General features: G+C 45.0%; 57 protein-coding genes and 3 tRNA genes (1 of these 60 only partly in view). 44 read left to right on the top strand and 16 right to left on the bottom strand.

Annotated features, from left to right (window positions below; genetic code table 11):
- The 13 genes from BWI96_RS16830 to BWI96_RS16770 all read left to right on the top strand — a co-directional run.
- Window positions 1-270, top strand: partial view of a S49 family peptidase gene (locus tag BWI96_RS16830; RefSeq protein WP_106637703.1) — the 3' portion only. Its footprint begins 1,068 nt before the window's first position; 270 of the gene's 1,338 nt are visible here — the last part of the coding sequence; its start codon lies off the left edge, out of view; its stop codon occupies window positions 268-270.
- Window positions 271-334: 64 nt separating this feature from the next.
- Complete coding sequence (locus tag BWI96_RS16825) at window positions 335-1,276, top strand: hypothetical protein (RefSeq protein ID WP_106637702.1); 942 nt, start codon at window positions 335-337, stop codon at window positions 1,274-1,276.
- Between the two features lie 81 nt (window positions 1,277-1,357).
- Window positions 1,358-1,663 carry a hypothetical protein gene (locus BWI96_RS16820; protein ID WP_106637701.1) on the top strand — a complete coding sequence of 102 codons (306 nt, stop codon included), beginning with the start codon at window positions 1,358-1,360 and terminating at the stop codon, window positions 1,661-1,663.
- Between the two features lie 57 nt (window positions 1,664-1,720).
- A complete protein-coding gene (locus BWI96_RS16815) occupies window positions 1,721-2,278 on the top strand; it encodes a hypothetical protein (protein WP_106637700.1) in 558 nt (185 codons plus the stop codon).
- Between the two features lie 59 nt (window positions 2,279-2,337).
- On the top strand, window positions 2,338-2,517 hold the full coding sequence (locus tag BWI96_RS16810; RefSeq protein ID WP_106637699.1) for a hypothetical protein: 180 nt from the start codon (window positions 2,338-2,340) through the stop codon (window positions 2,515-2,517).
- Window positions 2,518-2,582: 65 nt separating this feature from the next.
- Window positions 2,583-3,245 carry a hypothetical protein gene (locus tag BWI96_RS16805; RefSeq protein WP_106637698.1) on the top strand — a complete coding sequence of 221 codons (663 nt, stop codon included), beginning with the start codon at window positions 2,583-2,585 and terminating at the stop codon, window positions 3,243-3,245.
- 5 nt (window positions 3,246-3,250) lie between these two features.
- On the top strand, window positions 3,251-3,856 hold the full coding sequence (locus BWI96_RS16800) for a hypothetical protein (RefSeq protein ID WP_106637697.1): 606 nt from the start codon (window positions 3,251-3,253) through the stop codon (window positions 3,854-3,856).
- Window positions 3,853-5,535, top strand: coding sequence for a hypothetical protein (locus BWI96_RS16795; protein WP_106637696.1), 1,683 nt, complete (start codon window positions 3,853-3,855; stop codon window positions 5,533-5,535). The genes BWI96_RS16800 and BWI96_RS16795 overlap by 4 nt, the downstream gene beginning before the upstream one ends.
- A gap of 509 nt (window positions 5,536-6,044) precedes the next feature.
- Complete coding sequence (locus BWI96_RS16790) at window positions 6,045-6,374, top strand: hypothetical protein (protein ID WP_157830408.1); 330 nt, start codon at window positions 6,045-6,047, stop codon at window positions 6,372-6,374.
- Window positions 6,371-7,783, top strand: coding sequence for a hypothetical protein (locus tag BWI96_RS16785; protein WP_106637694.1), 1,413 nt, complete (start codon window positions 6,371-6,373; stop codon window positions 7,781-7,783). The genes BWI96_RS16790 and BWI96_RS16785 overlap by 4 nt, the downstream gene beginning before the upstream one ends.
- Complete coding sequence (locus BWI96_RS16780; RefSeq protein WP_106637693.1) at window positions 7,780-8,082, top strand: hypothetical protein; 303 nt, start codon at window positions 7,780-7,782, stop codon at window positions 8,080-8,082. Before BWI96_RS16785 ends, BWI96_RS16780 begins: the two co-directional genes overlap by 4 nt.
- Complete coding sequence (locus tag BWI96_RS16775; protein ID WP_106637692.1) at window positions 8,066-9,001, top strand: DUF6712 family protein; 936 nt, start codon at window positions 8,066-8,068, stop codon at window positions 8,999-9,001. The genes BWI96_RS16780 and BWI96_RS16775 overlap by 17 nt, the downstream gene beginning before the upstream one ends.
- A gap of 126 nt (window positions 9,002-9,127) precedes the next feature.
- Complete coding sequence (locus tag BWI96_RS16770; protein ID WP_106637691.1) at window positions 9,128-10,792, top strand: P-loop NTPase fold protein; 1,665 nt, start codon at window positions 9,128-9,130, stop codon at window positions 10,790-10,792.
- A gap of 101 nt (window positions 10,793-10,893) precedes the next feature.
- Here the strand turns inward: BWI96_RS16770 and BWI96_RS21680 are convergent, their stop codons facing one another.
- Window positions 10,894-11,052 (bottom strand): hypothetical protein, encoded by a 159-nt coding sequence (locus tag BWI96_RS21680; protein ID WP_157830407.1) that lies wholly within the window; start codon window positions 11,050-11,052, stop codon window positions 10,894-10,896.
- A 188-nt stretch (window positions 11,053-11,240) separates the two neighbouring features.
- On the opposite strand from BWI96_RS21680, the gene BWI96_RS16765 reads away from it, so the two are divergent.
- From BWI96_RS16765 to BWI96_RS16720, 10 genes are all read left to right on the top strand, one after another.
- Window positions 11,241-11,510, top strand: coding sequence for a hypothetical protein (locus BWI96_RS16765; protein WP_106637690.1), 270 nt, complete (start codon window positions 11,241-11,243; stop codon window positions 11,508-11,510).
- Between the two features lie 78 nt (window positions 11,511-11,588).
- Window positions 11,589-12,299, top strand: coding sequence for a hypothetical protein (locus BWI96_RS16760; RefSeq protein WP_106637689.1), 711 nt, complete (start codon window positions 11,589-11,591; stop codon window positions 12,297-12,299).
- Window positions 12,300-12,352: 53 nt separating this feature from the next.
- Window positions 12,353-13,231 (top strand): hypothetical protein, encoded by an 879-nt coding sequence (locus BWI96_RS16755; protein WP_106637688.1) that lies wholly within the window; start codon window positions 12,353-12,355, stop codon window positions 13,229-13,231.
- Window positions 13,231-13,746 carry a hypothetical protein gene (locus BWI96_RS16750; RefSeq protein WP_106637687.1) on the top strand — a complete coding sequence of 172 codons (516 nt, stop codon included), beginning with the start codon at window positions 13,231-13,233 and terminating at the stop codon, window positions 13,744-13,746. The genes BWI96_RS16755 and BWI96_RS16750 overlap by 1 nt, the downstream gene beginning before the upstream one ends.
- A gap of 63 nt (window positions 13,747-13,809) precedes the next feature.
- Window positions 13,810-14,010 (top strand): hypothetical protein, encoded by a 201-nt coding sequence (locus tag BWI96_RS16745; RefSeq protein WP_106637686.1) that lies wholly within the window; start codon window positions 13,810-13,812, stop codon window positions 14,008-14,010.
- Between the two features lie 20 nt (window positions 14,011-14,030).
- On the top strand, window positions 14,031-14,456 hold the full coding sequence (locus tag BWI96_RS16740; RefSeq protein ID WP_198555279.1) for a CHAP domain-containing protein: 426 nt from the start codon (window positions 14,031-14,033) through the stop codon (window positions 14,454-14,456).
- A gap of 19 nt (window positions 14,457-14,475) precedes the next feature.
- Window positions 14,476-14,871 carry a hypothetical protein gene (locus tag BWI96_RS16735; protein WP_106637684.1) on the top strand — a complete coding sequence of 132 codons (396 nt, stop codon included), beginning with the start codon at window positions 14,476-14,478 and terminating at the stop codon, window positions 14,869-14,871.
- A 4-nt stretch (window positions 14,872-14,875) separates the two neighbouring features.
- Window positions 14,876-15,133, top strand: a complete 258-nt coding sequence (locus tag BWI96_RS16730; protein ID WP_106637683.1) for a hypothetical protein — start codon at window positions 14,876-14,878, stop codon at window positions 15,131-15,133.
- Window positions 15,130-16,281: a hypothetical protein gene (locus BWI96_RS16725; RefSeq protein WP_106637682.1), complete on the top strand. Its 1,152-nt coding sequence runs from the start codon at window positions 15,130-15,132 to the stop codon at window positions 16,279-16,281. Before BWI96_RS16730 ends, BWI96_RS16725 begins: the two co-directional genes overlap by 4 nt.
- Complete coding sequence (locus BWI96_RS16720) at window positions 16,281-18,203, top strand: hypothetical protein (RefSeq protein ID WP_106637681.1); 1,923 nt, start codon at window positions 16,281-16,283, stop codon at window positions 18,201-18,203. Before BWI96_RS16725 ends, BWI96_RS16720 begins: the two co-directional genes overlap by 1 nt.
- 8 nt (window positions 18,204-18,211) lie before the next feature.
- On the opposite strand, the gene BWI96_RS16715 is transcribed toward BWI96_RS16720, so the two are convergent.
- The 4 genes from BWI96_RS16715 to BWI96_RS16700 form a co-directional block, all read right to left on the bottom strand.
- Window positions 18,212-19,384, bottom strand: a complete 1,173-nt coding sequence (locus BWI96_RS16715) for a site-specific integrase (protein ID WP_198555278.1) — start codon at window positions 19,382-19,384, stop codon at window positions 18,212-18,214.
- Window positions 19,385-19,615: 231 nt separating this feature from the next.
- Window positions 19,616-19,689 (bottom strand) — tRNA-Arg (locus BWI96_RS16710).
- A 61-nt stretch (window positions 19,690-19,750) separates the two neighbouring features.
- Window positions 19,751-19,824, bottom strand: a tRNA-Pro gene (locus tag BWI96_RS16705).
- 36 nt (window positions 19,825-19,860) lie between these two features.
- A tRNA-Ser gene (locus BWI96_RS16700) sits at window positions 19,861-19,948 on the bottom strand.
- Between the two features lie 100 nt (window positions 19,949-20,048).
- On the opposite strand from BWI96_RS16700, the gene BWI96_RS16695 reads away from it, so the two are divergent.
- From BWI96_RS16695 to BWI96_RS16665, 7 genes are all read left to right on the top strand, one after another.
- Window positions 20,049-21,008, top strand: coding sequence for a VWA domain-containing protein (locus tag BWI96_RS16695; protein WP_106637679.1), 960 nt, complete (start codon window positions 20,049-20,051; stop codon window positions 21,006-21,008).
- Between the two features lie 12 nt (window positions 21,009-21,020).
- The gene (locus BWI96_RS16690) at window positions 21,021-21,698 is read left to right on the top strand and encodes a tetratricopeptide repeat protein (protein WP_106637678.1); all 678 of its coding nucleotides are present in this window, start codon (window positions 21,021-21,023) and stop codon (window positions 21,696-21,698) included.
- A gap of 114 nt (window positions 21,699-21,812) precedes the next feature.
- Window positions 21,813-22,754 carry a phosphoribosylaminoimidazolesuccinocarboxamide synthase gene (locus tag BWI96_RS16685; protein ID WP_106637677.1) on the top strand — a complete coding sequence of 314 codons (942 nt, stop codon included), beginning with the start codon at window positions 21,813-21,815 and terminating at the stop codon, window positions 22,752-22,754.
- Window positions 22,755-22,849: 95 nt separating this feature from the next.
- Complete coding sequence (locus tag BWI96_RS16680) at window positions 22,850-23,290, top strand: STAS domain-containing protein (protein ID WP_106637676.1); 441 nt, start codon at window positions 22,850-22,852, stop codon at window positions 23,288-23,290.
- Between the two features lie 58 nt (window positions 23,291-23,348).
- Window positions 23,349-24,323 (top strand): ribonuclease Z, encoded by a 975-nt coding sequence (locus BWI96_RS16675; RefSeq protein ID WP_232793772.1) that lies wholly within the window; start codon window positions 23,349-23,351, stop codon window positions 24,321-24,323.
- A gap of 765 nt (window positions 24,324-25,088) precedes the next feature.
- The gene (gene gltB / locus BWI96_RS16670; protein ID WP_106637674.1) at window positions 25,089-29,693 is read left to right on the top strand and encodes a glutamate synthase large subunit; all 4,605 of its coding nucleotides are present in this window, start codon (window positions 25,089-25,091) and stop codon (window positions 29,691-29,693) included.
- A gap of 106 nt (window positions 29,694-29,799) precedes the next feature.
- On the top strand, window positions 29,800-31,329 hold the full coding sequence (locus tag BWI96_RS16665) for a glutamate synthase subunit beta (RefSeq protein ID WP_106637673.1): 1,530 nt from the start codon (window positions 29,800-29,802) through the stop codon (window positions 31,327-31,329).
- 473 nt (window positions 31,330-31,802) lie between these two features.
- Here BWI96_RS16665 and BWI96_RS16660 read toward each other — a convergent pair whose 3' ends face one another.
- Both BWI96_RS16660 and BWI96_RS16655 read right to left on the bottom strand, forming a co-directional pair.
- Window positions 31,803-32,126, bottom strand: a complete 324-nt coding sequence (locus BWI96_RS16660; protein ID WP_106637672.1) for a hypothetical protein — start codon at window positions 32,124-32,126, stop codon at window positions 31,803-31,805.
- Between the two features lie 23 nt (window positions 32,127-32,149).
- Window positions 32,150-32,941 (bottom strand): SDR family oxidoreductase, encoded by a 792-nt coding sequence (locus BWI96_RS16655; protein WP_106637671.1) that lies wholly within the window; start codon window positions 32,939-32,941, stop codon window positions 32,150-32,152.
- Between the two features lie 140 nt (window positions 32,942-33,081).
- On the opposite strand from BWI96_RS16655, the gene BWI96_RS16650 reads away from it, so the two are divergent.
- Window positions 33,082-33,465 carry a helix-turn-helix domain-containing protein gene (locus BWI96_RS16650; protein WP_106637670.1) on the top strand — a complete coding sequence of 128 codons (384 nt, stop codon included), beginning with the start codon at window positions 33,082-33,084 and terminating at the stop codon, window positions 33,463-33,465.
- Window positions 33,466-33,626: 161 nt separating this feature from the next.
- Here BWI96_RS16650 and BWI96_RS16645 read toward each other — a convergent pair whose 3' ends face one another.
- The 4 genes from BWI96_RS16645 to BWI96_RS16635 are packed head-to-tail and all read right to left on the bottom strand — an operon-like array spanning window position 33,627 to window position 37,593.
- The gene (locus BWI96_RS16645; protein WP_106637669.1) at window positions 33,627-35,216 is read right to left on the bottom strand and encodes an MFS transporter; all 1,590 of its coding nucleotides are present in this window, start codon (window positions 35,214-35,216) and stop codon (window positions 33,627-33,629) included.
- A gap of 1 nt (window position 35,217) precedes the next feature.
- Window positions 35,218-35,682, bottom strand: coding sequence for an HlyD family secretion protein (locus BWI96_RS21965; RefSeq protein WP_198555277.1), 465 nt, complete (start codon window positions 35,680-35,682; stop codon window positions 35,218-35,220).
- Window positions 35,645-36,274 (bottom strand): HlyD family secretion protein, encoded by a 630-nt coding sequence (locus BWI96_RS21960; RefSeq protein WP_198555276.1) that lies wholly within the window; start codon window positions 36,272-36,274, stop codon window positions 35,645-35,647. Before BWI96_RS21960 ends, BWI96_RS21965 begins: the two co-directional genes overlap by 38 nt.
- Before the next feature lie 2 nt (window positions 36,275-36,276).
- The gene (locus BWI96_RS16635) at window positions 36,277-37,593 is read right to left on the bottom strand and encodes a TolC family protein (protein WP_106637668.1); all 1,317 of its coding nucleotides are present in this window, start codon (window positions 37,591-37,593) and stop codon (window positions 36,277-36,279) included.
- A 106-nt stretch (window positions 37,594-37,699) separates the two neighbouring features.
- Here BWI96_RS16635 and BWI96_RS16630 point away from each other — a divergent pair, with 106 nt between their 5' ends.
- Window positions 37,700-38,494 (top strand): AraC family transcriptional regulator, encoded by a 795-nt coding sequence (locus BWI96_RS16630; protein WP_106637667.1) that lies wholly within the window; start codon window positions 37,700-37,702, stop codon window positions 38,492-38,494.
- Window positions 38,494-39,591: an acyltransferase gene (locus tag BWI96_RS23420; RefSeq protein ID WP_106637666.1), complete on the top strand. Its 1,098-nt coding sequence runs from the start codon at window positions 38,494-38,496 to the stop codon at window positions 39,589-39,591. The genes BWI96_RS16630 and BWI96_RS23420 overlap by 1 nt, the downstream gene beginning before the upstream one ends.
- A gap of 51 nt (window positions 39,592-39,642) precedes the next feature.
- Here BWI96_RS23420 and BWI96_RS16620 read toward each other — a convergent pair whose 3' ends face one another.
- A complete protein-coding gene (locus BWI96_RS16620; RefSeq protein WP_106637665.1) occupies window positions 39,643-40,725 on the bottom strand; it encodes a Gfo/Idh/MocA family protein in 1,083 nt (360 codons plus the stop codon).
- A 273-nt stretch (window positions 40,726-40,998) separates the two neighbouring features.
- Here BWI96_RS16620 and BWI96_RS16615 point away from each other — a divergent pair, with 273 nt between their 5' ends.
- On the top strand, window positions 40,999-42,252 hold the full coding sequence (locus tag BWI96_RS16615; protein WP_106637664.1) for a pyridoxal phosphate-dependent aminotransferase: 1,254 nt from the start codon (window positions 40,999-41,001) through the stop codon (window positions 42,250-42,252).
- A gap of 127 nt (window positions 42,253-42,379) precedes the next feature.
- A complete protein-coding gene (locus BWI96_RS16610) occupies window positions 42,380-43,171 on the top strand; it encodes a queuosine precursor transporter (protein ID WP_106637711.1) in 792 nt (263 codons plus the stop codon).
- A gap of 154 nt (window positions 43,172-43,325) precedes the next feature.
- On the opposite strand, the gene BWI96_RS16605 is transcribed toward BWI96_RS16610, so the two are convergent.
- Window positions 43,326-44,078 (bottom strand): RNA methyltransferase, encoded by a 753-nt coding sequence (locus tag BWI96_RS16605; RefSeq protein WP_106637663.1) that lies wholly within the window; start codon window positions 44,076-44,078, stop codon window positions 43,326-43,328.
- 62 nt (window positions 44,079-44,140) lie between these two features.
- On the opposite strand from BWI96_RS16605, the gene BWI96_RS16600 reads away from it, so the two are divergent.
- A complete protein-coding gene (locus tag BWI96_RS16600; protein WP_157830406.1) occupies window positions 44,141-46,609 on the top strand; it encodes a BamA/TamA family outer membrane protein in 2,469 nt (822 codons plus the stop codon).
- A gap of 69 nt (window positions 46,610-46,678) precedes the next feature.
- A complete protein-coding gene (locus tag BWI96_RS16595; protein ID WP_106637661.1) occupies window positions 46,679-47,110 on the top strand; it encodes a hypothetical protein in 432 nt (143 codons plus the stop codon).
- A 31-nt stretch (window positions 47,111-47,141) separates the two neighbouring features.
- Here the strand turns inward: BWI96_RS16595 and BWI96_RS16590 are convergent, their stop codons facing one another.
- Window positions 47,142-47,867 carry a hypothetical protein gene (locus BWI96_RS16590; RefSeq protein WP_106637660.1) on the bottom strand — a complete coding sequence of 242 codons (726 nt, stop codon included), beginning with the start codon at window positions 47,865-47,867 and terminating at the stop codon, window positions 47,142-47,144.
- A 229-nt stretch (window positions 47,868-48,096) separates the two neighbouring features.
- On the opposite strand from BWI96_RS16590, the gene miaB reads away from it, so the two are divergent.
- The 5 genes from miaB (at window position 48,097) to secG (ending at window position 52,722) form a co-directional block, all read left to right on the top strand.
- On the top strand, window positions 48,097-49,524 hold the full coding sequence (gene miaB / locus BWI96_RS16585; protein ID WP_106637659.1) for a tRNA (N6-isopentenyl adenosine(37)-C2)-methylthiotransferase MiaB: 1,428 nt from the start codon (window positions 48,097-48,099) through the stop codon (window positions 49,522-49,524).
- Window positions 49,525-49,611: 87 nt separating this feature from the next.
- Window positions 49,612-50,901, top strand: a complete 1,290-nt coding sequence (locus BWI96_RS16580) for a sigma-54-dependent Fis family transcriptional regulator (RefSeq protein ID WP_106637658.1) — start codon at window positions 49,612-49,614, stop codon at window positions 50,899-50,901.
- Window positions 50,882-51,409: an LptE family protein gene (locus BWI96_RS16575; protein ID WP_232793771.1), complete on the top strand. Its 528-nt coding sequence runs from the start codon at window positions 50,882-50,884 to the stop codon at window positions 51,407-51,409. The genes BWI96_RS16580 and BWI96_RS16575 overlap by 20 nt, the downstream gene beginning before the upstream one ends.
- A 202-nt stretch (window positions 51,410-51,611) precedes the next feature.
- Window positions 51,612-52,325 carry a hypothetical protein gene (locus BWI96_RS16570; protein WP_106637657.1) on the top strand — a complete coding sequence of 238 codons (714 nt, stop codon included), beginning with the start codon at window positions 51,612-51,614 and terminating at the stop codon, window positions 52,323-52,325.
- A gap of 28 nt (window positions 52,326-52,353) precedes the next feature.
- A complete protein-coding gene (secG, locus tag BWI96_RS16565) occupies window positions 52,354-52,722 on the top strand; it encodes a preprotein translocase subunit SecG (protein WP_106637656.1) in 369 nt (122 codons plus the stop codon).
- A 67-nt stretch (window positions 52,723-52,789) separates the two neighbouring features.
- Here the strand turns inward: secG and BWI96_RS16560 are convergent, their stop codons facing one another.
- Window positions 52,790-53,497, bottom strand: a complete 708-nt coding sequence (locus tag BWI96_RS16560; RefSeq protein WP_157830405.1) for a hypothetical protein — start codon at window positions 53,495-53,497, stop codon at window positions 52,790-52,792.
- Between the two features lie 237 nt (window positions 53,498-53,734).
- On the opposite strand from BWI96_RS16560, the gene groES reads away from it, so the two are divergent.
- Together groES and groL are read left to right on the top strand one after the other, a co-directional pair.
- Window positions 53,735-54,016, top strand: coding sequence for a co-chaperone GroES (gene groES, locus BWI96_RS16555; protein WP_106637654.1), 282 nt, complete (start codon window positions 53,735-53,737; stop codon window positions 54,014-54,016).
- Window positions 54,017-54,087: 71 nt separating this feature from the next.
- Complete coding sequence (groL, locus tag BWI96_RS16550; protein ID WP_106637653.1) at window positions 54,088-55,713, top strand: chaperonin GroEL; 1,626 nt, start codon at window positions 54,088-54,090, stop codon at window positions 55,711-55,713.
- Between the two features lie 71 nt (window positions 55,714-55,784).
- Here the strand turns inward: groL and BWI96_RS16545 are convergent, their stop codons facing one another.
- Window positions 55,785-57,503, bottom strand: a complete 1,719-nt coding sequence (locus BWI96_RS16545) for an alpha-amylase family protein (protein WP_106637652.1) — start codon at window positions 57,501-57,503, stop codon at window positions 55,785-55,787.
- Window positions 57,504-57,671 lie beyond the last annotated feature (168 nt).

Raw genomic sequence — 57,671 nt, 5'->3', positions numbered from 1 at the left:
ATTGCTGAGCGTGATTCCACCATCCAAGGCCTGAATGATCAGATCGCGGCTGCTAATACAGCTCACCAAACCGCGACTGCTGGTTTACAAGCTCGCATCACTGAATTAGAAGCCCGCGTACCGGGTGCTCCGGTAGCTCAGGCTCCCACGCCTACTACTGATCCTATCACGGTTGAAGATGATTCGCCAGCGGCGGCTCATGCAGGCATGGCTCAGGTAAGCAATCTGGCAGCAGCGGCTAAAAAGAACCGCGAAAACCGAAAAAAATAGTCTATCCACCCCTCCATAGTACGCGTACCCTAATCCATCCCACACCTAACTTTTATTACACACAATGGGCAGTATTTCTTTCGCACAACTCAGTGCGTACCTCAATGCCAACTGGTTGCCAATTATCGCTCAGATCATCACGGGCTTTACCGCCTTTGAAGATTTAACGGTGCTTCCAGGGATCAACAATGAAGTCAACATTCCTAAGATCACGACTTCAGAATTTTTAAAGCCGTATACCGGCACGTTTGAAAAAACGGATGCAGTTGCTTTAGAAGACCGTAAACTACGAGTTGACGTAGGACAAGGAGACTTAACGTTTGAACCTGAAGCGTTCCGCCGGGAATACTTAGGTGAGCAATTAAGACCAGGTGGACGCGATATCCCTGAAGAGCAGTTTATTTTCGAACAGCTTACCGAGCGGGCTCAGAATACCATCGATCAGCACATCGTGTATTTCGGCAAAAAAGAAGCCGTCGTTAATGGCGATACTGCCGTGCAAAAAGCTCGTAAAATCACCGATGGCTTCGGAACCATTATCGCTAAAGAAGTGACCGCAGCTAATCTGGTTCCAGTCGTTACGGGTGCAATCACGAATGCCAATGCGATCAGTAAAACAGAAGCAGTCTTTAAAAGCTTATCCCCTGCGGTTCGGGCCAAAGGTGGCGTAATCTACGTTTCTGAAGATGTGTACTGGAAGTACTTCGAGAATTACCGGGCCGAGTACAAGACCTCACCCATTTTTACGGGGAATGAATTGCGTTCCAAAGAAATCGTTTTCATGTACGCGGCTAACTGGAGCATTCGCCCCTGTATCTGGATGGGTAACTCTCAGCGAATTATTGCTTCAGCGGGTAAGAACCTGTACATGGGTACGGATGGCACTAGTCCATTAACTCCATTCAAATTAATTGACGGCCACTATCATATGGAGTTTTCCATGAAACTCATCATGGGTCTTCAAATCGCTGATCTGGACGCTCTGGCGGTTAACGATCAGGCCTAATCATCCACATCCACCTAGCCGATTCAGTTGGGGTTTAGCTTTCGAGCGGCCCCGCTGTTACAATCGCAAACCTTGATCCCCATGGATTTAAAAGAACTTGAAGGCCTAACTGAAGAGCAGCTTAAGGCCAAAATTTTGGAGCAATCGCAAACGATTCAAACGCAGCAATCAGAAAATGACTCGCTGACGGATAAACTAGCGGATGCAGAAGCTGAAGCCAAAACGAAAGATTTGGTCGTCACAATTAAGAATAAAAAGTATCGGGTACTGGTTCCTAAGTTTATCCTGGAAGGTGCTCTTTATTCTGCTGATCAACTGGAGAAAGACGGTCTGGGTGAAAAGCTTCTCAAAGTAGAAGGCCAGCAGGTCATCGTTCCCCTTACCTAATCAAAAACCCTACAGACAGGGTTTTTCTGTTTATCAATCACCTAACCCACAAAAGAGATGTCTTGCATTGACGCAAAACTCGAAGATGTGCTGGAGTGTCAAAATGGCGATACGGGAGTCGCTGGTTTGGAGCGAACGGGTTACTACTGTTTCGAATCCGATATTAAAACCTGGCCTACCCTGCCCTCCAAAGACGCGACGACTACCTTCGAACAACGAGTAACGTTGACGGATAGCTTCATTATGAACACGGGTAAGAAGTTTAACAAATTCCAGTTTACTTCTGATCTGCCTTCCGTTGAATCTGAGCTGGTTGGACCCGCGAAAGGTAAATCCTGGTCTAATACGCTCAAGGGAGCAGTTCGCTCGACTTCCGCCCAGGTGAAAGGCTTTTTAGATGCCACGAAAAATGGCAATATGATCTTCATCGTGATCGGCTTAAATGGAGAACAGGAAGTCATTGGCTGGAAAGATAAACCCGCCATGGTCACTTCTGGAAAGCTGGCCTCTGGAGCCAAAGCGGACGATGAGCGAATGACGGAATTCGAAATCAACGCTACCGGCAAACCCGCATTTAATTACACCGGCACAATTCCCCTGACCGCTGCGGTTTAACCTAATAACCCCTGCTGAGTCAGGGGTTATTTTCATCCATCCCTAATTACTATCAAACAATGGCTAAGTCCCTGAAAGCTGAAGTAGCTGAAAAATTCGAAGTAACTGGCCTGAAAGAAGCCGGCGATTTTCATCATCCTTTAACTGGAGAAACCAGTTTAGATTCAATTACTATTAAACAGGCCAATGATCTGTTCGTCGCTGGTTTCCCGTACTTGAAACCCGTTGCGAAAAAGTAGTTTCACTTATACTTCTATCAAGCGAAAGGCGGACGGCAGGAGCCGCCCGCCTTTCTTAATTCTATATGGATTTAAAACCCGTCATCGATGCCTGGTTAAGCCGCCCTGTGTTTGCCACCGGGCGTGAGCTTTATTTTCGTTACGGCTCTTCTGAAAGTTACAAACGACTCTTTGCCAGGCGTGATGATCAGGGAGCTTTTCAGGTCTTAATTACCGCTATTCAGGAGCTTAGAGAAAACCTTCCTTTCGAGTCGGTGGAATCGAAACGACCTGAGGGCAAACCGGCGTTAAAGCCTTCCGAGTTTGAAGATGCTCCCGAGGCCGTGCAGGCATTTATTACTCAGAGAAAAGCGTACTGGGCCGAAGTGGTGAGTCTAAAGAAGCTGCTCCGCACCTCTGAGAGCCAGAGCGAACGCGGGGAGGCTGCCTTTCGTATTCTTCAGCTCCGGACGCTCATCAACCGGATCTGGCAGCAGACCGATTATTATGATCGCACCGGACAGCTTCTGGAGGTTGAAAAAGAGGAACCCCTCGATGCTGAACTTTCCAAGCTAGATGATCTGACGCTGAAAACCACCTTTCAGAACAATCAGAAATACCTCTCCAAATACGCCAAGCGGGACCGGTCCCAAACCGTCGAAGCCGAGTACCAACGCCGGCTGGCTCAGCAGCCTCAAATCGAGCAGATCCTGAAGGAGCGAAAAGAAAGTAAAACCCTTGAATTCTAACACCCATGAGACTTATCACCCAACAGACGGACGTGGACAAGCTGCACGACTATCTGTTTACTAAAAAAGAGGTGCAGCTCTCCCCTGCCCTGGAGCAGAAGCTAGAGCGGCTAGAGCGTTGTGATGGTCTGATCCGGCAGCATGGACTTCGTTCTGAAGTTGTCAGGATGATGATCGAGTATTATGAAAAGCAAGATAAAAGCTACAGTAAACGAACCGCTTACAATGATTATCAGGAAACACAGGAGCTATTCAATTCCGGCTACCGGCATGATATTCGGCGGTATAATGTCGATCTGATTGTCGGTGAAGTTCTTAAAACTAAACGCAAAGCGGAAGCATTAGCAGAACCAGATACCAGAGCTATGGCCGCGTGTGATGCGAACCTGATTAAAATCAATGAAAAGTTCTTCGGTGAAACCGACAAAATCGACTGGAGCCTAATTAAGCGGCCTATGATGGTCTTCTGCTTTGATCCGGCTCTCATTAACTCGGATGTACCTGTAGAGAAAGAAAAACTCGATAAGCTGATTACTAAATTCAAAACCATTCGCAAAAAAGTGAATGAGAAACCCCTTGTTCAAGATATCACCTGGGAGGACGTAAAATGAGAATAGAAGCTGAAGAAACCCGCGAGGTTCAACGCCGGCATCGTAATATCCCGCAGCTCCTGGTCAATATCGTGATGGCCAGCTTGATGGTGCTGATCTGGGGCCGGGCCACTGGTAAAACCTACGGAGCTACCTCGCCCTGGCTGGCTCACCACGCTGAAACCATGCCCCGCAGCACCGGAGCCATTCTTTGTAAGTCCTATGCCCACATGAACACGAAAGTGCTTCAGGAAATTGTCGAAGGCTGGACGGAGCTTGGTTATGTCGAAGATCTACACTTTTGGGTAAAGAAGCAGCCTCCGGAGTGGGCGAATGTTCCCAGGGACTTTCACCATACGCAAGACTATACCCGTTCCATCACCTGGTGGAATGGTACGATGTTCAAACTCTTTTCCCTGGATAAAAACTCACCCAGTAACGGGGATTCGGTGGATTTTATGATGGTCGAAGAAGCCAAACTGCTCGACTACCAGGCCGTGCAGGAAGCCTTTAAAACCGTTCGGGGGAATCGTCGGCATTTTGGTCATCTCTCTTGCCATGGAGCTAAGCTGATTGTAACCGACCGGCCCCGTGATGCCAAGGGACGCTGGGTGCTTGATTACAAGAAAATTGAGACTGATCCAGAACTTTTAGACGCTATTATCGAGTGTCAATATCAAATCCAGCTCCGGCAGATCGAGCTACTCTCTGATGTTAGCGAATCCAAAGCCAAAAAGCTGGAGAGTGAAATCAAGTTACTTCAGGAAGAACTCAATGAGCTGCGAAAAGGCCGGGAATTAGAAGACGGGGACCGGGAAGGCACGGTTTACGTTTCCCTGGCTTCTACCCTGGATAACATTCACGCCCTGGGCATTAAAGCCCTGAAGGATCTACGCCGGGATCTATCGGATTTTGACTGGGATTTATCCGTTCTCAATAAAGATATCCTACTGGTTGAAGACTGTTTCTATTCTTATATCTCCGAAGAGCGGCACGGCTATAATGCGACTAATTATAAGTTCATTGAGGACAATCCCACCATTAGGGAGCGGGATTGCCGCTTTGATCTCGACGTTCGCCCAGGGCAGGGGCTCGACGTATTTTTCGATCACAACAAAGCCATCAACTGTATCACAGTAGGCCAACGCCAGGAGCAGTATTACCGCATGCTCAATGCCATGTACGTACTGGAGCCCGAGATGGCCATGGACCTGGTAGATAAGTTCTGTCACTACTATCGATACCATCCCACCAAAGTGGTGAACTACTACTATGACAATACCTCCAGACGCGGGGATGCTCGGAATGCTAAGTACTTAAGTGACGACATTATTGATCAATTTAGAAAGAATGGCTGGGTGGTCAACCACGTCTACATGGGACAGGCTACCAGCCACGTGAGCCGCTATGAGATGTTTGTCAAGCTCTTTAATGAGGCAGATGGACAGCCCTTCAAGGTTCGCTATAACATCGATAACTGTAGTTGGTGGCTGTATGCCTGCCATCAAACGCCTACCAAGATTCGTACCACCGAGAAGGGTCAACCCTTTGGCAAGAATAAGGATAGTGAAGATCCGAAGTACAACATTCCCAAGTGGGAAGCTACCCACATCACTGAGGCGGGCGATGGATTGTTTGTGGCCCAGATCCTGCATTCGCCTTTCGCCTACATGGGTGGTGGTGGAGTAATAGCCGGGTAGAATGTAGTATTCGCCTGATTCGCCTTGATGCCTTGCCCTATCCATGGGCGAATAGATGCCTGGTACGAAACGTATCAGGCATTTTTATTTAAAATACTGAATATCAATGGTTTATAACTAACATTTTACAAATATATCCCTCATATACGGTGACCCCCCGCCGGGCGAACGCCTCGCCTTCATAGGGCGTGCAACGGCTAGGGAATGCAGATTTTTTTGAGGCAAATGTTCATTTTAGCCTTAAGTAACTGATTATCAGTAATTTGACTAAAAATATTTTGCAAAACGTTTTCAGGTAGGGTTTCTTTTTTATGAGCAAAACGGATTTATCTATCTGGTATACAGATACTTATCTACCTTTCGCTCAGAAAGGCGAAAACAAAAAAGCCGGGCAGCATTGCTACCCGGCTTTGACGATATCCTAAATGTAATATAACGCTACAAAGCTACGAGGGAATGGCTTCGCCCCTGTCCTTTTGCTGGCTTATTTACGTATCGACCTTCGTTTCATGCTAAGCTTAAAACAGGTCATTCACTTGATGGAACAGCTCTCTGCTCGCAAGCAGGGTTTTGTGCTCACCTTCGTTACTGCCGACAAACAGCGTCCTGAGGATGCGGGCCGGGTGATTGAATTACAGAACGCTATCCTTTCCAAACATGACCGTTTGCTACCCAAAGAAATCCACCAGGAGATACGCCGCGATGAGCACCGGGAATTTCGAAAGAACCCCGCCCATGACGTGAACGGAACCATTAACATTCACATCTTAGGAAACCGCGAAATCCGGAAAGTACATCCCTGGCTAATCACCCACTTTAACGGACAGGAAGTACTATGACTACTGAGTATAATGGTATCACCATTTCCCCCAATGGTGAGTCCGGTTACATTGCAGAATTTGGAGCCCTGGTCAGCTTTCAATCGGCAACCAGCATGATGGCTAAAAAGCCAGAAACGCCGATCGAAAGCAACCTGACCCGGATTAATAACATTGCTTATTGGGGAGCCGATAACTTGTTCCCGCAAAAATTAACGGAGGTCATCCGCAAAAATATTTCCTATACCCGTGGCCTGGCTTTGAAAGCAGAGCAGATTTACGGGTTAGGGTTAGAGTACGGCTACGAGTCGATCATGGAGGGTGAGAAAGTGTTCATGCCTCACTATGATCAGCAAATCGATGACTTTCTCTATTACTCGGAAAACGTCTCGGGAGGTGATCTCTTTGGTTTACAAACGAAAGACCTCGCTTACTTTGGAATGATCTTTCCGGAGTTTCATCTAACCGTAGACCGGGGGAAGATCTTCGCTATTCAGCACCGCCCGACGGCTCAATGCCGGCTGGCTCTTCAGGAGATTGAAGGCCAGTACGTGGGTCTGATCCGGGATTGTTTTATTTCAGCTAACTGGGGCAAAGGAGCCGGTTTTCAGGATAGGTTGACCCTTCGCCGCCCCGTCATTTCTCGTGGGTATGATCCCGCCGCTGAAATGCGAAACCGTACCGATGGCTATCAGTACGTAATGCCGGTAGGCCTTCCTTCGCTGCTGGAGACGTACTACACGCACCCGGATCACATCTCGATCATTGACTCGAAATGGCTGGACGTTTCCAACTTCATTCCTCAGTTCAAGGCTGCTTCCCTTAAAAACAAGGTAGCTATCAACTACATTATTGAAGTGGCTGATTGGTACTGGCCAGCGGCCTATCCGGAGTGGAACACCCTAATTGGTCAGAATAACGCCAAAAGCCAGGAGCGAATGAAGCAGATCAAGACTCAGGAGCTTCAGAAGTTTAATTCCTTTTTCGGGAACTTGGACGATGCGGGCCGCTCGATGCTCATCGATAAAAAGCTGGTGTATTCGGGCGGCTCCGGAGCCCCCACGGAAATTTCAGCGTGGACTATTAAAGTGCTGGAGAAATCAAAGCTGGGTGAAGACGGCTACTTAGAAGATGCCCGCGATGCCCACACCATGATTTATACCGCGATCGGTATCGATGAATCCATCCAAGGCAAGAAAGCCGGCACGGGTGGATCTAACGGCTCCGACAAACGAGAGGCCTATAATATCGGTAACCTGACTTCTACGCCTCAGGCAAGACTCATTCTCAGAGTTTACGATTTCGTTTCCCGCTACAATGGCTGGAAAGGTCCGGATGGACAGCCCATCAAGTGGCGAGTGAAACGGGCCGAGATGCAAACGAAAGATCAATTTTCCCCCAATAAACGCGAAAGCACCGAACCCCAATGAGCATTATTTCAAGAATCGCCCGCTTATTTTCTCGTAAAGAAACCAAAGTAGTTGCCCTACCTACTTGGACAAAGCCTTTCTACGTACATGGCGGCCACCGAATTTTTCAGCTGGATGACCAGGGAGCCATCTCAGAAATTCCCTTTGACTCTAATCAGCTTCAGCACCGGGGCAATAACCGCTATTGCATTCGCATGGTTAAGGGCCATTCCTATACGACTGCTCTCAATAAAGAAAATGCCGGTAAACAGTTTAAAAAACAAGGTTTATCCCTTCTCAAGCATGCCTTTACTAACTAACACGGAGGAACTGGTTCCGCTGCTGCCGGTCGATGTGGCCTTTACCTTTGACCTCATTAAAGACCACCTCGAAACGGCAGCAGAAGACGTGATCATACCGCTGATCACGCAGGAGGTCTACGATAAAATCGTAGCCGGGGATTATGATGAGCATCACGAACGCCTGGTCATGAACGTCAAGCGGGCGGTGGCAAGTTTGGGTTATCTCAACTACGCCCCCTGGGCTACGGTTCGCATCGAAGACGGCGGTGTATCCGAGAAAGAAAACGCGGCCCGAATTGATACTTTAGACGGTATACGTCTGTGGTGCATGACCACGGCAGGCCGGGCGATCGAGCGAATTTTGGAGTATCTGGAAATGTACGAAGCTGATTTCCCGGAGTGGAAAGACTCTTCTAGCTATACCGTATATTCTGAATTGCCGATTCGCACTGCCACGCAGTTTCAGAAATACGCCAACATCAAAGGCTCGCGGCAAACCTTTTTGGCTTTGGGCCCCGCGATGCGTCGGGTGATTTCCTTTCATTTGAAACCCGCCCTGGGAAGTGCTCTCTATGAAGAGCTGCTTACTTCCTCTGATACGGCCATCAAGCGGCTCAATGACGAATATGTGCGTCCGGCTCTGGCTCATTACGGCATTTTCTACGGGCTGGATGAAATGGCCTTGACGCTCGATGATCGAGGAATTCTTCAGTTTAATAATACCTCCAGTGGGAAGATGCGGACGTACCTGGCTGCTCAGCAACAGGCCGTAGATACTCTTAAATCTAACATGGGCAAGCTGGGAGAAACGTATCTGGGAATGATGGTAAGCTTTCTGAATGCTAACGCCAGTCAATATCCTTCGTATCACTTACCTACTACTGCTGGAGGAGCTGTTGATAATGACCCCTCACAAGCGGTCATAGGCTTCTATTAGATACATACTACCTATTTAGCGAATAATGTAAGTTTAGATATAAATTTAAATAAAATAAATTAAAGGGCATTGCTATATTTGGCAGTGCCCTTTAATCTTACAAACCCATCGCTAATTACTACTGCAATGTCAAGCTTAGAACCTTCTGAGAATCCTCCAGTTCCTACGCAATCAAATATCATTCCAATAAGTGAAATATACGAATCCTTCCAAGATCACTTAAAAATTGACAAAAATGATAGAATTATATTTTCTGGCAGATTTGGATCGGGTAAAACCTCGTTTTTAAATACATTTTTCGAAGAAAATGCAGATTATATACCAATATTTTTATATCCAGTAAATTATAGCGTAGCTAGTAATGAGGATATTTTTGAATTAATCAAATATGACATACTAATAGAAATATTATCAAATGAAAAATATCAAATTGAATTAGAATCATTAGATTTTTCTGAAATGCTCACATTTCAGTCAATGATTCTGTCAGGAAACTCTGAAATAAAAGAAGCTTTAGAAGAAGCAGGTAAAGAAGCAGCTAAAAAATTGATAGAAAACATACCGATTGTCGGAAAAAGTATAGTTGATTTTACAGATATAGGTTGGGATTTATTTAAAAAAATAAGATCTGCACATAATAATTATCATACTAAAATAACAGAGGATGATGGAGATAAAATTGAAGACTTTAAAAATAAAATTAGAGAGTCTAGGGGAAATATCTACGAGAAAGACATAATTACTCAAATAATTATAAAATTTATTTCACAATTAAAACAGATTCCTATTAGAGAAACGGAAGAGAAGAAAAAACAGATTGTACTTATAATTGATGATCTAGACAGAATTGACCCTGAGCATATATTTAGATTACTAAATATATTTTCGGCACACGTTGATGAAAGATTTTCAAAAAACACTCAGTCAAACTTTAAGAATAAGTTTAATTTTGATAAAATCATTCTATCATGTGATATCAAAAATATAAGAAATATATTTTCTGCTAGATATGGTCAGCATACTCATTTCTCTGGATATATTGATAAATTCTATTCAGTGCAAATTTTTAATTTCAGTTTGGCCCCATATGCTGAAGAAGTAAGCAGGAGATTGTTAACTAATATAAAAGCTAAAAATATAGGTAAAAAACCTGACGGAAACCCATTTAAAGAATTGCCGTTAGCTGATGCTATTCAAGATTCGTACTATGAAAGTTTTGACTATCTCTTAGTAACCTTGATCGAGTATGATTTAATCAGCATTAGGGATATCAACAAATTGTCTGATAAGTATATGACATTTCCTTCAACTAAGAGGTCTGATGACGTACCGGTATTAAAGATTGATCAATTTGCTGTTATAGTGATTGATTTTTTAAGGTTAATTTATAGCAGCGATGAAGAGATAGAAAATATGCTTTTGATTGCTGACAGATTATTTAAATTTAAAGGACTTAATTATGTAAATATACACAGAGAGACATTGGGATATATAATTGGTAATTATTGTTATCTGAAAAGATTTCCAATGTTTAGACAAAGTGAATATCGCAATAATTCAGATTTAAAAGGCACATTAAATTGGAATGGATACCCCTATACTTTATCTGCTACTCATTACAATGGAAGTTCAAACAGTTTTAATATAGATCAGAAAATATTAAGCGGATCAATTTCCTTTACAACTTATTCTGGTCCAGAAACTCCAGATCATGATCCTGTGAAAGTACATAGAAACTTGGAGCCGACTATTTTTTGGTTTTTAAATGAGTGTAGGGAATCGTATAGATAAAGTTGTCTTTTAAAAGGTTCAAAAGCCGTACAGGTTCGCATAAAAAACGAACCTGTACGGCTTTTGAGTTTTGTACTCTAATTTTTCCTAATAACAGGGTGTTATTTTTTTGCTTTTTCTTCTGCTTCTAAGCCTTTCTTAATGACTTCATAATAAAGGTCTTTCAAATTTGACTTAACCCCATTTTCTTCTAATTCAAGCTGTTTTCGCTTCATTTTGAGATGAAGTTCATCTGGAACATCTAATGTTATCTTAGCCATAGCATATGTTTTAGTTGCAACAAATGTAGTAGAAAATAATTTACAATATTTGTTGTTATAAATTATTTTCTACTACATTTACAACAACAACTACAATTACAACAAAAAAAAGCCCCGATGCTCGAACATCGGGGCCTAACGTCAAAATCCTAAAATTTTAACGCCTCTTGCGAGAGAGGCACAAAGTTATGCAAAAATCACAGAGCCTAGAACCCATTCTGGTTAAAAACCCGTATACCAATCAGCACATCAACGTCGCCCCCCTATTCGAGTACTTACACAAACAGTCCAGCCCTACGCCACCATCCATCGATCAGATTTCCAATGTCCTAGAAACAGCCATCCGTTTTATAGCCATAGACTGCCGCTTCGAAAACGCTGATCCCAACGACATTTCAAATACATTTTATCAACTCTATACTTTAAGGGATGCCTTCGCTAAAGTGAAAGAATGCTAATAGAATCCTCTGGCTAGAAAGTCAGAGGATTTTTTATTATCTATACAGTATGAAATTAACCTAAAGTCTATATTCAAAATGAAATTCTGGCGTCAAATAAGTGCACTTTCAATCAGGCAAGTGAGTCAACTCTCAATTATTTGGTTCACTTTTATATTTTTAATAGATATATCTTGGCTTATAGTTAATGAATACTCTCTAGAATTAACGGATTTTGGAAAAATACTTATTACTGGACTTATTACTACCGGTATCAACCTGATTTCCAATTATTTGGCTTATAGAAATAAAACTAAAGAAATCAAACTAACCGCTTTTCATAAGGAGACATCTGAAGCACTAAAGACGTTATATTATTTAACTTCTGAGTTACTACACTCAATAGCAGAGTTGAATTCACTTGAGATGAATACACTAACACTTAATACCTATAAACATTTTTTGAAGAACTGCTTAGATAAGAATGATGAATTATTAAAGTTTTACCTAAAAACTAAATTGATAGTGTTCGATTCTAATAATCCCATAAGCATAAAAATTTTCGAAGGAATAGAAAAAATGAGATTTTTACGATCGCCCATTTTAATTGAATACAGAAAATGGACTGAAACTGGTGAATTACAAATTCCAATTGAGGCTATCACTACATTTAAAAGCATTGAGGAAGAAAATGAATCTATAAAAAAAAGTTATTCAGAATTATTAGACAATTTTGGAGATTCTTATGCTGATAAACTTATCGATTTGATTGAAGATATTGAGATGTATTATAAAACATTGTCGAAGTAACTTTGTCTTTTTGTAAAACCCAAAAGCCGTTCATGTTCGCATAAAAAACGAATATGAACGGCTTTTACTTTAATGAGCGTCAGTATCAGGTAGCCCAGAATTATCAGGAAATGAGTGCATGGCAGCTCGGAATGGTATTCTGGCTCGTGGGGGTTGAAAAAATGCCGGTGCAGATCACCCGGTATCTGATCCTGATCATCCTAATCACCGGCAAATGGGACCGGCTTTGCCTACTCTGGATGCTGCTGGGTCCGAGTCATCGCCCAAACACCCGCCCCGCTCGATTTCTATCCCGCATTTTCTGGCCTGAAATCGTCAATGATCCCGATCGGGAAGAACTACTCTATCTGACTGAATTCGTCTTTACGAATGAGCTTCAGCTGACGGATCAGAAATTCCCAACCATCCGAATTGGCCTGAGAAAGCTTTACGGCCCCACAGCTCAGCTCCGGAGCCTGACTTTTTCTCAGTTTTATAATGCAGAAACCTTCTTCTTTCTCTACACCCGGACGAAGGATTTTAAGTGGCTTACGCACCTGGCAGCAGTACTGTATTTACCATACGGTGAGACTTGGACTAAAGAAGACGATCCCGGCTTTGACGATCGGGTGAAGCTCTGTCAAAAACTTAAAGCCTGGCAGCTTCTATACATTTTCATCTTTTACGACGGCTGCCACTCCTACCTACACGCCAAATACCCTAAGATTTTTCCAAAGCCTTCTACCGATCAAACCACATCTAAAAAGCCAAATCCCAGAGAGATAAGGGATAATTGGCGGGTACATATCCGGGCGGCGATTGCAAAAGAATACGTAAACCTGCCTCACGTCGATCAGGGCAAGCTTTACAACGTATTGGATCACCTCCAGTACAGCATCGAGGAAGCCAAACGTATCAGAGACGAAGCCGAAAAGATTAAAAACAAAAAGTAATGCAGAATATACTTACGACTTACGAAAACTACTTTGCAGACGTGGCCAGCCGGCATCCGGGCTTACCTCATATTACGGGCAATGCCCGCGAAACGGAATTCTTTACCGTTGCTGAGCCTGAAGAAATTTACGGTGAACTCAAGCGACGTTTAAATACCAGTAAATTCTGCCTGTTAGTAGATAAACCGGAATTGTCTACCAGCTCCAATCAAGCCCGGCAGTTTCATACCAATATGCAGGGGGGAATTGAGCTAATTATAAAAAGAAAATCTACCAGCCCTACCCTGATTTCTGCTCAGCAAAATGAGGCGTTGAACCTACTCGCACCCATTGAGGCCCGCATCCGCTGGCAGCATGAAAAACGAACCCTTCCTTTAGGATTTGCCCGAGATTCTTTTCGTACCGTCTTCCTGCATGACAAAGAAAATGAGGTTGTAGGAGCTCGCTTAGAGTTTGCTTTCTTCTTTATCCTACCTCCCTGCCAGCACGACGCTGCCGCCTGGGGCGATGTCTAACGTCCTTTTTAGGCCGGGGGATTGACCTGATTTTCGCAGAAACAATCCCCCACTACCTAATTAATGAAAGATCATCAATTCGAGATATCCCTGAGCCTGTTTACCTTTTTTGGCTGGGGTGTTCTCTTTTCCGTCCTGTTCCAGATCCTGGTCGGGGTGCTCACTGCCGTGGCTTCGGCTACGGCGGTCTATTTCGCCACCAGCTACCTGAAGCGTCGCTACCCAGATGGCCGTTTAAACCTTCGCTGGCCATGGAAAAAGTAACCAAACTCCTAGAGGTTGCTTTGTCCCAGGTTGGTGTCGAAGAAATCCCCCGTGGTTCAAATCGCGGCGAAAAAGTAGAAGAATACATGAAAGCCACCGGCACGATTCCGCCGGCTGCCTGGTGCGGATGCTTTACCGCCTGGTGCTTCCAAGAAGCGGGCTATCAACTAAATAAGCCCTGGCTACTGGCGGCGGCCCGTAACTGGTTTAAGGATTCCGCTAAGCTTGTTAAAGACAAAAAGGATATCCGGCCCGGTGATGTGTTCGGCATCCATAATGCCAGTCTCGGAAGAATTGCTCACGTCGGTATTATTGAGAAAGTTGAAAACGGTATGCTCTATACGATCGAAGGTAACACGAACGACGAAGGCAGTCGTGAAGGTTACGAAGTGTGCCGCCGCAAACGCTCCATTGCCAAAGTAGCGGCCATAGCTCGCTGGACCTAATCCCCACCCCCTATACTATATGAAAGCTCTGTTTTTAATTTTTCAGGAAAAACTCTCCAAACTCACCTGGAAGCAGTGGATTGGCCTGGTCGTTTTCGTTACCGCCGTTGTGTTACTCTGCTTTGGGATCATTGAAGTGGATGATTTCTTCAAGCTGGTAACGCTCGTTGGACTTGCTACTGTTTTCCCCTCTTTTGGCCTGTTGTGCCTGATCACCATTTCCCTTTCCTGTAACCCCAAAAAGCCTTCTGTCGAGCAGCAAGCCCGCGACCAAGTGAAGGCCAAAACTTCAGAAAATCATGAAAAAGTTAAAACTGACGTTGCTACTCAGTCTCAGTCTCGCGTGGACAGCACACTCGCAAACGATTCAGAGTTCCAAGGCCTCTGGGATTACTTCTCAAAAATTACCAATTAGGCAAGTGCCCGCCGGCTGCGAGCAAAACGATGCTACCTGGTCGCGGATCTACCTGGTTACCCGGATGGAGCGAGATAAGAATGCTTTAATGCTTGCGGACTCGACTGTAGCTCTACAGGTGATGCGAGCGGAGCAGCCTCCTAAAATTGATGCAGCTTATAAAAAGGGTAAGAAAAAAGGAAAAGGTACTGGCCTTAAAATCGGCATCGCAGGTACTGCCTTATTAATTGAACTACTACGTCTTGCACTATCCAGATCATGAGTTTAAATGCACTTCCTCCGGCGTATGTAACCCATACGCCGGTTTTGCTTTCTGACAATCCGATTCCCTATCAATCGGAGGTTTTATCCGCTTTCGAAGGAGCGGTATACCGGCTGGCTATCTACGTCACTACGCCCGATGACACGACGAAGGCTCATAAACAGAAAATCGTGACCTTACGATCCGATCCCGTGGCCGGCGTGATGACTTATAACCTGGACGAAGTGGTACGCAATCTTCGTCAGTTTGATATCCAAATTCCCGCCTATAATTTCAACGTGTACCAAAAGAGCGAAGGTCATATTCTCTGGATTCTCCCCTATCAGGAAGCGGACGTAGACGAAGAACAAAGTATCAGCTTTGCCCTGGGGCCACTCATGGTTATCAAGGGCGGCTCTTCTGACTTTACCAAAAATGATCTGGCCGACCGCTTTAACGGAGCCTTTCTTTCTAATTTCTACGATTTAGGGCCAAAGCCGGTGCATTACAAGCAGCACGATTTTCTCTACTGGGCCGATAACCTGGATGAAAGACCGGGACGGGTTCGCCTCCGGATTAAATACTTTTTCACCGATGGGACTGATTTAACCGAAGATCTTTACGACATCCAGGAATCGGAAGCCTATGCCGTCTACTGCTTTCCAATCGGGCCGGCTAACATGAATATCTATGGCCGCTTTGGAAATGTCGATCGATACGAAGTCTGCTTGGTCAATGATCAGGATAAAAGATTAACGGAAGTGCGGGAATACATCGTCGATGATTTTGAGTATGATTCCTTCGAGGTAGTCTTCTTTCGTAATGCTCTGGGCTGTTATGAATCGCTCTACTTCTTTGGGGACGATGACAGATCAGAAACCTACCAGGTCGAAAAAGCCGCCCGCCCTATCAACTACAAAGGCAGGCAGGGACTTGATCTGCGGGTAGAATCCCGTCGAAAGTTCACCTTCCGAACCGGCCACTATCCGGAGGGCTGGAGCTATGCCTTTCGGGAGCTGCTGCACAGCACGGATATCTACGTGATCGATAAGAACGAATACCTTCCCATTCAGATCGATACGGAAGAAATTAACCTCCGGAGCCGCTCCAATCGCCTGGATACCGCCGAACTTAAATTCATCGAATCTCAAACGAAAATTCATCCCTAATGGTCCGCTTGTCCGTGGGTGGAAAGTACCTGGTACTGCCGCCTGATCTGCGTGGTACGCTGATTCTAAAATCTCCCCTCCTGTTTCGTCAGCAGGAAGGGAGCCTCTCTTTTCCCTTTACGATTTCAGCTCTGGAGCCGGTGAATCAGGAGGTGCTAGGTTTTCCGCAATTGTTAGGCTCGCTAAGTCGCGTTTTTGAAACGGCAGCGGTTCTAGAGATCGGGCCGGCACGCTTTGAAGGAATCTTGCGGATCACGCGGGTTTCAACGAAACAGATTGAATGTAGCCTGGCCATTCCTCCGGGGAATATTCCAGCCGCGTTATGGGATAAAAAGCTCACTGCCTTTGATTTGGGGACGGTGGTCTATCCAACCGAAACGCTACCTACGAACTTCTACGCGGCCAATGATCTGGAGGATCTTTCCCTTTACAAGTATGATTTACTCATTAGCCTTCGAAACGGGAATAGAACGTTAAAATCCGTCACTTATAACTGGGGAACGCCCAATTATCAGTTCTACAATCCCGTCAGCTCGCCTTTCTGGGCGGACTTCGCTTCAGAGGTCAATACCGCAGAACTCGCTGGGATAAAAGCATACGGGAACAAGACTAATTTTTCGATCTATACGGAAACTGCTGGAGACTGGAAACTCTACATCGAAAAAGTAGGCGATTTTGTGGGGCAGGGAGCGATCGAAGTCAAACTCACGAAACGCACCCTCGAGTCTTTTCAGTTTTATCAGCACGCGAGTGTAGATACATTCCCGCTGGCGGAAGATGAACGCTACTTTTTTCCCGTCATCAAAAGCCCTTCTTGGTATTCAAAAGACGATAACCCCGACTGGAAAGGTTATGTGAACAATACGTATGGCGATGGGATTCGTTTTAATTCACAGACGGCCTTTAATTCCAATAGCCTGGCTCCAGCGATTTACCTAAAATGGCTCATTAAGGAAATTTGTACGAAGGTAGGCTATCGATTTTTTGACGACTTCTTTGATGGCGATCTGGCAAAGCTCATGCTCTGGACGAATCAAACCATCGACCGGGCGGCTCCCGATATCCCTATTCCCAAAATTAATGTCTATCAAAAGGAATGGAAGATTGCTGGCCAGCTCCCCGACTGGACACTCGAAGAGTTCTCCGATCAGCTTTTTAGTCTGTTTGCCACCCGCCTCTATTTTGATTCGAATACCCGCATCGCCCGCCTGGTGAGTATGGAACGCGTGTTGAGCCAGATCCTGGTGTCCAATTATGACGATCGCATTTTTCAGGATATCGATATTGAGCTAACAGAAGAAAAGCCCATGCAATTAGCCTTTCAGCTCGATAGCTCGGATGCCTACGCCAAAGAGCCTGATTTGACAGTAAAAGACTATAAAACGCTATTTACCAGGTATCCACTTAAAATGGAGACGGAGGATGATATTGAACTTCTTCAGACGAAAATCACCCCCATGGATCAGTTCCACAAGGTCGTTCCTTTTTCTACGCCTCCCAATCGGCGAATGGAAGCCATGATCGATCAGGCAGGGATTAGCCCTTTGTATACTGATGAAAAGAAAAGTAAAGACAGTGCTCGGATTGGTTTTAAATCCTACAAGCTACTCATGACTAATATTGAGGATCAGAACACGCTACAGCCTGGCTTCACCCTCGATAGTCAAGAAGGGAATTATAAACTCGAATGGAATGGATATCAAGGGCTATATCAGAAGTTTTGGTATCGATACTTCCTGTATTTAAAGGATACCTTCTCCGTAAAACTCCCAACTGCCTTATCTGAAAACGACCTGGCTAGTTGGGAGTGGTATGATATTAAACAAATTGGAGGCCTGAAATATCTGCCGGCACAACTGGAAGTAAGCTTTACGCTCAGCGGGATGAGTCCCGTAGCCAAGATCACCTGGCAAAAGGTCTAATTACACATTTACAGAATTACAGATTTTTCCGGAGTTGGCGGGTTCATTTTATTCTGCATAAAATTCATTAGCTGGTCAACTTCGGATTTTTTGTCTTCTTCGTTGACGTGCACGTATTTCATGGTCGAGCTAATGCTGGAGTGTCCAAGCAAACTCTGGAGGTTTTGCACCTGGCCGCCGGCACGCAAATAGTTAGTGGCAAACGTGTGCCGTCCAATATGAAAGTGAATATTCTTATCAATGCCTAGGGCAGTAGCGATCCGCTTGAGATAGTCATTCCCTTTCTGGTCACTGGCCGACTTCCGATTAAACTTCATAATTGCCGTCAACCGAGCCAGCTCCAGAATATGTTCTCCAGCTAAAGCGGAAATTGGTATCGATACCCAAACTTTCGAGACGGCTTTGGTCTTTTGAGGCTGGATCTCGATTTTCCCCTGAGCCACGAAAAATTGTGATAGTTGCGGACTGTCCCCTATCGTTTTAATATCTGAAATCCGCAGATCGGTTTCACAAGCTAGTAAAAAACGAAGGAGCCAAACCCGCTGCCGTATGGATAGACCCGGCGTGTTTCGATAGAATTTCTCAAAGGCCTGGTATTCTTCTGGAGTAAGGAAAATGACCTTTCCACCCGACTCTTTGAGTTTTACCCGTTCTGATTTTCTGCCCTGAAGAAAAGGATTGGAATGAGCGATCCCATCTTCCATGGCTAGGGAAATATAGGTTTTGAGAGTTCTCAGGTATCTGACAATCGTATTGCTCGAAAGCTTCTTGCCATCCTGTTTTTTCTTTCCCTTCAGGAATACTTCATAACGGCGGATAAAATCAGGAGTCAGCAGGGCTACGGGTAAAAGCTGTCCATTCATGAATTCTTTCAGTGAGCTTAGAGCCGTCCGCTGAGTACGGGGCGTACCTCCGGTGAGTATACCCTGACGATCCCTCATTTTAATCTTATGCTCGTAATATTCGAGAAAATCAGTCTTGTGATCGTAGTTCTGATATTCCTGCATAGCGGCCTCCATAGTCAATACCCGGTCGGTAAGCCGAAATACTTTAAATATTTCATTGAACTTCCCCATCTCCGTTTTGATGATAAGATTAAAATCATTCACATCCGGATCTTCCTTCGAACGTTTCAAAAGTCTTCCCTGGGCTTCATCCACCAATTCAGGTGGCCACTCCAAGTTGATTGGTAGCTTCTTGAATTCAGTTCCTATGCCTATCAGCAGATGCAAAGCTGAACAACCATTCTTTTTGGTGAATTGGTGGTTGAAACGCAGCCCGACGAACGTTTTCATTTTGAAGTGATTTTGAAGTACCCTATACGCGAGAAAAAATTTTGAAGTGATTTTAAAGCACGAAAGGGCTCCAAACCTTCGTTTGGAGCCCTTTCAGAGGGTATTTTTTTCACTTCGTGATCCCAGCAGGACTCGAACCTGCAACCTACTGCTTAGAAGGCAGTTGCTCTATCCGGTTGAGCTATGGGACCAGACTCAGCCGGTTTCAGCAATGGTTCGCAGTATTTCTGAGAACTGGTACTGGTCAATGTGTCGGGGTGGCCAGATTCGAACTGACGGCCTTCTGCTCCCAAAGCAGACGCGATACCGGGCTACGCTACACCCCGAAAAACTAAACGTACTCTAATTTACTTGAGAGACTGCGGAGAGGGCGGGATTCGAACCCGCGGTACGCTTTAGGCGTACGACAGTTTAGCAAACTGCTCCTTTCGGCCACTCAGGCACCTCTCCTGTTCCGTTTCGGTCTGCAAATATAGGGTTATAAAATCGCCGAACGCAAGTATTTCTTAAAAAAAATCCGTCTTTTGTGTTTTTCACTGCCTGCCACCCTATGATTTTTAACCGCGATTGGAGCCGGACTGAGCTGATTTTCATTGCCTTATTTGTCATTTTTTACCTCATTTATTTAGGTAGAACTTTTTGGTATGCTTATCAATTAAAAACCTCTGCCCGCTCTGCTGCCCTGAAATTTTTCCTACGTTCTACCGCCATGGGTGCTCTCATCATCGGTTTGCTGGAACCTTCCTTCGGTGATCCCGAACGCGAACTCCAGGCTGTAGGTAAAGATATTTTTCTGGTCGTAGACGTTTCTCGCAGTATGGATGCCACGGATGTACAGCCCTCCCGACTGCAACGCATCAAGTTTGAACTGAATCGGCTCATCAATACCTATCCAAGCGACCGCTTTGGGATGATTGTTTTTTCGTCGGGAACGTACCTGCAATGTCCACTTACCTTCGACCGGAATGCTCTGACCATTTTCATTGAATCGCTCAATACTCAAATGCTCACCGATCAGGGAACGGCTTTTCAGCCCGCTTTGGAAATGGCTCTGGACAAGCAATCAACGGATACGAGATCCAATGCTTCCAAAGTAATCCTGCTCATTAGCGACGGCGAAGATTTTAGCAGCGTCAATACTAAAACGCTCCGGGCCATTCGTCGGCAAGGCATTCATTTGCTTTGCCTGGGCGTAGGCACTCGGGAAGGCAGCCGAATCCCATCCAACGGAAGTTACGTTAAAGACGAGGACGGCAATTTTGTGCGAACAATGTTGCAGTCCGAATCACTGGAAAAAATCGCGAGCGAAGCGGGGGGTTCTTACTTCGAAATCACTTCGGTTCGAAATGATTTTCCACAATTGAGTCAAAGCATTCAGCAAATTGCCGGGCGACTCATTGACCAGCGAAAGGTGTCTATTACCTCCAACCGTTACTATTATTTCGTAATTCTGGCCTTAATTTTGCTGAGCTTCGATATTATGATTACCGTTCGAACGTTCCGACTATAAGAACTGCGAGTTATGAATATATTCTGGCTGAAAATTGCCATCTGGCTGACAACCCTGGGCTGGCCCAACCAAATCATCCAGCGAAACCAAGCCAAAACCATTGCTGAAAATGCCTATCGTCAAAAAGATTACGACCAGGCTCTGGCGTATTACGAGTATCTGGAACGCACACAGCTTGTTCCCGAACCGGATGTCATCTTGAATCTGGCTCATGCGGCTTTTGCTAAAAAAGACACGGCTTTGGCTATCAGCCAATACCGCCGGCTGGCTCGCGTTTCGAATGCGGGCATTGCATCGACAGCTTTGAATCAGTTGGGCGTTTTGTTATGCTTTTCCGGCGATACCCTCCAGGCCGAAGCTCAGTTTCAGGAAGCGATGGTTCGTAATCCAGACAACGACCAGGCCCGGTTTAATTATGAGTTGGTTCGAAGGAAACATCTCACTCCACCGCAAGGGAGTCCGCCGCCAGAAACTCCGAAATCTTCCGAGATGACACCTCCACCCACTCAATCGGCAGAGGTAAAGGTTTCTACCCGAAAGGAACAGATTTTAAAATCCCTGACGCAGTATAACCTCACGGAAGAACAGGCGACACGATTGCTGGAGGCTTCCCGAAATCAGGAAATCCAGTACATCCAGCAGCATCCGCATAAACCCGAGAACACGATGGAAACCAAGGAGAAATGGTAACCGCTTTCTTTTTTCCAAACATTCATCAATCAGGATTATGGCTGTTTCCTTGCTAAAGTTGGCATTTGACGCTCCGCTGGTTAATTTTGCAGCTTGTAACTTATTTTCAGGTTCATGCCTATCTCCCGTACTGATTTCCAATTTCCCGGTCAGACCGGCCTGTATCATGGCAAGGTTCGTGACGTATATTTTTTCGAAGATTACTTACTGGCCATCGCCTCCGACCGGATCTCGGCCTTTGACGTAATTCTTCCCCACCCCATTCCTTATAAAGGACAGGTGTTGAATCAGTTAGCGGCTCATTTCCTGCGAGCTACGGCGGATATCGTTCCGAACTGGTTACTGGAAGTCCCCGATCCGAACGCTAGTTTCGGCTGGCGTTGCGAAGCGTATCCCGTTGAAATGGTAGTTCGCGGTTATTTAGCCGGACACGCCTGGCGTACCTATCGTTCCGGCAAGCGGGTGCTGTGCGGCGTTACTTTGCCCGAAGGGCTAAAAGAAAATGATCGCCTTCCCCAGCCGATTATTACCCCAACCACAAAGGCTCACGAAGGTCATGATGAAGACATCTCGCGGGAAGACATTCTGAGCAAAGGCTTAATTTCCGAAGAGGAATATACGCAACTGGAGCAGTATACGCTGGCTTTATTTGAACGCGGCACGCAAATGGCCGCCGACCAGGGGCTGATTTTGGTGGATACCAAATACGAATTTGGCAAGCGTGGTACGGAGATTTACCTGATTGACGAAATTCATACACCCGACTCCAGCCGTTACTTTTACGCCGAAGGTTATGCGGAGCGGCAGGCCGCGGGTGAAGCTCAGCGACAACTTTCCAAGGAATTTGTTCGCGAATGGCTCATTGCCAATGGATTTCAGGGACAGGAAGGCCAAAGCGTTCCTGAAATGTCTGAAGAGTGGATTAATCAGATTTCTCAACGTTATATTGAGTTATTTGAAAAAGTAGCGGGTGAAACGTTCACGCCTACGCCCGATCCAAATCCACTGGCCCGTATTGAAATGAATGTGAACCAGTTATTAGCTTCAAGAGCATAATTGTTGTTTGTTGTTTGTTGTTTGTTGTTTCTACAAATAAGATTTTATAGCATTATTAACCTGACAACCATCAACTAAAAACTATATAAAGAACGATGGATTTAAAAATTGAAAAAAATCAGCAGTACGTATTAATTGACATCCCACAGGCGACGATTGATACCGAAGCTTCTCAGGCTCTTTCCAAAAGCGTTGCTTCACTCTGGAAAGAAGGATATACTAACATTGTTATCGATTTAGCTCAGGTTCAAAACATTGAACAGGACGGATTTTCTGTACTTCGTAAAGCCAACGAACTGTGCTTACGGGATGGTGGTTTGTTTGTTCTGGTCACCAAAGACGATGAGCTTACGGAAGAACTGGACGGGGCCAAAATCCGCGATCTGACGATTCTGCCAACCGTTGAAGAAGCCGTTGATGCCGTCTTCATGAATGAGCTGGAAGGCGAATTTCGCGAAGAAGAAGACGATGAATACGATTACGGCGGAAGTGCCGATGAAGAAGGCAGTTCCAGCAGCAAGGACGAAGAATATTAAGGGAAAGCCGACCGCAGGGTCGGCTTTTTTGATTCAGGAATAATTCTTTTCTTGCCTTTTGCAACATAAACGAAAGGAAGACGCTTTGCAATTTCAGGTCACGATATTAGGAACAGGTTCTGCCACACCAACGCTTCACCGAAACCCAACAGCCCAGTGGATTACGTACGAAAGCGAGCATTTTCTGGTGGATTGTGGAGAAGGTACACAGTTGCAGTTACTTCGGCATAAAATGCGGCTAAGTCGGCTGTATAATATCTTTATTTCGCATTTACACGGCGATCATTACTTTGGTTTATTTGGGTTATTAACCAGCATGAGTTTGGCCCAACGGCAGGAGCCACTGGCTATTTACGGTCCCCATGGGCTGGACGATATTATTACTACCCATTTCAAATATTCCGATACCCGGCTTACCTATCCCCTTGAATTTCACACCACGAATCCGCATCAGCAGGAACATATTTTCGAGAATGAACACCTAACAGTCGAGACGGTTCCGCTGAAGCATCGCATTCCGTGTACCGGTTTTATTTTCAGGGAAAAACCCAAGAAACGAAATCTCATCAAAGGCCTGGTTCCAGAAAAAGCCCTGCCGGAAGAGCTTATACAGCTTAAGTCAGGGAAAGACGTTTATGATGCGAATGGGAATCTCAAATACAGTTTCGAGGCCCTGACTACACCGCCGCCACCGTTGCGGAGTTATGCTTTTTGCTCGGACACTTTATACCTGCCCGATTTAGCCGAAGTTGTTAAAAACGTAGATGTATTATACCACGAAGCCACCTTTGCGAACGACCTGCATGAACGGGCCTTGCGAACGAACCATTCAACGGCGGGACAGGCGGCTCAGGTAGCCAAAGATGCTCAGGCGGGGCAGTTATTATTAGGACATTTTTCTTCCCGCTACCGGGACGTTACCCAAATTTTGCTGGATGCTCAGGAAGTCTTTCCTGCATCCATTCTGGCAGAAGAAGGGAAAACGTATGAAATCGGAATTCACCCGGTCAGCAACGATCATCAGATTTTTTAATCCTTCTATTTCAGTACAATCAAAGACTAACCCATATCTCTTCCAATCAGAGGTAACGTTAGCTGTTTCTAAAAAGGGAAAAATTAGAGCTGAGCGTGGGTTCCTGGGAAGTCGGTCTGATTTCCTATAAAGCTAGCAGGCCATCTACTTTTCAGCTTCAGATCACTCGAAAGCGAAGTATAGAGAAGATCATCTTTAAAAGCATTCGGCTTCCCAAGTATTATTTTATGAAAAAGACACGGCCTGTTTGGTCGTGTCTTTTCGTGTGCGAAATCCACTAAAATTTCAGATTTGAACTCATTTGCCCACTTTTTGTTAGGTACAGCAAGAGATTTTATACAGAAAAGATAGATTTTTTTACAAAAAACTTACTTATAAGCTTAATGAAACATTAAATCGGAGATTTCACCAGTTTTATTTTAATTTCTATTAAATCCGAAACCTCTAAATCAGTATTTTCAATTTTTCAATAATTAATTCTTCAAATTGAAAACCTGTAAATGTAATTATCAAATTTTTAACGATTTTAGTGTTTTGTTAATAATATGATAATCCTAACTGAAAATTTCATTATTTCTGCACTTCAGAAAAAATCCAAATTTTATATGGCTAACACTATTTTTTACCAATTATTTTTTGCACTATCTTAGCAGACCAGTTTAATATCTGTGGTACTTATTCTTATTTACACAGATTTTCTTCTGAACCTTTTTTCCTTATTGCATTACCGATTTTTGAATTTTTACCGAGCAAACCGTTAGGGATATGTCAAACCAGCCTAACCAGCAACCTCTGGGCCTCTATCGCCCTGAATTTGAGCACGATGCCTGTGGCATTGGCTTTATTGCCAATATGAAAGGCCGTAAATCGCACCGCACGGTTCGCGATGCCATCCAGATTCTGGAACGCATGGATCACCGGGGTGCCTGCGGCTGTGATCCAAACTCCGGTGACGGAGCGGGTATCCTGTTACAGATTCCTCACGAGTTCTTTCTGAAAGTATGTGCCAAAGAAGGCATCAGTCTTCCCGCTTCCGGCGATTATGGCGTTGGGATGACCTTCTTCCCGAAAGATGACGCTGTACGCAAAGAGTGCAAGGAAGTTATTCACCGTCAGGCTCTTGAGTTAGGGCTTGAGATTTTAGGTTACCGCATTGTTCCCGTGAATAACACGGACATTCAGGGTGCCGATTCGGGGGACTCCGAGCCTCAGATGGAGCAGTTATTCATTCGTAAGCCCGCCCACCTTACGGGTGAACTGGACTTCGAGCGAAAACTGTACGTATTCCGTCAGTTAGTTACCCGCGTGGTTAACGAAGCCGTGCGTGGCGTTAACGAGAAGTTTTATTTCTCGTCACTTTCCAGCCGCACGATCATTTACAAGGGTATGCTCACGACGATGCAAACCCTGCCTTATTTCCTGGATTTACAGAACGAATCGGTAACGTCAGCATTTGCTATCGTTCACAGCCGTTTCTCTACCAATACATTCCCTGAATGGAAGTTGGCTCAGCCCTTCCGTTTTATCGCTCACAACGGCGAGATTAACACCGTAAAAGGGAACGTAAGCTGGTTCAAGGCAACTTCAGCCCTGTTCAAGTCAGACGCTTTTTCGGATGAAGAACTGAAAATCATTCGCGAAGCCCTCTGTCCTGCCGGGCAGTCGGATTCAGCGAACCTGGATAATGCTATTGAGTTACTTTACCTCGCGGGTCGTTCATTACCTCACGTAATGATGATGCTGATTCCCGAAGCATGGGACGGCAATACCGAAATGGACGAGCAACGCAAAGCATTCTACGAATACCACGCAGCTCTGATGGAGCCCTGGGATGGGCCAGCTTCGATCTCGTTCACGGACGGTAAAATCATCGGTGCTACGCTGGATCGTAACGGTCTGCGTCCGAGCCGTTTCTGGGTGTTGGATGACGATACCGTTATCCTTTCTTCGGAAGCCGGGGTTCTGGACATTGATCAGTCAAAAGTAGTTTCGAAAGGCCGTCTGCAACCCGGTCGTATGTTCGTAGTGGACATGGAGCAGGGTCGCATCATTCCTGACGAAGAACTGAAATCAGAAATTTGTGCGTCTCAGCCTTACCAGAAGTGGCTGAACAAGTACAAAATCACGTTGAACGATCTGCCCGAACCTAAAACGGAGTGGAATACCCCTTACGATAAAGATCTGGTTACCAAGCAACAGGTATTCGGAATGACGACGGAAGACGTTCGGATCATTCTGACTCAGATGGTAGAGACGGGTAAGGAAGCCCTCGGTTCGATGGGTGTGGATACGCCTCTGGCCATCCTTTCGGATCAAAGCCAGCACCTGAGCCATTACTTCAAGCAATTGTTTGCTCAGGTAACCAACCCTCCCATTGACCCCATCCGCGAACGTACCATTATGTCGCTGATGAGTTATGTAGGTGGTTACGGTAATATTCTGACGGAATCTCCCGAACACTGCAAAGTGCTGGAATTGCGTCAGCCAGTACTGGATAATACCGAACTCGAAAAGATTCGGAACATTGATACCCGTCACTTCACGAACAAAACGGTTTACATCACCTTCCGGGCCAATGGCGGCGAAGGTGCTCTGAAAAAAGCCCTGAAACGCATTTGTGAAGACGTGGAATACGCAGTTAATGATGACTACCAGATCATTACGCTGTCTGACCGTGGCGTCGATTCCAACCACGCTCCAATTCCATCCTTACTCGCTACTTCAGCCGTGCATCAGCACCTGATTCGCAAGGGATTACGGGCAAAAGTCGGTCTGATTGTTGAGGCTGGAGACGTATGGGAAACGCATCACTTTGCTACGCTGATTGGTTTTGGTGCGGCGGCTGTGAACCCTTACATCGCTTTCGAAACCATCTCGAACATGCGGGACAAAAATCTCGTGTCGGTTCCTTACGATTTCGATAAGCTCTGTGCCAATTACACGAAGGCGGTTAATGGAGAATTGCTGAAGATTTTCTCTAAAATGGGAATCTCAACGCTTCAGAGTTACCAGGGTGCTCAGATTTTCGAAGCACTGGGTATCTCTAAAGAAGTGGTGGATGAATATTTCACCGGCACCGTTACCCGCATTGGCGGACTGAACATTGAAGGTATCCAGACGGAAGTATTGATTCGTCACCACCAGGCTTTCCCCGAAGTTCACGTGGGTAATCCTCGCCTGGAAGTAGGTGGTTTCTACCAGTGGAAACACCGCGGTGAATTCCACTTGTTTAACCCCGAAACCGTTCACGCTCTGCAACAGTCGACGAAAAAGAACGATTTCGAGTTATTCAAGAAATATACCAAAGCCATTGACGATCAAACGCAGAAAACGGCTACGTTACGCGGTCTGCTTGATCTGAAATTACTGCCCCAATCGGAATGGCTGAAAGACGAAGAAGTAGAGCCGATTGAAAGCATCATGACTCGTTTTGCTTCGGGTGCGATGTCCTTCGGTTCCATTTCATGGGAAGCTCACTCTACCCTGGCAATTGCGATGAACCGGATTGGCGGTAAGTCCAACACGGGTGAGGGCGGTGAAGATCCGAAACGTTTTTATACGGTATTCGAAAACGGTGATTCGATGAACTCTGCCATCAAGCAGGTAGCTTCTGGCCGTTTTGGAGTAACAATGGAATACCTGACGAACGCCAAAGAATTACAGATTAAAATGGCTCAGGGAGCGAAACCTGGTGAAGGTGGACAGTTACCTGGTCATAAGGTAGATGCCTGGATTGGTAAGACGCGTCACTCTACGCCCGGCGTAGGTCTGATTTCGCCTCCTCCTCACCACGACATTTACTCCATTGAAGATTTAGCTCAACTCATTTTTGACCTGAAAAATGCCAACCGTCAGGCTCGTATCTCGGTGAAACTGGTTTCTGAAGCCGGTGTAGGTACCGTAGCTACGGGTGTAGCCAAGGCTCACGCCGATCACATCCTGATCGCCGGACACGATGGAGGTACGGGAGCTTCTCCCCTGTCATCCATCCGTCACGCAGGTCTGCCCTGGGAGCTTGGTTTGGCTGAAACTCACCAAACGCTGGTTCGGAACCGCCTGCGTGGTCGCGTAACGATTCAGACGGATGGTCAGTTAAAGACGGGGCGAGACATTGCCATCGCCGCTCTGTTAGGTGCCGAAGAATTCGGTGTAGCCACGGCTGCTCTGGTAACGATGGGTTGCATCATGATGCGTAAATGTCACCTGAATACCTGTCCGGTTGGGGTGGCTACGCAAAACCCTGAACTCCGTGCCTTATTTACGGGAGATGCCGATCACGTGGTAAATCTGTTCCGCTTCCTGGCGACTGAAGTTCGTGAATACATGCGTAAGCTTGGTTTCCGCACGATTCCTGAAATGGTAGGTCACGTAGAGCGACTGAAGATGCGGGAAGGCGTTCAGAGCTGGAAAGCCAAAACGGTTAACCTCAAGTCCATCCTTTACCGCGATCCGATGTACGATACCGAGCCGATGGTGAAAGTAGAAGAGCAGGATCACGGCCTGGACGTTCAGCTCGACTGGGCGATGATCGAAGCAGCGAAAGCCGCTCTTGACAATCAGGAAAAAGTAACGGGTGAATTCAGCATCATCAACGTAAACCGTACCGTGGGCACCATGCTCTCGAACGAGATTACGAAAAAATACAAAGCCAAAGGATTACCTGCGGGCACGATCCACTACAAATTCCGTGGTACAGCCGGACAAAGCTTCGGAGCTTTCGGTACAAACGGGATGAAACTGGAACTCGAAGGTGACGCCAATGACTACGTAGGAAAAGGCCTTTGCGGAACGGAGCTGATCATTTACCCCGACCGTAACATCCGTCCCGATTTCATTCCTTCGCAAAACAGTATTGTGGGTAACGTTTGCTTCTACGGAGCTACTTCGGGTGAAGCCTACATTCGCGGAATGGCTGGTGAACGGTTCTGCGTTCGTAACTCTGGTGCGAAAGTTGTGGTTGAAGGAATCGGTGATCACGGTTGTGAGTACATGACGGGTGGTCTGGTGATTATCCTGGGTAACACAGGCCGGAACTTTGGTGCCGGTATGAGTGGTGGAGTAGCTTATGTCTGGGACAAAAACGGAGACTTCGCCGAGAAGGTTAACCCTGAGATGATTACGCTGGAAAAATTATCCAGCGAAGATCACAGCATCGTACGAATGTTTGTAGATAAGCACCTGACTTCTACCAAATCCAAAGTAGCGGCAACGGTATTAGATAGCTGGGACGTCATCGCCGATCAGTTTGTGAAGGTAATGCCAACCGATTTCAAAAACGCTCTGGCTAACAAGGGTATTTCCCTTAGCGATCAGATTGCTAATAAAGAAATCGTATACGGTGACTTTGTAGCTGACGTGCTGGCCAAATAGTTTGGACGGAGCGGATACGCTAATGTATCCGCTCTTCTCCTCCCCTCATTTACTTTTCCAAATTGATCATTCCTTACTGCCTAGGCAGTGATTACAATATAAGACAATGGGCAAACCAACTGGTTTTCTGGAATTTACGCGTGAAGTACCCACCAAGCGTCCGGTTGCTGAGCGTAAACTTGATTACAAGGAAATTGATATTGATCTGTCTTTTGAGCAGGTGCAGACGCACAACGCAGCCCGTTGTATGGACTGCGGAATCCCTTTCTGTCATAATGGCTGTCCACTGGGAAACATCATTCCTGAATTCAACGACGCTGTGTATGAAGGCAACTGGGCTTTAGCGTACGAAATTCTGAGTTCAACGAATAACTTCCCCGAATTTACGGGCCGTATCTGTCCCGCTCCCTGCGAGTCAGCTTGCGTTTTGGGAATTAACAAACCCGCCGTTACGATTGAATACATCGAGAAATCGATCATCGAATATGCGTTTTTACATAATCTGGTAAAACCGAACATTATCGATGAAAAAGACCGTACGGGCAAATCTGTAGCAGTAATCGGTGGTGGTCCTGCGGGTCTGGCAGCCGCTGCTCAGCTTAATAAGGCGGGTCACTGGGTAACCGTTTATGAACGGGCCGATCAGGTAGGTGGCTTATTACGTTACGGCATCCCCGATTTCAAACTGGAGAAATGGACGATTGACCGTCGCGTGGAAGTAATGAAAGCCGAAGGTATCGTCTTCAAAACGGGTGTTAACGTTGGTGAAGATGTTTCCGGCTCTGAATTGCTGGAACAATACGACTTAGTATTACTCTCGGGTGGTTCAACAGTAGCCCGTGGCATCAATAAAACCTGGGATGGCAAGGATGTAATTGGCTGGGATACGTACCTGAACAAAGGTGTTCATCCTGCCATGGAATTCCTGAGTCAGCAGAACAAACGCGTGGCCAACATCGACCGCGTGTACGATCACCGGGGAGCGAAATACCAGAATGGCGAATTAATAGCTACGGGTAAAAACGTAGTAGTAATCGGTGGTGGTGATACAGGCTCTGACTGTATCGGAACTTCTAACCGTCACAGTGCGGCGAAGGTAACGCAGGTAGAAGTAATGCCTGAGCCTCCAAAAGATCGTCACCCAGGTACGCCCTGGCCGCTGTGGCCCAACATGAAACGTACCAGTACGTCCCACGACGAAGGTTGTGAACGCCACTGGAGCATTTCAGTGAAGGAATTCATCGGCGATGGCGAGAAGTTAACGCATTTACGTATTGCTGACATCGTACTTACTGTAGTTGACGGAAAAGCTCAGAACGTTGAGCAAAACGAACGCGTGATTGAGTGCGACCTAGCTCTGATTGCGGCTGGTTTCTTACATCCTCAACGCGAAGGTTTATTAGCTCAACTGGCAGAAAATGGCTTAGAGTTCGATCCTCGCGGAAACGTTCTCTCAGAAAACTATCAGACGGGTATTGACAAAGTATTCGTCGCGGGAGATATGCGTCGCGGACAATCGCTGGTGGTTTGGGCCATTTCCGAAGGTCGCGAAGCAGCCCGGGCGGCGGATTGTTACCTCAATGGTGGTACCTCCAAACTCGAAGCCAAAGCGAAATCTATGTTCTCAGTAGTGTAGTTTTCTAAGATTAGGAATAAAAGAAAAGCGGTTAGCAGAATCTTCTGTTAACCGCTTTCTTTGTAGGATGGTACCAGGAAAACTCTTCTTCTGTCATCCAGAGCGAAGAATCTTACTCCTCTAGCAAATTCTTTGCCGAAGACGAAACCACTTGGTTATTCCCAACTCATCTTCAATCCGTAAAGTCTCTCAATGTGTTCAACAGGGCAGGCGGGGTTAACCCGAAGTTCATAGTAGGTTGCTGTTAACTTTCTTTGAAGGAAGATGTCTAATCCATGCATCTGTGAAGCAAAATGAATCTGCCATTACTATTCGGTGTTGTTGTAAATTGAGAAGCCTAAAAGTGACCTTTCTGCAAAGCCTTTTTTCATTGAACTATCTATTTACTATGCCTGTCTAATAAATTAGTTTACATCTTCTTTGATGGTTATCTTAAACTAAAAAAGGAACGGCTAAGTTTAGCCATTCCCCGGTTATCCCGTAACTTTCAATGACTGTATAAATCCGTCTTTTATTTCTAACTGATAATTTAATACCGCAGGACTTCCATTAAAGTTTCCGGAAATCTCTGCCTTTAAAAGGCTTTCCGTTTCTTTTTCTTCAAAGCTGACGGGCTTCATAACAGCCTCATATCGCTCGTTAGCATCCGCAATCCAATGTTCTATTTCCTTTCGGCCCTTATGCGTTTTGCCTTCATCAAACACTACGGCCGTTTCTAAAAAACAATTAGCATAGGCCACACTATCAAAGTTGTTTTGTGCTGTTACTAAATCTGTCAGTACTTTCGGTAAATTCATGGTTTTGTCTTTTTAAAAGGTTATTAAACGGTAGGAACAGTTCCACCATCAATTACAAATTCAGTTCCGGTGAGATAGCTCGCTCGAGGTGAAACCAGAAATCCAACCAACTCTGCTACTTCTTCGGGCTCTGCTGGTCTTCCAAAAGGTATTCCTCCCAAAGCATTCATAACACTTTGCTCTGCCTCTTCCACAGAAGTATTGGAAGCATGGGCAAGTCGTTCCAACCACACTTTGACATTTTCCGTCCGGATCCATCCCGGCGAAACCGTCAGCACGCGAACGCCCTTGGGCGTAACTTCATTGGACAAACTTTTGCTGTAATTGATCAGTCCTGCTTTGGCGGCGGCGTAAGGCAACGTAGAAGCATACAGGGGTAATTTGCCCTGTATGGAAGCAATGTGAATAATAACGCCACTTTTTTGCTCGATCATTTGCGGGAGGAATCCCCTGTCCAGTCGGACGGGAGCAAGCAGATTGGCCTGCAGGGTTGACTCCCAGTTTTCATCCGATAATACGGCGAAACCACCCGCAGGTGTTTCAGAAGCCCCCAAGTTGTTTACTAGAATATCTAGCTTCCCGTACGTTGAGAGTACTTCATTAATTACCTCTTGTGCTTCGGGTGCCTTGCTTAAATCAGAGGCAATGAAATGCAGCCTGCTGTCCGCTTCTTGCGGTGCGTTTCTTGCGGTGATGATAACGGTTGCACCCGCCTGTAAAAGCCTTTCTGCAATGGCTTTACCCGTTCCCTTTGTACCGCCGGTTACCAGGGCAATCTTGCCCGATAACTCATTGTTGAAATTAAATGGCTCCATTTATTTTGTCCTATTCAAAAATTGTTGATAGGACAAAATTGAACCCTAATTGAAGTTTACACAAGTACGGAATCAGGATTCATATAGGGATAAGTTTTTCCCCTATTGCACAAATTCAGCCATACGTTTACTTTCGCAGTATGTATGAAAGAAAAATAATACCGAACCTGAATTGTGGACTTGATCTGATCGGTGAAGTGTTGTATGGCAAGTGGAAAATTCGTTTGCTATGGTTTATCAATCAAGGTTATAAACGACCCAGCGAGCTGCAACGTAAAATTCCCGACGCTTCACGCAGAGTCTTGAATATTCAGTTGAAAGAACTGGAAGAACACGAATTGGTTGAGAGAAAAATTTATCCTGTCATACCACCTAAAGTAGAATACAGCCTAACTGAATTCGGACATACATTAATTCCCGTAATTGCCACTTTAGGACAATGGGCTGATGAACACGAAGAACATTTACGGGAGGTAATTATAAAGCAACTGGTAAGTTTTGATTCGGCGAATATTTCTAATTAATCAATTGCCTGATTATTGATGTATTTATAGAAAGGAATAGCATGTATAGAGTTACAATTATTATTGAAATTTATCCTCTTAGTTTTTCTACTTAAGGCTATACCTAAACAACACTTTTGATACGCTGTTCGTCCGCGTAAAAAATGCGGACGAACAGCAAGCTACAACACCGGAGCAGCGGGTTGTCGCGTGAAGATCATTTTTGACTGCACATAAGGAACCGTAGCAATGGCCAGCATAGTAACGCCAATAAGGGCCGCAATCACCAGGTAATAATCCATAGAAAAACGTAATTGCGTCTGTAAATCTACCGTTTGTCCGAGTAACTTATTCGCCATCAGTCCTGCCTGATCAGCCTGCACTCCCCGGTGAATCAAACTTTCCTTATAGGCCGTCAATCGTTGAACCGTATACGGATTGGTGGAAGTAACTGCATCTTGTAATCGGTGGTAGTGTATGCTTTTCGAGAACAATCTGGTGAAATTCAATAAGGCCATACTTAGACTAAAACCCGTATAACGCACCAGAATGCCTACCGCCGAAGCCGAACCACTGATAGGTGCCGGAACCGATGAGACGTAATAGTTAATAATGGGCACCATTAAAGTTGCCGCCCCTAGTCCCTGTAGAAACAAGGGAATCACATAGTAAATGGGCTCAGCGGTATCAGAAAAAAGGCTATACATCCAAAGATGAAAGATTCCTAAAAAGGCAAAACCTGTCAGCAAAATCATCCGTAGACTCTTGTTCTGCAATACAAAACGGGAAACGACAAAAGATCCCACGACAATGCCGACCAGGTTAACAAGCATCAGTTCAGCTACGTGAATAGGATCCATTTTTAGAGCCGTCCCGAAATACGAAGAGGTCAAGCCCAGGGCTCCCCGGCATACGTAGAATACCAGCAGAATTAACAATCCCAGATTAAAAGCCGAACTTCGGAATACGGCCAGGTTGATGTAAGGACGTTTTAATGCTCGCTGACGCAGTATGAACAGAAGTATTAATAACAGATTGAAAGCCAGGCAAAGAACTATCTTGGGCGAATCCAGCCAGTTTTCCTGCTGACCATACACCATCATATACGCCCAGCTAATCAGGGCTGGGACAAGTAAAACAAAACTAATCCATTCCACCTGCACCAACGGAATTCGGCGTTTCAGGCGAACGTTATTCATGATTCCGAGTAATAATAAAGCCCCAGGAATCTGAAGGTAAATCATTAGTTTAAACAGCACATTGAACTCCACGTATTGCAAGGCCCAGGACACAAAAACGGTAGATAAGGGAGCCGAAGCCAGTAGCATGCCGTAAAAAACGGTATAACCCATTACCCGAATCCTTTCGGAAGTCATCCGGGAAAAGATCAGATTCATGGACGTGGCAATTACTCCACTGATACAGATTCCCTGCAAAAATCGAAGCACATACAGATAAATCGGTTCTCGCACAAAGTAGAGCAGAACATTTAATCCGATGGTTAGACAAAGGCCCATCAGGAAGTAATGTTTGGCCATGAAGTAACTCACAAGTCGTTGTTCAAGTGAGAAAAAACTGGCCAGAGCTACGTAATACACCAGCACCGAGAATTGTACATCGGCAGGCTCAATTCCGTAAAATCCGACCGTTTCATTTACGTTTCCAGCAAAGATTCCCAGTAAAAACATGCCGGGCATAATAACGGTGAAAATCGTCCCACGAATGAGCCATTCAGGCACCCAGCTTTTAAAAACGGGCATTTTCTCGTTCATCTCAGACTCCTTTCTTAATCGTTACCACGGCGTTCATTCCCGCCCGCAGCACCTGCGTTTTCTTTACATCATCGGTCAGTTTGATACGAACCGGAACCCGTTGGATAATCTTCACGAAGTTTCCTGTTGCATTATCTGGGGGTAATAGGGAAAACCGGGAACCCGTTGCCGCCGACAACGATACGATTTCACCGTGGAAGACTTCACCGGGAAAGGCGTCCGTCTCGATATCTACAGTCTGCCCCAGGTGCATGTGCCGAATCTGGGTTTCTTTATAATTGGCTACCACCCATTTTCCTTCTTCGGAGTCCACCATAAAGGCCAGCGTTTGTCCGGCCTGAATCAATTGCCCTTTCTGTATGGTTTTCTTACCCATTTTTCCGTCGTAAGGAGCCGTAATGACCGAATAGGAAATTTTTAGATTAATCTCATCCAGCACTGCCTGCCGACGCTTGATTTCTGCCAAGTACGGCCTTTTGGGCGGTAATATCATCCGTTTTTGATAACGAAGTTTCGTAGGCTTTTTGCAAAGCCTCGTATTCTGACTTCGCTACATCCAATGCCATTTTTACGTTCTCAAACTGCTGCTGCGTGATGGATTCCGTTGCTAATAACTTTTCGTACCGTTCAAAATCCTGCTGCTGTTTCACCAAACGGGCCTTCGCCGCTCCGATTTGCAATTGATTCACTACCGCGTTTTTATCCGAGGTAACGGTATTACTACTGAGCACCCCAATCTGGGCTTTGGCCGTCATTAAAGCCGCTTCGGCTTCCGCTTTCTGAATCCGGTATTCGTCATCATCTATCACGACCAACGTATCTCCTTTTTTTACTTCCTGGTCATCCTCGTAATATACTTTTCGAACATAGCCCGTCACCCGACTGGTTACGGGGTTGATGTACTCATCAATCTGAGCGTCATTCGTAGCTTCGAAATGGTATAAATCCCACACGGTAAAGCCGCCCCAAGCCACTAATCCAATGATAATAAGTCCCGCAACCCAGGCCGTGATCCGGGTGATTAACTGATCAGTACGGGTATATTTTGACGTGTTCATGATTAAAGTTTTCCTAAGGTATTTAAGAGTTGATAGTATTGAAGACGAGCCGCTAAACGAGCCGAAGCCAGGTCGTATTGACTTTGGAGTAACTGCGTATCTGCGTCCAGTAAATCGGTCAATAAAGACAGTTGATTGAAGTACGTATTATGAACAATACGGTAATTCTCAGCCGCCTGTCTGGTACTTAATTCCGAGACTTCAATACGATGTAAAGCCTCTCCATAACGCACATAAGCTTCCTTAACCGCCTGCCTTACCTGATCTTCACTGTCAGATTCAATTACTTGTTGCCGCTGAATTTCAACCATAGCCGCTTGTTCACGGTGCTTATTATGATAAAGTGAAGAAAGCGAATACGAAGCTTTCAACCCCGCCATGCCAAAGCCGTATAAAGCTCCAGCGTAAGGGTAAAAAGTAATCTGGGGATAAGCATAGGTATACTCCGCAAAAAGTCCGACTTTAGGTTTATAATCCGCCCGAACTTCTTTCAAGTGTAATTCACTTATTTCTTTTTGCTTACTGGCAATTTTTAGCTGGTAAGCGTGATCAAACGCTTCATCCAGAAAAGATTCATATCCTTTTGCCAGAGAATCGCTGGCGGGAAGTGGTGCTGGTATCACGATAGTAGTATCAGGCAATCCAATCATTAAATCCAATTTTTGATTGGTAATAAGGATGGAATTTTCAATTTCATGAAGCGTCATTTTCTGACGGGAAAGCTGTAACTCTGCCCGTAATAAATCGCTTTTCAAGACTACTCCATTTTTATTCAACTCCCTGATTTCAGTCAGACGCTTTTCGGCTTCTTCGATGTTCTTCAGCATCAAATCTTTATAAATCAGATTTCGTTGCAAATCCAGATAAACCGCCGCTACCCGAAGCTTAACTTCAGACTCCGTCTGCTTTTTTTCTTCTTCTACTAAGGCATGTTCCGTCTCTTCTGCTTTAATTTTTGTCTGAAGTTTTTTGCCTTCGTACACCTTAAAATAAGCCTCCGTTTTCAGTTGAAAAAAGTTGTGTAAAACGGGATATTGAAAAGGCGTATTCAGAATACCCCGCTCGTAAATGGGTAGGTTACTGACCCGGGCGTATTGCGTACTCGCCCCTAATTCGGGGAGCCGTTCGCTTTTCGTTTGCTCCAGTCTTTCATGACTAATCTTAAGGCGAAGATCTTGTTCCAGAATCGTCTTGTTGAACTTTTCAGCTTTTTGCCAGGCTTCAGAAAGTGATAAGGTTAGTTGCGGGGAAGGAGTCTGGGCCTGGATAATCCCCAAGGTAATCAGCCAGATTACGATGGTTTGGGGTACTAACTTCATTGCATTTTTTCATTTACATCCGATATGCAAAATTAGAATAATGCAAAACGCTTCTTTTTGTATAAATTGCCAATTATTTGTTCATTCCAGCCAAGCCCTTTTTACTATGAATCTCTATACAGCTGACTATCTGAGTAACATTGATTTATTCAAAGATTCAATTTACCTGGTCAATCAAAAACAAGAACAGACTTTCCCCTACCATAATCATCAAAAAGGACAATTTACATACATCGAAGGTGGGATTTCTTATCTGAATACCAGAGACAAAGCCTATTTTTTGCCCGCCCGACATTACATCTGGATTCCTCCGCAGCTTGAGCATTTTGTATTGCATACTTCGTCTACTCTGAAGGTAGCTAACATCTATTTTACGGATGAACATGATTTGGAGCATCCCTTTTTCAGTAAAATGGGCATTTATCCCGTTAATGATTTATTGCTGGAGATGTTGGTCTTTACGGAACGATGGAGCAGAACCATCCGTCCCGGTGGATTTGATTATGAATTTCTGATGACGCTAAAGCATCTATTACCGGAAATTAGCCAGCATCCCCTACCTATTGCCCTTCCTACCACGCATCACGAACGGCTGACGCCGGTGCTTGAGTATCTGCAACGGAACGTTTCGCAGCCTTTGCATTTACCAGAAGTAGCTCACGAATTCGGCTTAAGTGCCCGAACGCTCTCCCGAATTTTTCATCAGGAATTAGATATGTCTTTTCTGCAATACGTGAAAATGTATCGCATCATTCGGGCCATTGAAGACTTGTTACAAACGGATAAATCAATTACTGACATTGCTTACGATGTAGGGTATACGAGCTTGTCAACTTTTAGTAATACCTTTCTGCAAATGGTGAATCGACGACCCGCAGAGTTTAGAAGCAAAAAGGCCTAATGATGAAACAGAGATTTACGACACTTGATATTTTCAGAGGGATTTTAGCGTCATTCATTGTATTATTCCACATGTCTTTTTTCTCAGACACGCTCGTTCTTAATAATCCATTTATGCAAGGAACTGACTTATTTGTTGATTTTTTCTTTATCCTAAGTGGCTTTATCATTCGTTACAATTATTCAGAAATCCCTAACCTGCAAACGCTTATTACTTTCCTTAAAAAGCGTCTTTTACGAATCTACCCTTTACACGTCATCCTCCTACTCATTTATTTATTTCTTGAACTGACTAAATGTTTCTTTTCTGGAAGCAATCTTATCAATAATCATTTCAATACAGATAATACAATCACAACATTTATTACCAATTTATTTCTCCTTAATTCTATTCCATGGTCTGGTATTACTAATGTAAGCTGGAATAATCCTAGTTGGTCAATCAGTGCGGAGTTACTATCCTATTTTCTGTATGCGATCGTTACTTATCTGATTCTCTCAAATGCAAAAATGCGTTTCAAATCTGCCGTCTATATAAGTATTATTCTCTTATCCTTTTCTATATTGTATCGCTTAACTGGTTCAGCGATTATTGTTTACACGTATAACTATGGATTTCTTAGAGGCTTCATCGGATTCTTCACGGGCGTAATCTGCCTCAATACTTATAGTTACTTGTATAGGTATTTTAATAAATCAAGTGACTATTTTTTTACTTATTTAGAAGTAAGTATTCTTATAATTTTAGGTCTCACTATTCCTTTAAAAGAAAAACTAGCAGACATTACTGTTATTTATGAAGCTCTTTTCTTTATAACTATTCTTATTTTTTCCTTTCAAAAAGGATTCATATCTCATTTTTTAAACAAAAGCAGAGTATTAAAAAACATAGGAACCTACAGTTACTCCATTTATTTAATCCACGGATTAATTAATACTTTCTTTAATGTCTTATTCATTCGAATATTAAGGTTTGCTCCTAGTGACTATTCTTATTTATTTGTATTGAATTACATCCTGGTTTTTTATATCTCGCGTTGGACCTACACTACTATTGAAAGACGTTTTTATAAACCTCAGACCATTTATACTTTGTAACCGAAACGCACTTTCGCGGGCCGTTTCCGGTTACAAAGTATCGTTTATTTGTTATAGCCGAACAGGCTCACCCGTTCGAACAGATTCGTCACAGGCAAAGGCAATGCGTAAGCTGTTCACAGCATCCTGCAAGTGATCCGTCAGATCCGTATTTTCCTCGATTGCTTTCAAAAAATACTTCTGCTCCCGCTCGCAAAGTTCGTTGTGATCAGGTTCATCGGTCAGGTTAATCCATTCATCCTCCTGCACAAACTCATCGTCTTTGTTCAGATTCGCCCGGTGCACGCGTAAAGATTCCGTTTTGGTGTGCGAATCCACATCATCCGATTTCCCCGCAGCTCCTGCATTTTTGGCTACAATGGATACACAACCCTTCGGCCCGATGACGTCCTTCACAAAAAAGGCCGTTTCACTCATCATCGGCCCCCAACCCGCTTCGTACCAACCTACCGAACCGTCTTCAAAGCGAATCTGTAACTGACCGTAGTTATAGTTGGAATCGGGTATTTCATCGGTGAGACGAGCTCCAATGGCATTCACCTGAACGGGTTTCGAGCGAGTCATCTGACACATGACATCAATGTAATGCACGCCACAATCCACAATGGGACTCAGACTTTTCATCAGATTCCGGTGAACCGTCCACATATTGCCGTGGCTTTGCTGGTTCAGGTTCATCCGCATCACCAAGGGCTTGCCCATGTCCTGAGCAATTTCCACGAATTTTTCCCAGCTTGGATGGTGACGTAAGATATAGCCTACCACCACTTTTTTACCTGCCTTCTCCGCTGCGGCCACCACTCGTTCAGCCCCTTCAACGGTATCCGCCAAAGGCTTTTCAATGAAGACGTGAGCCCCCTGCTCCAAAGCCAGAATAGCGTAGGCTTCGTGGGTATCGGGATACGTTGAGATACAAACCGCGTCGGGCTTGGTTTCTTTCAGGGCCGTTTCATACTCATTGTATAAGGCATACCCGCCACCCAGCTTTTCGTTCAGCACTTCCTTGCTCTTGCCCGTCGATACAATCCCACAAATGTCGAACCCTTCCAGATTCTGATAGGCTAGGGCGTGGGAAGTTCCCATGTTGCCACAACCCACTACTAAAACGCGAATGTTACTCGTTGTTGATGCCATAAAAGATTAGAGGTAATAAGCACAAATTCAGGGGATATGCCCCTATGGAGAATAACTTCAAATGCCTTTCTGATGGTTCCAGCACGCTTTTCAACAAAATATTCTACTGATTATATAGAATATTCTGAATGAATCGCTTCATCTTTCCCCAAATGTCGCGAAATTGCGAGCCTCATCCGAAGTTTTGAATACATATTTTAAAATAATTTAGTTTCTCGGTTCGTAACCTGAAAACTAAATTTTCAGTGTCCTATTACCAGACTTTTGCCGCGTATGGCTTTTTACAAATCGACTCGACTGGATAGTTTGCGATATGAAATTCGTGGACCCGTGTATGAAAAAGCTCTGGAGCTGGAAGCTCAGGGCTACAAAATCCTCAAACTGAACATCGGTAACCCCGCCCCTTTTGGGTTTGACGCTCCCGACGAAATCATTCACGACATGATCGTGAACATTCGGGATGCTCAGGGTTACTCGGATTCCCGGGGACTTTTCGCGGCCCGTAAGGCAGTCATGCACTATACGCAAAGCATTGGTATTCCGGGAGTCGGCATTGATGACGTGTACATCGGTAATGGCGTGAGCGAACTGATTCTGCTTACCATGCAGGCATTGTTAGACGACCAGGATGAAGTGCTAATTCCTTCGCCCGACTATCCCCTATGGACTACGTCAGTTGCCTTAGCGGGTGGTAAACCCGTCCATTACATCTGCGACGAAGAATCCGATTGGAATCCTGACATTCAAGACATTGAACGTAAAATCACCCGTCGCACGAAAGCGATTGTGTTGATTAACCCTAATAACCCCACGGGAGCCGTTTATTCCAAAGACGTGCTTACCCGCATTGCCCGCATCGCAGAAGAGCATCAATTAATGTTATTCTCCGATGAGATTTACGATAAAATCCTTTACGACGGAGCCGTCCATTATCCGATGGGCACACTCGCTACGGATACGCTTTGTCTGACGTTTGGTGGCTTATCGAAAAATTACCGGGCGGCTGGTTTTCGTGGAGGCTGGCTGATTTTGAGCGGGGCCAAGTATAAGGCAAAATCCTACATTGAAGGGTTGAATCTATTAGCCAGTCTGCGGCTTTGCGGTAACGTTCCGGCTCAATTCGCCATTCAAACGGCTTTGGGTGGGTATCAGAGTATCAACGATTTAGTAATTCCCTCGGGTCGTTTATACCAGCAAATGCAGTTCATTTATGATCGCATTACGTCCATTCCAGGAATTACTTGTGTGAAGCCCAAAGGAGCCTTATACCTATTCCCGAAACTAGACCTGAAACGCTTCAGTTTCGCTAATGATGAACAATTTATTTATGAATTGCTGGTGAATGAGCGGGTCTTACTCGTTCCGGGCACAGGGTTTAATTATGGTAAAGACGATCACTTCCGCATTGTTACGTTACCGCCCATCGAGCAGTTGAATCTGGCCGCGAATCGAATTGAGAATTTCCTGTTAAACGGATCCGAAAAAAAGGCCGTACTAGAACCACAGGAGGTTACTCCACTGGCCTGATTTCTGAATTATATCCATAAACGTTCGCGTCTTTTTGCAAGATATTTTGTAAGAAGACGCGAACGTTTTTTCAGGAAAAATGGCTTTCTTGTCAGTTCAGACCGCTTTTCTCAGCTCCCATTTGTATATGAAAGACCAGGCTTTATTTAGCTCTAAACGACAAATTCTTTTCTTCGTTCTGTCGGGATTTTTTATTTGTAACGCCCTGGTTGCGGAAATCATTGGTGGTAAAATTTTCTCCGTCGAAGCCGTTCTGGGCATGAATCCAGCCAATATTCCAACCCCCTGGGGCGATAAATGGTCTTTCAATCAGGCCGCAGGAGCGTTAAACTGGCCCATTGTCTTTATCATCGGCGATATGATTAATGAATACTTTGGTCGAAAAGGCGTTCGCTGGTTATCCTTTCTGACCGCGGGTTTAATTACCTATTCATTTTTCATTATCTACACCGCCACCACCCTACCTCCCGCTCAGTTCTGGATGGATATTAATAAGGGCGATACTAATTTCAATATTGACTTTGCCTACAAAACGATTTTCCGGCAGGGACTCGGCATTATTATCGGTTCAATTACGGCGTTCTTATTAGCTCAATTTCTGGATGTTACGGTCTTCCAATACCTTCGCAAACACACCGGGCACAAGCATATCTGGATTCGGGCGACGGGTTCCACACTGGTTTCCCAGCTCATCGACAGCTTCGTTGTCGTTTTCGTAGCCTTTTACATTTTCAGTAACTGGACGGCGAAGCAGGCCCTCTCGGTCGCTCTGAATAATTACCTCTATAAGTTTATTATTTCAATTTTGATGATTCCGGTTTTATACGTTGTACACTACCTGATTGACCGCTGGCTAGGTGAAGATAACGCCCGCAAAATGGCCGACGATGCCGCGACAGAAATGCCCGTTTCGTTTTAAAAAAGAGTTTTGGGGATTACCGCCTATCTCGGCAGAGCCGAGTGACTAACTAGCTCATAGGCCTCTGGCTGGTCTCAGCTAACTAGTTATCTTAATAAGAGCAAACTCCCCAATCCAAAATTAACTTACAGAAGATCCCGCCTGAGGACTATAGTTACGGCTTCACTCCTCGCCGCCAGTTATCCAACACAATCGCCGTTGCAATACCCGCATTCAGCGACTCCGCTTCTCCGAAACGGGGAATTGTTATTTTCTTCGAAACAAATTTCTCATTTTCAGGACGAATCCCGTTCGCCTCATTACCGATAACAATGTATCCTGAATCGGCGAATGTCAAGTCATAGATCGACTCTCCACCCAGAAAAGTACCGTAAATAGCTTTCGTCTGTTCCTGCTCTAAAAAAGACTGTAATGATACGTAATACGTCTGAACGCGGGTAAACGATCCCATCGTTGCGGAAATTACCTTGGGATTATACACATCCACGCAGGTTTCCGAGCAAATCACCTTCTTTATACCGTACCAATCCGCAATCCGAATAATAGTACCCAGGTTTCCGGGATCGCGAATATCATCCAGAATTAAAGCAAATTCCGAGCCTTCCACACGCAGCGGACGGTTCTCTTTCGTTTTAGCAATGGCCAGGGCGGCGTTATTACTTTGCAGCGTTCCAACCTTCTCCAGTTCCGATTCCTCAACCAATTCAAAGGAAAAGGGTTGCTCATCGAGCAGCTTTTGGTTTTCTTTGTAAAATGTGTCCGTGAGAAACAGAGCCTGAATCGTAAAATCAGCCTTTAGTAACTCCAGAACGCTCTTGCCGCCTTCCACTAAAAAAGCTCCCAGCTCCTGCCGGTGTTTTTTTTGTTGAAGTAAGCGAATTTGTTTTTGCCACTTTTGTGAGATCATTATCCCGTATACTTATGCCATTCCTCCAAAGGAACTCTGTTCTTCAGTTTTTGATGATAGGAATGGCTTTTATTAGTTTTTTAGCCGCCTGTACGCGAGGTACCGAATTGCGTCGGGGCGAGTATTTACTCGCCAAACAGACGATCAAAGGTAACAAGGAAATTCCGAATGAAGAGCTGGAGGCCCTGTTACCCCAGGAATCCAACCGCGTGCTGATTACCCAACCCATTACGCCTTTCCTATGGGTTTATCAAATTGCCCGACCTGATTTTCTGAAGTATAAAAAGCCTCGTTTTGAGCAGGAAATTCGGGAGTATCAGGCTGAAATGAATCAACTTCGGAATGGCCCGGATTCCATCCAGTCCAAAAGAACTCTAAAGAAAATTGATCGCCTAAGTCGAAAAATTGACCATAATCGACTCGCCATTGAACAAGGACACTGGTGGATGCGGGTAGTGGGCGAACCTCCAGCCATTATCACCGAAGAAGACGCCCGTCAGAATGCAGCCAACATTCAGGCCTTTTTACGAACCAACCGTGGAATGTTCGATGATTCGGTTCGTTATAAACTGGATACCGTTAAGTTTCGCCGGGTAAAGGTTTTGTACGAAGTAGAGCAGCATAAACCTTACCTGATCGACTCGATTCGTTTAGTTACCCAGGATGCCCGCATTGATAGTCTGATTCGTAATACGCGGGGTATTCGTTTTTTAAGAAAGGGTACCCGCATTGACGAGCGTAATTTCAGTGCCGAACGGGATCGCATCGAAGCCCTCCTTCGCGATCAGGGATACTACGGATTCACAAAGGAAAACATCACCTTCACGGGCACCTACGACACCTCGCTGGCCGAGCCGATGAAACACCACATGCAAGTGACCATGGTGATTGATTCGATGCCCGCTCAGTACCCGTACTTCAAGATTAATGCGGTTACCTTTGTTGTGGATGGCCGGGACGGAACCGAAACCAATCCGAGTATTGACTCTACCAGCTTCCGGGGGATTCGGTACATCTTTGCTGGAAGAAAATATTCTACTAAACTGCTGGATAGCAAGGTCAAGGTAAGACCTAACATGACCTATAGCCAGACCTTAAATAACGAAACCCTGCGAATGCTGGGGACGCTGGATCAGTTTAAATTTCCCAACATTACCTACGATACTACGGCTGACCGTACCTTAAATGCTCTGATTTTTGCTCAGTCTTTGCAACGCTATGAGTTATCCTCGGAGGTGGGTATGAACGTGTATCAGGGACTGCCGGGCCCCTTCCTCAACGGAGCCTTACGGATTCGTAATATTTTTCAGGGACTGGAAACCCTGGAAATTGCCGGAAAAGCGGGGTATGACGGACAGCCAGGCTTCACCCAAAGCTCTCAGAACCTATCCTTTAAAGATCAGAACTTTGAAGCGGGCATTAATACTTCGCTCATTTTCCCGCAGCTGTTATTACCCGCCAGCATGCGAATTCGGTATGCGAACAGTACACCCCGCACGCAGGTCGGGATTGGTTATTCGTTCAGTGATCGAAAAGATTTTCGCCGGACGGGTTTGAAATTGGCCGTGAACTATTCCTGGCAGATTTCACCGAAGGAGACCTTCTATTTCAGCCCGATTGACATTAACCTGATTAATACGAGCCGCCAGTCATCCGAATTTGAAGCCTTTTTAAGAGAGCAGCAACTTGCGGGGAATAACCTGATTTACACCTTTAATCGCTCTTTTGTTTCGAGCATCAGTGGTTCTTACGTTTATAATGATAACAACCTGAACCTGAATACGTTTCGAAAAACGAAGTACCTGCGAATTTTCATGGAATCGGGAGGAACGACACTTAATTTGCTTTCACAAAAAGCTCAGCAGGCACTAACGGATAATGAAAACTTACGCTTTTATAAATTCCTGAAAACCAGCGTCGATTACCGCCTTTACGTGCCTTTGCGTCGTCGGGGGCGTTCGATGTTTGTCTTCCGGGGCTTCGGGGGCCTGGGCTGGGAATACTCGAAAAACGGGGGCATTCTCCCTTACGAAAAAGCCTTTTTTGCCGGTGGAGCCAACTCCATGCGGGGCTGGAATCCGCGTAAATTAGGTCTGGGCGGACGGGCGGCCAGTTACGATACGCTGAAATCGGGAGTTGTAGTGCCAAGCTATAAATTCGAACGTCCGGGCGGTTTGCAGTTGGAGTTTAATGCGGAATGGCGATTCCCCTTATTTAAACTTTTTGGCGATTTTAACGGAGCTTTATTCGTTGATGCGGGTAACGTCTGGTTACTACGTCAAGGTCAGGAAGAAGAAATATTCAAAGTAAAATCTTTCATTGGTCAAACCGCTCTGGACGCGGGTTTTGGCCTCCGTTTTGATAAATCATTTTTCATCCTGCGAGCCGACTGGGGTATTAAACTTTACGAACCTTCCCGCCCCCGTCTGGATGGTGGCACGGGCCAATGGGTCATTAAAGATTTATTCAGCGAACGTCTGGAAAACCGATATAGGCCTCAGTTGCGATTTGGGATTGGGTATCCATTCTAAACGCATGATCAATCTGAAAACTGATATTACTTAGCGATTGCTATTATCCTGCGTTTTACTATTGCGTTTATGGATCATACGCGGATTGCCTTCCTAGTAAGTAATAGCATTGCCATTAGTATGGCTGTGTGCAGTTTAAAAAATGTCACCCTGGCTCGCTATTGTTACGCCGTTATGTTTTTTGCGGCAGCGATAGTTAATGCCTATACTGCTTTCACCACGCCCGAAGCTTACCAATCTTTTGCTGATTTTGCTTTCTTCTCTTTCTACAAAGTCTTTATCAATGGCTTTTTTAAATCGCACGCGACTACCCTTTTGCTATTCATAGTCGCAGGTCAGTTGGTTATTGCTATTTCATTAGTGAAGAAATCTTTAACCATAGGTTGCTGGGGAGGTATTTTATTCTTCTTTTGCATCTCCCCCCTTGGCTTTGCGGCTGCGTTTCCTTCGCCTTTATTCTGGATAGTGGGGTTATTTATTATTTACCGAAAGTCCTTATAGCCTTCTTGGGAAAGTATTTTGTTCGAGCGAATTAACCCTTGGTTATGACGAGCTTTCGTTGGTAATTCCAGATCACATTATCCAGTAATCTTGGATTCATCTCGTACCCCTGCTCACACAGCAAGTTCGACGCCTCTGCTAATAGGTTCTGAGATTCCGTAAGTGTACATTTTCTACCAACTATACCCTCAAGAAAGGCTTCTACCATTCGGTCAGGTTTAATAAGCGTATCGTTACCAGCCAGCATGAAAAAGTAAGAAAGGCAAATTCCACTAGCTTGACCGGGAATCCTTTTTATATCCTTCTTAAAATCCCCGTTACCGATCAGCTTAGTTACATCCTGAAAATAGTCAACTTCATATTTTACTAATACCTCAAGGAAAAGGTTAACCGCTTCGGCTTTTAAAATTCCGTTTTGACTAGAGGTGCGTTGCTTGTTACCATATACGTGAGTTGCCAGTTCTTCAGGGGTCTGATTTGCTAACTTTCTCCGAAATTCAGTAATCGAAATCTGATCGGCAGTACTTTTAGGTTCAGATCCAAATTCGCGGTAGGTGGTATTATGGAAGAAACCTTTTATTCGAGTCACAACATTACGCACCGATTCATACTTTACTCCCATAGAAAACACACTATCAACCACGCATAAAGGCAGATGAGCATAATAGTATTCCCGGTCCAATTTTGCTTGATCTAAGTCAGTAAAGTTGTTTAGGCAAAAATTAGCTACCAATGCAGCAGATGTAGAGTGATTCATCGTAAAGTTGCGTTTTGCTTATTATGGTACAAAGTATTCGAAGGTTATCATTCAAGCTATTTATCCTCTAAATACCTAATCAGCCTTCCGCTTTTTTAAACAAGTATTTAAAAATCACTTCCTCCTACTGTCTGACAGATTGTCAGTTTTTTTGTAGCTTTGTGGCTTCGTCTGAACTCCATATTTATCACATAAGCCGAAAGCCTGAGGCTCAAGGCTCCGAGCATCCATGAAGACCTTAGAAATTCTAACTCCCGAAGATAAGCAAGGCATTGATCTTCCCCGTTTACTGGAAGATGAACAAGGTGCCCAGGGCAAAAAGAAGTTATATATTGAAAGTTACGGTTGCCAGATGAACTTCTCTGATAGCGAAATCGTAGCTTCCATCATGCGTGAAAAAGGCTTCGCCACGACTTCCAGTCCAGATGATGCCGATTTAGTGTTACTGAATACCTGTGCCATTCGCGATAACGCCGAACAAAAAGTGCGTAATCGGTTAAGTACGTTTGTCAGTCTCAAACGTCGCAAGCCTGATACTACCATTGGCGTGTTGGGTTGTATGGCCGAGCGGCTGAAAGCTAAGTTACTGGAAGAAGAAAAAATTGTGGACATGGTAGTAGGCCCCGATGCTTACCGTGACCTGCCCCGCTTGCTGGAAGAGGTAGAGACGGGCCAGAAAGCCGTGAACGTTTTTCTTTCCAAGGAAGAAACCTACGCCGACATTGCTCCCGTTCGTCTGAATACCAATGGGGTCACCGCGTTTATCAGCATCATGCGGGGTTGTGACAACATGTGCAGCTTTTGCGTAGTGCCCTTTACCCGGGGCCGCGAACGTTCGCGGGATGCTCATTCCATCGTAAAAGAAGCAGAAGAACTGTTCAACCAGGGTTACCGCGAAGTAACACTGCTGGGACAGAACGTAGATAGTTATAAGTGGACTTCCGAAGATGGAACCGAGCACATCAACTTTGCCCATCTGCTGGAAAAAGTAGCTTTGGTTCACCCTGATTTACGCGTTCGTTTTAGTACCTCGCACCCTAAGGATATTACCGACGAAGTGTTGTACACCATGAAAAAGTACGACAACGTTTGTAACTACATTCACTTGCCCGCTCAAAGTGGTAACTCCCGCGTTCTGAAAATCATGAACCGGACTTATGACCGGGAATGGTACATGAATCGGGTGGATGCCATTCGTCGGATTCTGGGTGAAGACTGCGGCATTTCTCAGGATATGATCGCTGGTTTCTGCACGGAAACGGAAGAAGAACACCGCGATACCCTGACGCTGATGGAGTATGTGAAGTATGACTACGGTTATATGTTCGCTTATTCCGAACGCCCCGGCACACCAGCGGCCAAGAAATTCGTAGACGACATTCCCGAAGAAGTGAAAAAGCGTCGTCTGAATGAAATCATCGCTCTTCAGCAACAACATAGCATGGAGCGTAACCAGATGGCCATTGGTAAAGTACACCGCGTGCTGGTTGAAGGCACATCCAAGCGTTCCACCGAACATTTGCAGGGACGTAACGACCAGAACAAAGTAGTCGTTTTCCCGAAACATCATTTTGAGAAAGGACAATACGTCAACGTATTGGTAACCGATTGCACGGCAGCCACTCTGTTAGGCGAACCCGTTTTATCAGAGGATTGAGTTTGAATAGAGCGGACCGAAAACGCAGGAAGATTTCCGGTCCGCTCTCCCTGTATTTTCTGCTCCTTCACTCTTTACACTATTTGCATGTCGCCTCAAGAAATTCAATCTATAAAATCCCGGTTTGGGATCATTGGCGATTCTACTTCCCTGAATTATGCCATTCAAATTGCGGCTCAGGTGGCACCAACCGACCTGACCGTTCTTATTACCGGTGAAAGTGGTAGTGGGAAAGAATCTTTTTCAAAAATTATTCACCAGCTTTCTACCCGTAAACACGGCCAGTTTATTGCCATCAACTGCGGAGCTATTCCCGAAGGAACCATTGATTCTGAATTATTTGGTCACGAAAAAGGGGCATTTACCGGGGCAGTCGATGCCCGGAAAGGCTATTTTGAAGTAACCGACGGCGGAACTATTTTCCTCGACGAAATTGCAGAAATGCCCCTGAGTACGCAGGCTCGTCTGTTACGGGTGCTGGAAAACAAGGAATTCATTCGGGTAGGTTCGTCCAAAATTATGAAGACGGACGTTCGCGTAGTAGCCGCAACGAATGTGAACCTCATGCAGGCCGTCGAAAAAGGACGTTTTCGGGAAGATTTGTATTACCGGCTCAATACCGTTCCCATTTTTGTTCCGCCGTTGAGAGATCGGGGGAATGATGTTCTCATGTTATTCCGAAAATTCACGGCTGATTTCAGTGAACGCCAGCGGATTCGTCCCATTCAGTTAACCGAAGATGCTCGTGAAGTATTACTAAGTTATCGGTTTCCCGGTAACATTCGTCAACTGAAAAACCTAGCCGAGCAGGTTTCAATTCTGGAAGAAGAGAGACTCGTGAATGGACGTACGCTTCTGAAATACATTCCTGACGCTCAACGCTCTTCGTTACCCGACGTCTTCCGGGATCAGCAATCGCAGAATCAGGATTTCAGTGAACGTGAAATTTTATATAAAGTCCTTTTCGATCTGAAACGCGACGTTACCGAACTGAAAAAGCTTTTCGTTGAAATGGCTCAGAACGGTACCGGAGATGGTGAAATTTTGCGTCAGCACGCCAATCTTTTTCAGGGTGTTCACGACGAACCTGTTAATTTTAGTGAACCCAATACCCCAACGCGGTATTTACCCGTTTCTACTACCAGCAATCAGAGCCCGAGCGTTTTTTCGATTGACTCTTCCAACGAACCGTCCTTTGTGGATGTAACGGAAGAAAGCGAGGACGAATCGCTTTCCCTGGAAAAGAAAGAAAAAGAAATGATCATTAAAGCTCTGCGAAAAAACGGTAATAAACGAAAAAATGCAGCTCAGGCTCTTGGCATCTCCGAACGTACCTTATATCGGAAAATCAAACAGTATGAAATCGACGAAGAGTAAGAGCTTTCGCTCGCTTATCATGGTCCTTTTAATCCCGGTTCTGTTTTCGGGTTGTGGCCCTTATTCCTTCTCTCCGGGCGGGAAGTTATCGTCCGATTTGAAAACGATCACGATTAATAACTTCGTCATGAATGCTGCCGGTGGGCCCGCTACGCTACCAACGACATTCACGGAAAGTTTAAAAGAATATTTCCAGCGAAACACGAGGTTACAATTACGGCCTGAAGGCGACGGAGATCTGGTTCTGGAAGGGGCCATTACTAACTACGAAGTAACGCCTCAGGCTCCAACGGCCCAAGATAAAGCGGGTCTGAACCGGCTGAACATAACGGTAACCGTTCGGTTTACGAATAACAAGGACGAGTCCAGTAACTTTGAACAGCCCTTTTCTTTCTTTCGGGATTTCCCCCAGAATCAAAGTTTAAATCAGGTCGAAGCCCAGTTAATTCCACCCATCCTGGATCAGATTATTCTGGATATTTTCAGTAAAACGGCTGGAGACTGGTAGAAATAGTTATTTTTATTTAAAAAAAGTTGTCCGAAGAATTTTCGGACAACTTTTTTATTTTTAGCTGTTTATAATTTCTTAAATAAACTTTAACTTTAGAATATAGAAGTTTAGTACACAAGCAGACTATTGATTATCGATTCGTGAATGATGTATCTTAGAAGTTAATCTTTTCGAATTTTCCCTGGTGCGGTAGGCAATTATGCAACGTGATACTTTTTCATACCTCGTAACAAATCCGAGCGAACTCTCCTCTGATGATCTGGTTTATCTGGAGCAATTGGTGGAACATTACCCTTTTTGTCAGACTGGACACGTCCTTCTGGCAAAGGGTTACACGCATGACTCGAAGTCAGCCGAGGCGAGCCTGCGTAAAGCAGCGGCCTATGCTCTGAGCCGAAATGCGTTACGTAAATTCATGGAAGGCGATTTTCCTCAATCCACCCCAACGACGGATCAGGCCCTACCCTTCACCCGCCGCCACGCCCGGGAAGTGGTGGAAGTAAGTACCAAACCATTTTTCGAAGAAATTAATCCGGTTCAGGCCCTGCGGGGTCTCGATTATTCGGAAGTCTTGTTAAAAAAGAACGAAGAAAAACCAGAAACCGAACCCCAGGAAAGTAATCCTCTGGATCAGCTTTCTATTATTGACCGCTTCATTCAGGCTGAGCCACGCATTGGGCCCTTACGGGCTAAACTAGGTCAACCCGAAGAAATTCAGGTGGATTTAGCTCAAAAACCACAGCAATCCCATAGCACGCCAGTTACAGAAGCCTACGCGAAAGTTTTGGCTCGTCAGGGAAAAACTGAAAAAGCGATTGAAGTTTATGAAAAACTACAGTTGAAGTTTCCCGAAAAAAAGACGTACTTTGCAGAAAAAATAGAGGCCCTAAAAAACAACCCGCCTTTATCCTAACCGGACATTAATTTTTTACTTTCATAAAATGTTTGCTACTCTGATTATTGCTTCCATCGTATTTGCCGCTTTACTGGTTCTGGTGGTGTTGATTCAAAATCCTAAAGGTGGTGGTCTTTCTCAATTTACGGGAGCAGGTTCACAACAACTTTTTGGTGTAAAGAAAACGGGTGATTTGCTCGAGCAACTGACCTGGGGTTTCGGTGGTGCCATTGCTGTTTTCGCTCTGGCTTCTGTATTCTTCCTGAATGGTCAAAGTGTTTCTTCAGGTATGGATGATGGCCTGGGTAACGTAGCTCCTGCGGCTACCGTACCAGCTCCCCGCCCAACAACGCCTGCTCCAGCAACAACGCCAGCACAACCTGCTCCGGCTCAGCCCGCACAGCCTCAGAAGTAATCGTAAGCTTTCTAGATATAAAGAAAAAGCCCTCGCAAGGAATTGTGAGGGCTTTTTCTTTAGGTGCTTATTCTACTTCCTCGGCGATCTTCTGCCGGGCAATGGGTAATAACGTTTCATCGATAGGATAACCCAGCCTGCTTTCCACCAGATACGAAGCCGGGTTTGGCAGATTCCGATTTTTACGTACTAACTCCAGCTTTATACTCTCAAACGTAGTCGTATAATTCTTTCGTCGAGCTTCCACCAAAGTCGTTTCAACCCGACGTCGGGGTGGAACGTGCGATTCGAAGAGTTGTACGTTATACTGATAAATGCGTAAATCCCGGTTGGTACTTTCGTACACAAACAAATACCCTTCTTTACGAAAAAGCGGCATGATCCCAATCGGTTGAATGGATAACTCCTGCTGAACCGTCTCCAGCAATTCCGTTCCTTTCGAAAGCGTTGAACCGAGTCGCGGGATGGCGTAACTAAGAATATCGTCTAATTCCTGCAACGGAGCTAGTTCTTCAAATTCGCTGGCGTAGGTCAATTGCAGTTTTTCCGGATCGATTCCGATTAATTTTTTCTGAATCTGAGTTGACCATTTCAGTTGCTGTTTCTGCAAAGTCACACTTTCCTGGTAATGATTCTGCAAATCTGACAGTTCAGGGTATAATTTTCTGGCCTGAAACGAGTCGTTGACATGCTGTAGATACCCCAGAAGCTGATATTTTTTGTACTCGAAATCAAGTAATCCATCAGTAATCCAGGTTTTTTGTAACTTTTTCATAAACTCCTGGTTTTCGTTTATCCTTTTCGAAGCTACTTCTTTTTCAGTAATATCCAAATTTTTCTACTTCATCTTTCGAAAGAACTAGGTATTCCTTTGGTTTATAGGCAGTTTTGTGATTTTGGCAGAAGGCTCTGCAAAATTGACAGACTATCTGGTTTGGCACGACAATCATAGGAATGCATACCATAACCAGATGGTTAATCAAAAAAGTTAACAAATCTATCTTACACACATATGTCAGTAAACGTTAAACCTTTGGCAGACCGCGTTCTTGTTGAACCCGCTCCAGCAGAAGAGAAAACTGCATTTGGAATCATCATTCCCGATACGGCCAAAGAAAAACCTCAACGTGGAGTAGTTGTAGCCGTAGGTCCTGGTAAAAAAGATGAGCCTGTTACTGTAAAAGAAGGCGATACCGTATTGTACGGTAAGTATTCTGGTACCGAGATCTCTTCGGACGGCAAAGACTACCTCATCATGCGGGAATCAGACATTCTGGCGATCCTGACTGCTTAATTTTATTTTCCTTTTTACATCACAACGTGAAGATTGCTTCACATTCCAACACATTATAAATTCTTTTAGCTATGGCAAAGGAACTCTTTTTTGACACCGAAGCCCGTGACCGTCTGAAGCGTGGCGTTGACGCTTTAGCTGACGCAGTTAAAGTTACCCTCGGACCTAAAGGCCGTAACGTAATCCTCGATAAAAAATTTGGCTCCCCTACCATTACTAAAGATGGTGTTTCGGTAGCGAAAGAAATCGAGTTGAAAGATGCTCTGGAAAACATGGGTGCTCAGCTCGTGAAAGAAGTAGCTTCTAAAACGGCTGATCAGGCAGGTGACGGAACGACTACTGCAACGGTATTAACGCAGGCGATCTACTCGATCGGGGTTAAAAACGTAGCTGCTGGTGCGAATCCTATGGATTTGAAACGCGGTATTGATAAAGCCGTTGCAAAAGTTGTAGAAAACCTGAAGTCACAATCACGTGCCATCAGCACTTCTAAAGAAATCGCTCAGGTAGCCACTATCTCTGCTAACAACGACCACGAAATCGGTACTATGATTGCTGATGCGATGGACAAAGTTGGTAAAGAAGGGGTTATCACTGTTGAAGAAGCTCGCGGTACTGAAACGGAAGTAAAAACCGTAGAAGGTATGCAGTTTGATCGCGGTTACCTGTCACCTTACTTCGTGACTAACCCCGACAAAATGGAAGCTGACCTGGAGCGTCCTTTCATCCTGATCTCTGAGAAGAAAGTTTCTTCTATGAAAGAACTTCTTCCTGTGCTGGAGCAAGTAGCTCAAACCGGTCGTCCTTTGGTAATCATTGCGGAAGACGTGGATGGTGAAGCTCTGGCTACCCTGGTAGTAAACAAAATCCGTGGTGCCCTGAAAGTAGCAGCCGTAAAAGCTCCTGGTTTCGGTGATCGTCGTAAAGCTATGCTGGAAGACATCGCGATCCTGACGGGTGGTACGGTTATCAGCGAAGAGCGTGGTTTCAAACTGGAAAACGCTTCTATCGAATATTTAGGTCAGGCTGAGAAAATCATTATCGACAAAGACAACACGACGATTGTAAACGGCGTGGGTGGCAAAGACGATATCACTGCTCGCGTGAACCAAATCAAAACTCAGATCGAAAACACTACTTCTGATTACGATCGTGAGAAACTTCAGGAACGTCTGGCGAAACTGTCAGGTGGCGTAGCTATCCTGTACATTGGTGCTGCTACTGAAGTGGAAATGAAAGAGAAGAAAGATCGCGTTGACGATGCTCTTCACGCGACTCGTGCTGCGGTTGAAGAAGGTATCGTAGCGGGTGGTGGTGTAGCTCTGATCCGTGCCGTATCAGCTCTGGAAGGTTTCAAAGGCGAAAACGACGACCAAACGACAGGTATCAACATCATCCGTCAGGCGGTTGAATCTCCTCTTCGTACCATTGTAGGTAACGCTGGTGGCGAAGCTTCTGTAGTAATCAATGCCGTGAAACAAGGTACGGGTGACTACGGTTACAATGCTCGCGAAGATCGTTACGAAAACATGATCGAAGCAGGTATCATCGATCCTACGAAAGTAACTCGTCTGGCTCTGGAGAACGCTGCTTCTGTAGCAGGTCTGCTGTTAACTACCGAATGTGTAGTAGCTGACAAGCCTGAAGATAATCCTGCTCCTGCTGCCGGTCCTGGCGGAATGGGTGGCATGATGTAATCTCAGCTTTCCAATATTAATAAAAGCCCCTTCAGAAAACTGAAGGGGCTTTTTGTTGGCTAATATATAGGTTAATTCAGTCGATACCACTGATACCCATACCCCTCCAGCGTAACCGGATAGGTATCATTGGAAGTGGAGGCTACCGAAGCATTACTCATCAGATTTTGCAGCTTTTTACCTTTCCATTCGCTCAAACCCAGCGTAATCGATTTTTTGTCTTTACTGAAATTATGAGCTACGATCACTGATTTTCCTTTCCAGTCGTATTTCATCACCAAAACCTGATCCGTTGAGGCGGGCAAAATCGTCCATTCCCCCAACGCAATTTCTGGACATTCTTCACGCAGCTTTACTAACTTCTTCACGTGATTCAGTAACGATTTAGGATCTTTTTCCTGGGCACTTACATTCACTTTCTGATAACCATATTCGCCCTGATTAATAACCGGATGAAAAGGCTGATTAGAAGTAGAAAAACCTGCGTTTTTAGCCGTTGACCATTGCATTGGCGTTCGTACTGAATTTCGTTCTATCAGACTAAGGTCATCTCCCATGCCAATTTCTTCGCCGTAACGCAAACTAGGTGTGCCTGGTAAAGAGAATAACAAGCTGTACGCCAGATCAACGTGTTTCCGATCATGCAGCATCGGAGCCAGTCGCCGACGAATCCCTCGATCGTATAACTGCATATTCTTCTGAGGTCCAAATCGAGCATAGACCTTTTCGCGGTCTTCATTACTCAGTCGTCCTAAATCAATTTCGTCATGATTTCGCAGGAACCAGGCCCATTGGCTCGTCGGTGCAATCTGACGGGTATCCACCAGAGCCTTGATAAATTTCTCGGTATTCTCCGTAGCCAGAGCCGCAAACAGATACTGGTTTGCGTAAAAGTTGAAAATCATCTGAATGCCTTCACCATATTTACCGATAAATTTTTCAGTTTCTTTCGGATCGACATTGGCTTCGCCTAAGAGCACAGCCTGCCCATTCTGCCATTGAATAAATTGCCGCAATTGATACAGCAGATCAAACTGCAAGGTTGGATTCTTGATATTGGTTTTGGGGATTTCCATGTAAAATGGCACAGCATCAAGCCGAAACCCAGCAACGCCCAAATCCAGCCAATGCTTGACGATTTTTCTGATCTCCGTTTCAACTTCTGGATTCTGAGCGTTCAGATCCGGTTGAAAATCGTAAAATCGGTGAAAGTAATACTCCTGAGCCAGTGAATCATAAGTCCAGGTTTCTTTTTGCACGCCGGGGAAAACCATTCCGTCATCCGCATCTTTCGGGCGTTCCTTCGACCAAACGTACCAGTTACGATACGGAGAGTTTTTATCCTTCCGGGCCGATTGATACCAGGGATGCTGGTTGGAAGTATGATTAATGACCAAATCCGTAATAATGCGGATGTCACGCTTTTTTGCTTCCTGAATGCACTGTTTAAAATCCTCTTCTGTACCCACTCTGGGGTCAACTTTATAGTAATCGGCAATGTCGTACCCATCGTCTTCCAGTGGTGAAGGATGAAACGGGGCTAACCAGACAACGTTCACTCCCAGTGATTTCAAGTAATCCAGTTGTTGGGTTAATCCTTTGAAATCTCCAAAGCCGTTTCCATCTGAATCTTTAAAAACTTTCACATCCAGGTTATAGATCAGAGCCTTTTTGTACCATAATTCCTGCATGAAATCGGTAGGCAAAGGTGCCGGAGGAGCCGAAGGTTCAGATTGCGAAAAGGCAAGCGTACGGGTAAGAACTGACAGTAGAACTATCCATTTTTTCATAGAGTGCGGAGAAACAGGGTTAAGACCTTTTTTTCATGATTGATTTATCATTTCTCTATAAAAAATGATACGAACGGTCTTTCCCATACTAATGAAGAGCAAAGAAGGGTGGCTTCGTTACTTGACTTTGAAGAGGCTTATTTTAAGTCTGAATCTTTTGAATATACG

The sequence above is a fragment of the Siphonobacter sp. SORGH_AS_0500 genome, from assembly GCF_002838835.1.
GTDB lineage: Bacteria > Bacteroidota > Bacteroidia > Cytophagales > Spirosomataceae > Siphonobacter.
This window is presented reverse-complemented; position numbering and strand designations above follow the sequence as displayed.

Excerpts from the sequence above, each read along its gene's own strand:
- BWI96_RS16825 (WP_106637702.1), top strand. The coding sequence starts at position 335 with ATGGGCAGTATTTCTTTCGCACAACTCAGTGCGTACCTCAATGCCAAC.
- BWI96_RS16820 (WP_106637701.1), top strand. The coding sequence starts at position 1,358 with ATGGATTTAAAAGAACTTGAAGGCCTAACTGAAGAGCAGCTTAAGGCC.
- BWI96_RS16815 (WP_106637700.1), top strand. The coding sequence starts at position 1,721 with ATGTCTTGCATTGACGCAAAACTCGAAGATGTGCTGGAGTGTCAAAAT.
- BWI96_RS16810 (WP_106637699.1), top strand. The coding sequence starts at position 2,338 with ATGGCTAAGTCCCTGAAAGCTGAAGTAGCTGAAAAATTCGAAGTAACT.
- BWI96_RS16805 (WP_106637698.1), top strand. The coding sequence starts at position 2,583 with ATGGATTTAAAACCCGTCATCGATGCCTGGTTAAGCCGCCCTGTGTTT.
- BWI96_RS16800 (WP_106637697.1), top strand. The coding sequence starts at position 3,251 with ATGAGACTTATCACCCAACAGACGGACGTGGACAAGCTGCACGACTAT.
- BWI96_RS16795 (WP_106637696.1), top strand. The coding sequence starts at position 3,853 with ATGAGAATAGAAGCTGAAGAAACCCGCGAGGTTCAACGCCGGCATCGT.
- BWI96_RS16790 (WP_157830408.1), top strand. The coding sequence starts at position 6,045 with ATGCTAAGCTTAAAACAGGTCATTCACTTGATGGAACAGCTCTCTGCT.
- BWI96_RS16785 (WP_106637694.1), top strand. The coding sequence starts at position 6,371 with ATGACTACTGAGTATAATGGTATCACCATTTCCCCCAATGGTGAGTCC.
- BWI96_RS16780 (WP_106637693.1), top strand. The coding sequence starts at position 7,780 with ATGAGCATTATTTCAAGAATCGCCCGCTTATTTTCTCGTAAAGAAACC.
- BWI96_RS16775 (WP_106637692.1), top strand. The coding sequence starts at position 8,066 with ATGCCTTTACTAACTAACACGGAGGAACTGGTTCCGCTGCTGCCGGTC.
- BWI96_RS16770 (WP_106637691.1), top strand. The coding sequence starts at position 9,128 with ATGTCAAGCTTAGAACCTTCTGAGAATCCTCCAGTTCCTACGCAATCA.
- BWI96_RS21680 (WP_157830407.1), bottom strand. The coding sequence starts at position 11,052 with ATGGCTAAGATAACATTAGATGTTCCAGATGAACTTCATCTCAAAATG.
- BWI96_RS16765 (WP_106637690.1), top strand. The coding sequence starts at position 11,241 with ATGCAAAAATCACAGAGCCTAGAACCCATTCTGGTTAAAAACCCGTAT.
- BWI96_RS16760 (WP_106637689.1), top strand. The coding sequence starts at position 11,589 with ATGAAATTCTGGCGTCAAATAAGTGCACTTTCAATCAGGCAAGTGAGT.
- BWI96_RS16755 (WP_106637688.1), top strand. The coding sequence starts at position 12,353 with ATGAACGGCTTTTACTTTAATGAGCGTCAGTATCAGGTAGCCCAGAAT.
- BWI96_RS16750 (WP_106637687.1), top strand. The coding sequence starts at position 13,231 with ATGCAGAATATACTTACGACTTACGAAAACTACTTTGCAGACGTGGCC.
- BWI96_RS16745 (WP_106637686.1), top strand. The coding sequence starts at position 13,810 with ATGAAAGATCATCAATTCGAGATATCCCTGAGCCTGTTTACCTTTTTT.
- BWI96_RS16735 (WP_106637684.1), top strand. The coding sequence starts at position 14,476 with ATGAAAGCTCTGTTTTTAATTTTTCAGGAAAAACTCTCCAAACTCACC.
- BWI96_RS16725 (WP_106637682.1), top strand. The coding sequence starts at position 15,130 with ATGAGTTTAAATGCACTTCCTCCGGCGTATGTAACCCATACGCCGGTT.
- BWI96_RS16720 (WP_106637681.1), top strand. The coding sequence starts at position 16,281 with ATGGTCCGCTTGTCCGTGGGTGGAAAGTACCTGGTACTGCCGCCTGAT.
- BWI96_RS16695 (WP_106637679.1), top strand. The coding sequence starts at position 20,049 with ATGATTTTTAACCGCGATTGGAGCCGGACTGAGCTGATTTTCATTGCC.
- BWI96_RS16690 (WP_106637678.1), top strand. The coding sequence starts at position 21,021 with ATGAATATATTCTGGCTGAAAATTGCCATCTGGCTGACAACCCTGGGC.
- BWI96_RS16685 (WP_106637677.1), top strand. The coding sequence starts at position 21,813 with ATGCCTATCTCCCGTACTGATTTCCAATTTCCCGGTCAGACCGGCCTG.
- BWI96_RS16680 (WP_106637676.1), top strand. The coding sequence starts at position 22,850 with ATGGATTTAAAAATTGAAAAAAATCAGCAGTACGTATTAATTGACATC.
- gltB (WP_106637674.1), top strand. The coding sequence starts at position 25,089 with ATGTCAAACCAGCCTAACCAGCAACCTCTGGGCCTCTATCGCCCTGAA.
- BWI96_RS16665 (WP_106637673.1), top strand. The coding sequence starts at position 29,800 with ATGGGCAAACCAACTGGTTTTCTGGAATTTACGCGTGAAGTACCCACC.
- BWI96_RS16660 (WP_106637672.1), bottom strand. The coding sequence starts at position 32,126 with ATGAATTTACCGAAAGTACTGACAGATTTAGTAACAGCACAAAACAAC.
- BWI96_RS16655 (WP_106637671.1), bottom strand. The coding sequence starts at position 32,941 with ATGGAGCCATTTAATTTCAACAATGAGTTATCGGGCAAGATTGCCCTG.
- BWI96_RS16650 (WP_106637670.1), top strand. The coding sequence starts at position 33,082 with ATGTATGAAAGAAAAATAATACCGAACCTGAATTGTGGACTTGATCTG.
- BWI96_RS16645 (WP_106637669.1), bottom strand. The coding sequence starts at position 35,216 with ATGAACGAGAAAATGCCCGTTTTTAAAAGCTGGGTGCCTGAATGGCTC.
- BWI96_RS21960 (WP_198555276.1), bottom strand. The coding sequence starts at position 36,274 with ATGAACACGTCAAAATATACCCGTACTGATCAGTTAATCACCCGGATC.
- BWI96_RS16635 (WP_106637668.1), bottom strand. The coding sequence starts at position 37,593 with ATGAAGTTAGTACCCCAAACCATCGTAATCTGGCTGATTACCTTGGGG.
- BWI96_RS16630 (WP_106637667.1), top strand. The coding sequence starts at position 37,700 with ATGAATCTCTATACAGCTGACTATCTGAGTAACATTGATTTATTCAAA.
- BWI96_RS23420 (WP_106637666.1), top strand. The coding sequence starts at position 38,494 with ATGATGAAACAGAGATTTACGACACTTGATATTTTCAGAGGGATTTTA.
- BWI96_RS16620 (WP_106637665.1), bottom strand. The coding sequence starts at position 40,725 with ATGGCATCAACAACGAGTAACATTCGCGTTTTAGTAGTGGGTTGTGGC.
- BWI96_RS16615 (WP_106637664.1), top strand. The coding sequence starts at position 40,999 with ATGGCTTTTTACAAATCGACTCGACTGGATAGTTTGCGATATGAAATT.
- BWI96_RS16610 (WP_106637711.1), top strand. The coding sequence starts at position 42,380 with ATGAAAGACCAGGCTTTATTTAGCTCTAAACGACAAATTCTTTTCTTC.
- BWI96_RS16605 (WP_106637663.1), bottom strand. The coding sequence starts at position 44,078 with ATGATCTCACAAAAGTGGCAAAAACAAATTCGCTTACTTCAACAAAAA.
- BWI96_RS16600 (WP_157830406.1), top strand. The coding sequence starts at position 44,141 with ATGGCTTTTATTAGTTTTTTAGCCGCCTGTACGCGAGGTACCGAATTG.
- BWI96_RS16595 (WP_106637661.1), top strand. The coding sequence starts at position 46,679 with ATGGATCATACGCGGATTGCCTTCCTAGTAAGTAATAGCATTGCCATT.
- BWI96_RS16590 (WP_106637660.1), bottom strand. The coding sequence starts at position 47,867 with ATGAATCACTCTACATCTGCTGCATTGGTAGCTAATTTTTGCCTAAAC.
- miaB (WP_106637659.1), top strand. The coding sequence starts at position 48,097 with ATGAAGACCTTAGAAATTCTAACTCCCGAAGATAAGCAAGGCATTGAT.
- BWI96_RS16580 (WP_106637658.1), top strand. The coding sequence starts at position 49,612 with ATGTCGCCTCAAGAAATTCAATCTATAAAATCCCGGTTTGGGATCATT.
- BWI96_RS16575 (WP_232793771.1), top strand. The coding sequence starts at position 50,882 with ATGAAATCGACGAAGAGTAAGAGCTTTCGCTCGCTTATCATGGTCCTT.
- BWI96_RS16570 (WP_106637657.1), top strand. The coding sequence starts at position 51,612 with ATGCAACGTGATACTTTTTCATACCTCGTAACAAATCCGAGCGAACTC.
- secG (WP_106637656.1), top strand. The coding sequence starts at position 52,354 with ATGTTTGCTACTCTGATTATTGCTTCCATCGTATTTGCCGCTTTACTG.
- BWI96_RS16560 (WP_157830405.1), bottom strand. The coding sequence starts at position 53,497 with ATGAAAAAGTTACAAAAAACCTGGATTACTGATGGATTACTTGATTTC.
- groES (WP_106637654.1), top strand. The coding sequence starts at position 53,735 with ATGTCAGTAAACGTTAAACCTTTGGCAGACCGCGTTCTTGTTGAACCC.
- groL (WP_106637653.1), top strand. The coding sequence starts at position 54,088 with ATGGCAAAGGAACTCTTTTTTGACACCGAAGCCCGTGACCGTCTGAAG.
- BWI96_RS16545 (WP_106637652.1), bottom strand. The coding sequence starts at position 57,503 with ATGAAAAAATGGATAGTTCTACTGTCAGTTCTTACCCGTACGCTTGCC.